Annotated in this window: 51 protein-coding genes, 7 tRNA genes and 2 pseudogenes (1 of these 60 cut by a window edge); 15 read left to right on the top strand and 45 right to left on the bottom strand. The window is 72.4% G+C overall.

What is annotated here, in order from left to right; genetic code table 11:
* The 15 genes and pseudogenes from IE286_RS20025 to IE286_RS19955 form a co-directional block, all read right to left on the bottom strand.
* Positions 1-456 carry the 5' end (the start) of a Pro-rich N-terminal domain-containing protein gene (locus IE286_RS20025; RefSeq protein ID WP_189798147.1) on the bottom strand. 483 nt of this gene lie to the left of the window's left edge, so 456 of the gene's 939 nt are visible here — the first part of the coding sequence; it begins with the start codon at positions 454-456; its stop codon lies off the left edge, out of view.
* A 241-nt stretch (positions 457-697) separates the two neighbouring features.
* Entirely contained in the window at positions 698-1,789 is a 1,092-nt protein-coding gene (gene aroB, locus IE286_RS20020) for a 3-dehydroquinate synthase (RefSeq protein ID WP_189798146.1), read from the bottom strand.
* Positions 1,786-2,300 (bottom strand): annotated as a pseudogene (locus tag IE286_RS20015) (shikimate kinase). The gene aroB and the pseudogene IE286_RS20015 overlap by 4 nt, the downstream one beginning before the upstream one ends.
* The gene (gene aroC / locus IE286_RS20010) at positions 2,297-3,481 is read right to left on the bottom strand and encodes a chorismate synthase (RefSeq protein ID WP_189798145.1); all 1,185 of its coding nucleotides are present in this window, start codon (positions 3,479-3,481) and stop codon (positions 2,297-2,299) included. The pseudogene IE286_RS20015 and the gene aroC overlap by 4 nt, the downstream one beginning before the upstream one ends.
* Before the next feature lie 130 nt (positions 3,482-3,611).
* A complete protein-coding gene (locus tag IE286_RS20005; RefSeq protein WP_189798144.1) occupies positions 3,612-4,451 on the bottom strand; it encodes a shikimate dehydrogenase in 840 nt (279 codons plus the stop codon).
* On the bottom strand, positions 4,432-6,222 hold the full coding sequence (gene mltG, locus IE286_RS20000) for an endolytic transglycosylase MltG (protein ID WP_189798143.1): 1,791 nt from the start codon (positions 6,220-6,222) through the stop codon (positions 4,432-4,434). The genes IE286_RS20005 and mltG overlap by 20 nt, the downstream gene beginning before the upstream one ends.
* Positions 6,223-6,344: 122 nt before the next feature.
* Positions 6,345-6,809 carry a Holliday junction resolvase RuvX gene (gene ruvX / locus IE286_RS19995; protein WP_189798142.1) on the bottom strand — a complete coding sequence of 155 codons (465 nt, stop codon included), beginning with the start codon at positions 6,807-6,809 and terminating at the stop codon, positions 6,345-6,347.
* Complete coding sequence (gene alaS, locus IE286_RS19990; protein WP_189798141.1) at positions 6,809-9,481, bottom strand: alanine--tRNA ligase; 2,673 nt, start codon at positions 9,479-9,481, stop codon at positions 6,809-6,811. Before alaS ends, ruvX begins: the two co-directional genes overlap by 1 nt.
* A complete protein-coding gene (locus tag IE286_RS19985) occupies positions 9,481-9,849 on the bottom strand; it encodes a hypothetical protein (RefSeq protein WP_189798140.1) in 369 nt (122 codons plus the stop codon). The genes alaS and IE286_RS19985 overlap by 1 nt, the downstream gene beginning before the upstream one ends.
* A gap of 9 nt (positions 9,850-9,858) precedes the next feature.
* Entirely contained in the window at positions 9,859-10,308 is a 450-nt protein-coding gene (locus IE286_RS19980) for a DUF948 domain-containing protein (RefSeq protein WP_189798139.1), read from the bottom strand.
* A 309-nt stretch (positions 10,309-10,617) separates the two neighbouring features.
* The gene (gene rpsD / locus IE286_RS19975; RefSeq protein WP_189798138.1) at positions 10,618-11,232 is read right to left on the bottom strand and encodes a 30S ribosomal protein S4; all 615 of its coding nucleotides are present in this window, start codon (positions 11,230-11,232) and stop codon (positions 10,618-10,620) included.
* 343 nt (positions 11,233-11,575) lie between these two features.
* Positions 11,576-12,931, bottom strand: coding sequence for a replication-associated recombination protein A (locus IE286_RS19970; protein WP_189798137.1), 1,356 nt, complete (start codon positions 12,929-12,931; stop codon positions 11,576-11,578).
* Positions 12,932-13,051: 120 nt separating this feature from the next.
* Positions 13,052-13,708, bottom strand: coding sequence for a vitamin K epoxide reductase family protein (locus IE286_RS19965; RefSeq protein ID WP_189798136.1), 657 nt, complete (start codon positions 13,706-13,708; stop codon positions 13,052-13,054).
* 294 nt (positions 13,709-14,002) lie between these two features.
* Positions 14,003-15,265, bottom strand: coding sequence for a histidine--tRNA ligase (gene hisS, locus IE286_RS19960; protein ID WP_189798135.1), 1,263 nt, complete (start codon positions 15,263-15,265; stop codon positions 14,003-14,005).
* A gap of 11 nt (positions 15,266-15,276) precedes the next feature.
* Positions 15,277-15,984 (bottom strand): MBL fold metallo-hydrolase, encoded by a 708-nt coding sequence (locus tag IE286_RS19955; RefSeq protein ID WP_189798134.1) that lies wholly within the window; start codon positions 15,982-15,984, stop codon positions 15,277-15,279.
* 169 nt (positions 15,985-16,153) lie between these two features.
* Here IE286_RS19955 and IE286_RS19950 point away from each other — a divergent pair, with 169 nt between their 5' ends.
* The gene (locus IE286_RS19950) at positions 16,154-16,978 is read left to right on the top strand and encodes a peptidylprolyl isomerase (protein ID WP_189798133.1); all 825 of its coding nucleotides are present in this window, start codon (positions 16,154-16,156) and stop codon (positions 16,976-16,978) included.
* A 138-nt stretch (positions 16,979-17,116) separates the two neighbouring features.
* Positions 17,117-18,346 carry a DUF349 domain-containing protein gene (locus tag IE286_RS19945; protein ID WP_189798132.1) on the top strand — a complete coding sequence of 410 codons (1,230 nt, stop codon included), beginning with the start codon at positions 17,117-17,119 and terminating at the stop codon, positions 18,344-18,346.
* A gap of 119 nt (positions 18,347-18,465) precedes the next feature.
* On the opposite strand, the gene IE286_RS19940 is transcribed toward IE286_RS19945, so the two are convergent.
* The 15 genes from IE286_RS19940 to pgsA form a co-directional block, all read right to left on the bottom strand.
* Positions 18,466-20,970, bottom strand: a complete 2,505-nt coding sequence (locus IE286_RS19940) for a RelA/SpoT family protein (RefSeq protein WP_189798131.1) — start codon at positions 20,968-20,970, stop codon at positions 18,466-18,468.
* Between the two features lie 194 nt (positions 20,971-21,164).
* A complete protein-coding gene (locus IE286_RS19935; protein WP_189798185.1) occupies positions 21,165-21,704 on the bottom strand; it encodes an adenine phosphoribosyltransferase in 540 nt (179 codons plus the stop codon).
* A 5-nt stretch (positions 21,705-21,709) separates the two neighbouring features.
* On the bottom strand, positions 21,710-22,825 hold the full coding sequence (secF, locus tag IE286_RS19930; RefSeq protein WP_189798130.1) for a protein translocase subunit SecF: 1,116 nt from the start codon (positions 22,823-22,825) through the stop codon (positions 21,710-21,712).
* A 1-nt stretch (position 22,826) separates the two neighbouring features.
* Positions 22,827-24,641 (bottom strand): protein translocase subunit SecD, encoded by a 1,815-nt coding sequence (gene secD / locus IE286_RS19925; protein WP_189798184.1) that lies wholly within the window; start codon positions 24,639-24,641, stop codon positions 22,827-22,829.
* 135 nt (positions 24,642-24,776) lie between these two features.
* Positions 24,777-25,262: a preprotein translocase subunit YajC gene (gene yajC, locus IE286_RS19920; RefSeq protein ID WP_268255404.1), complete on the bottom strand. Its 486-nt coding sequence runs from the start codon at positions 25,260-25,262 to the stop codon at positions 24,777-24,779.
* A gap of 165 nt (positions 25,263-25,427) precedes the next feature.
* Positions 25,428-26,498, bottom strand: coding sequence for a Holliday junction branch migration DNA helicase RuvB (ruvB, locus tag IE286_RS19915; protein ID WP_189798129.1), 1,071 nt, complete (start codon positions 26,496-26,498; stop codon positions 25,428-25,430).
* A gap of 28 nt (positions 26,499-26,526) precedes the next feature.
* Positions 26,527-27,129, bottom strand: a complete 603-nt coding sequence (gene ruvA / locus IE286_RS19910) for a Holliday junction branch migration protein RuvA (RefSeq protein ID WP_189798128.1) — start codon at positions 27,127-27,129, stop codon at positions 26,527-26,529.
* Positions 27,126-27,674: a crossover junction endodeoxyribonuclease RuvC gene (gene ruvC / locus IE286_RS19905; RefSeq protein ID WP_189798182.1), complete on the bottom strand. Its 549-nt coding sequence runs from the start codon at positions 27,672-27,674 to the stop codon at positions 27,126-27,128. The genes ruvA and ruvC overlap by 4 nt, the downstream gene beginning before the upstream one ends.
* A gap of 116 nt (positions 27,675-27,790) precedes the next feature.
* Positions 27,791-28,543 (bottom strand): YebC/PmpR family DNA-binding transcriptional regulator, encoded by a 753-nt coding sequence (locus IE286_RS19900; protein ID WP_189798127.1) that lies wholly within the window; start codon positions 28,541-28,543, stop codon positions 27,791-27,793.
* Between the two features lie 49 nt (positions 28,544-28,592).
* Positions 28,593-29,204, bottom strand: coding sequence for a pyridoxal 5'-phosphate synthase glutaminase subunit PdxT (pdxT, locus tag IE286_RS19895; protein ID WP_189798126.1), 612 nt, complete (start codon positions 29,202-29,204; stop codon positions 28,593-28,595).
* A gap of 8 nt (positions 29,205-29,212) precedes the next feature.
* Positions 29,213-30,127, bottom strand: a complete 915-nt coding sequence (pdxS, locus tag IE286_RS19890) for a pyridoxal 5'-phosphate synthase lyase subunit PdxS (protein ID WP_189798125.1) — start codon at positions 30,125-30,127, stop codon at positions 29,213-29,215.
* A 193-nt stretch (positions 30,128-30,320) separates the two neighbouring features.
* A complete protein-coding gene (locus IE286_RS19885; protein WP_189798124.1) occupies positions 30,321-30,860 on the bottom strand; it encodes a LemA family protein in 540 nt (179 codons plus the stop codon).
* 87 nt (positions 30,861-30,947) lie between these two features.
* Positions 30,948-32,111: a glycosyltransferase family 4 protein gene (locus tag IE286_RS19880; protein WP_189798123.1), complete on the bottom strand. Its 1,164-nt coding sequence runs from the start codon at positions 32,109-32,111 to the stop codon at positions 30,948-30,950.
* Positions 32,108-33,043 carry a phosphatidylinositol mannoside acyltransferase gene (locus IE286_RS19875; protein ID WP_189798122.1) on the bottom strand — a complete coding sequence of 312 codons (936 nt, stop codon included), beginning with the start codon at positions 33,041-33,043 and terminating at the stop codon, positions 32,108-32,110. Before IE286_RS19875 ends, IE286_RS19880 begins: the two co-directional genes overlap by 4 nt.
* Positions 33,040-33,771 (bottom strand): phosphatidylinositol phosphate synthase, encoded by a 732-nt coding sequence (gene pgsA, locus IE286_RS19870; protein ID WP_189798181.1) that lies wholly within the window; start codon positions 33,769-33,771, stop codon positions 33,040-33,042. Before pgsA ends, IE286_RS19875 begins: the two co-directional genes overlap by 4 nt.
* Positions 33,772-33,998: 227 nt before the next feature.
* Between pgsA and IE286_RS19865 the strand changes: the two genes are divergently transcribed.
* Positions 33,999-36,197 (top strand): elongation factor G-like protein EF-G2, encoded by a 2,199-nt coding sequence (locus IE286_RS19865; protein WP_189798121.1) that lies wholly within the window; start codon positions 33,999-34,001, stop codon positions 36,195-36,197.
* Positions 36,198-36,467: 270 nt separating this feature from the next.
* Entirely contained in the window at positions 36,468-38,123 is a 1,656-nt protein-coding gene (locus tag IE286_RS19860; protein WP_189798120.1) for an AbeC-like domain-containing protein, read from the top strand.
* A gap of 67 nt (positions 38,124-38,190) precedes the next feature.
* On the opposite strand, the gene IE286_RS19855 is transcribed toward IE286_RS19860, so the two are convergent.
* The 3 genes and pseudogenes from IE286_RS19855 to IE286_RS27295 form a co-directional block, all read right to left on the bottom strand.
* Positions 38,191-38,739, bottom strand: coding sequence for an HIT family protein (locus tag IE286_RS19855; protein ID WP_189798119.1), 549 nt, complete (start codon positions 38,737-38,739; stop codon positions 38,191-38,193).
* A gap of 90 nt (positions 38,740-38,829) precedes the next feature.
* Positions 38,830-40,809: a threonine--tRNA ligase gene (gene thrS, locus IE286_RS19850; RefSeq protein ID WP_189798118.1), complete on the bottom strand. Its 1,980-nt coding sequence runs from the start codon at positions 40,807-40,809 to the stop codon at positions 38,830-38,832.
* Between the two features lie 600 nt (positions 40,810-41,409).
* A pseudogene (locus tag IE286_RS27295) lies at positions 41,410-41,532 on the bottom strand (DUF4365 domain-containing protein); the annotation flags it as partial.
* A 202-nt stretch (positions 41,533-41,734) separates the two neighbouring features.
* Here IE286_RS27295 and IE286_RS19845 point away from each other — a divergent pair.
* Both IE286_RS19845 and IE286_RS19840 read left to right on the top strand, forming a co-directional pair.
* Positions 41,735-42,457 (top strand): exonuclease domain-containing protein, encoded by a 723-nt coding sequence (locus IE286_RS19845; protein ID WP_189798117.1) that lies wholly within the window; start codon positions 41,735-41,737, stop codon positions 42,455-42,457.
* Positions 42,458-42,857: 400 nt separating this feature from the next.
* Entirely contained in the window at positions 42,858-44,972 is a 2,115-nt protein-coding gene (locus tag IE286_RS19840) for a cellulose binding domain-containing protein (RefSeq protein ID WP_189798116.1), read from the top strand.
* A 141-nt stretch (positions 44,973-45,113) separates the two neighbouring features.
* Here IE286_RS19840 and IE286_RS19835 read toward each other — a convergent pair.
* The 4 genes from IE286_RS19835 to IE286_RS19820 form a co-directional block, all read right to left on the bottom strand.
* Positions 45,114-45,185 (bottom strand) — tRNA-Val (locus IE286_RS19835).
* A 39-nt stretch (positions 45,186-45,224) separates the two neighbouring features.
* Entirely contained in the window at positions 45,225-45,671 is a 447-nt protein-coding gene (locus tag IE286_RS19830) for an SRPBCC family protein (protein ID WP_189798115.1), read from the bottom strand.
* Between the two features lie 383 nt (positions 45,672-46,054).
* Positions 46,055-46,126, bottom strand: a tRNA-Val gene (locus IE286_RS19825).
* Positions 46,127-46,194: 68 nt separating this feature from the next.
* Positions 46,195-46,623 (bottom strand): TIGR02611 family protein, encoded by a 429-nt coding sequence (locus tag IE286_RS19820; RefSeq protein WP_189798180.1) that lies wholly within the window; start codon positions 46,621-46,623, stop codon positions 46,195-46,197.
* 247 nt (positions 46,624-46,870) lie between these two features.
* On the opposite strand from IE286_RS19820, the gene IE286_RS19815 reads away from it, so the two are divergent.
* Positions 46,871-47,284, top strand: coding sequence for an SsgA family sporulation/cell division regulator (locus tag IE286_RS19815; protein WP_004002642.1), 414 nt, complete (start codon positions 46,871-46,873; stop codon positions 47,282-47,284).
* A 268-nt stretch (positions 47,285-47,552) separates the two neighbouring features.
* Complete coding sequence (locus IE286_RS19810; protein ID WP_189798114.1) at positions 47,553-48,119, top strand: CGNR zinc finger domain-containing protein; 567 nt, start codon at positions 47,553-47,555, stop codon at positions 48,117-48,119.
* A 103-nt stretch (positions 48,120-48,222) separates the two neighbouring features.
* Here IE286_RS19810 and IE286_RS19805 read toward each other — a convergent pair whose 3' ends face one another.
* Both IE286_RS19805 and IE286_RS19800 read right to left on the bottom strand, forming a co-directional pair.
* Positions 48,223-48,375: a hypothetical protein gene (locus tag IE286_RS19805; protein ID WP_189798113.1), complete on the bottom strand. Its 153-nt coding sequence runs from the start codon at positions 48,373-48,375 to the stop codon at positions 48,223-48,225.
* Positions 48,376-48,585: 210 nt separating this feature from the next.
* Positions 48,586-49,032 carry a hypothetical protein gene (locus IE286_RS19800; RefSeq protein WP_189798112.1) on the bottom strand — a complete coding sequence of 149 codons (447 nt, stop codon included), beginning with the start codon at positions 49,030-49,032 and terminating at the stop codon, positions 48,586-48,588.
* Between the two features lie 203 nt (positions 49,033-49,235).
* Here IE286_RS19800 and IE286_RS19795 point away from each other — a divergent pair, with 203 nt between their 5' ends.
* Positions 49,236-49,763 carry a DsbA family protein gene (locus IE286_RS19795; protein WP_189798111.1) on the top strand — a complete coding sequence of 176 codons (528 nt, stop codon included), beginning with the start codon at positions 49,236-49,238 and terminating at the stop codon, positions 49,761-49,763.
* Positions 49,764-49,821: 58 nt separating this feature from the next.
* On the opposite strand, the gene IE286_RS19790 is transcribed toward IE286_RS19795, so the two are convergent.
* The 3 genes from IE286_RS19790 to IE286_RS19780 form a co-directional block, all read right to left on the bottom strand.
* Positions 49,822-50,658 (bottom strand): GNAT family N-acetyltransferase, encoded by an 837-nt coding sequence (locus IE286_RS19790; protein WP_189798110.1) that lies wholly within the window; start codon positions 50,656-50,658, stop codon positions 49,822-49,824.
* 121 nt (positions 50,659-50,779) lie between these two features.
* Complete coding sequence (locus tag IE286_RS19785; protein ID WP_189798109.1) at positions 50,780-51,601, bottom strand: aminotransferase class IV; 822 nt, start codon at positions 51,599-51,601, stop codon at positions 50,780-50,782.
* The gene (locus tag IE286_RS19780; RefSeq protein ID WP_189798108.1) at positions 51,598-52,716 is read right to left on the bottom strand and encodes a chorismate-binding protein; all 1,119 of its coding nucleotides are present in this window, start codon (positions 52,714-52,716) and stop codon (positions 51,598-51,600) included. Before IE286_RS19780 ends, IE286_RS19785 begins: the two co-directional genes overlap by 4 nt.
* A 174-nt stretch (positions 52,717-52,890) precedes the next feature.
* Between IE286_RS19780 and IE286_RS19775 the strand changes: the two genes are divergently transcribed.
* The 5 genes from IE286_RS19775 to IE286_RS19755 all read left to right on the top strand — a co-directional run bounded on the left by IE286_RS19775 (position 52,891) and on the right by IE286_RS19755 (position 53,367).
* A tRNA-Gly gene (locus IE286_RS19775) sits at positions 52,891-52,963 on the top strand.
* A 34-nt stretch (positions 52,964-52,997) separates the two neighbouring features.
* Positions 52,998-53,071 (top strand) — tRNA-Cys (locus IE286_RS19770).
* 1 nt (position 53,072) lies between these two features.
* A tRNA-Val gene (locus tag IE286_RS19765) sits at positions 53,073-53,144 on the top strand.
* A 25-nt stretch (positions 53,145-53,169) separates the two neighbouring features.
* Positions 53,170-53,241: transfer RNA gene (locus IE286_RS19760), tRNA-Val, on the top strand.
* A 54-nt stretch (positions 53,242-53,295) separates the two neighbouring features.
* A tRNA-Val gene (locus tag IE286_RS19755) sits at positions 53,296-53,367 on the top strand.
* Positions 53,368-53,482: 115 nt separating this feature from the next.
* Here the strand turns inward: IE286_RS19755 and IE286_RS19750 are convergent.
* From IE286_RS19750 to IE286_RS19740, 3 genes are all read right to left on the bottom strand, one after another.
* A complete protein-coding gene (locus tag IE286_RS19750; RefSeq protein ID WP_189798107.1) occupies positions 53,483-53,755 on the bottom strand; it encodes a TFIIB-type zinc ribbon-containing protein in 273 nt (90 codons plus the stop codon).
* 7 nt (positions 53,756-53,762) lie between these two features.
* Positions 53,763-54,767: a phosphotransferase gene (locus IE286_RS19745; RefSeq protein WP_229863179.1), complete on the bottom strand. Its 1,005-nt coding sequence runs from the start codon at positions 54,765-54,767 to the stop codon at positions 53,763-53,765.
* A 342-nt stretch (positions 54,768-55,109) separates the two neighbouring features.
* A complete protein-coding gene (locus tag IE286_RS19740) occupies positions 55,110-55,307 on the bottom strand; it encodes a hypothetical protein (protein ID WP_189798105.1) in 198 nt (65 codons plus the stop codon).
* 594 nt (positions 55,308-55,901) lie between these two features.
* Between IE286_RS19740 and IE286_RS19735 the strand changes: the two genes are divergently transcribed.
* On the top strand, positions 55,902-57,007 hold a 1,106-nt coding region (locus tag IE286_RS19735), incomplete at its 3' end, for a serine/threonine-protein kinase (RefSeq protein WP_189798104.1).

Below are 57,007 nucleotides of genomic sequence, written 5' to 3'. Positions count from 1 at the left end.
TTCGGCCCAGTGCTTGGCGACGCTGGTCTTGCCGGCGCCCGCAGGGCCGATCAGCAGCACGGCGAGCGTGGTGGTGGTCGGGTCGGGCGCGGACCGGGCGGGCGGCGCGCTCGGCGCGGTGACCGGGCCGGCCGCCGGCAGCCGCAGGTGGCCGGTGGCGTCCGGGGCCGCAGGGGCCGGGTGGACGGCGGCCGGCTGCGGGGGCGCCGGGGGTATGGGCGGTGCCTGGTGGCCCGGCGGCGGAGCCGGAGGCATGGGCGGCGGGGGCGGCTGGTGGCCCGTCGGCGCACCGGGAGGGTGCGGCGAGGGCACTGGGCCCGGGCCGTCGTGCGGAGCCGGGTGCGACGCACCGGGATGGTGCGGACCCGGGTGGTGCGCGGCCGGCGGCCAGCCGGCGGCTGGTCCGTGCCCCGGCTGATGGGGCGGCGGCAGCGGAGAACCCACTGCGTGCTGCATCCGGTGCCACTCCGTCTCGTACAAGGCAAGGGGCGCTGGCAGCGGGCCCGATCCCCGCTGCCATTCGAACGGTACCGTCCCCGGCCGTGGGATGGTGAAGCGGCCGGGGATGGTCCGAAGTGCCCCTCCGCGCAGGCGAATCGGCGCTTACTCGGCGCAACCGCCGAAAATGCAGCGGCGCTGACGTGCGCTCAGCGACCGGTGTACGCGCGCGCGGATCGAACGGACGCCGCGGCGCGGCCTACCGGCCCACCTCGCCGTAGGCGGCGAGCAGCACGGCCGGGTCCGGGCCCTCCAGGACGGTGGGCTTGGCCAGGCCGTCCAGGACGACGAAGCGCAGCAGGTCGCCGCGGGACTTCTTGTCGACCTTCATCGTCTCCAGCAGCTTGGGCCACTGGTCGTAGCGGTAGTGCAGGGGCAGCCCCACCGCTTCGAGGACCGTCCGGTGGCGGTCGGCCGTGGCATCGTCCAGGCGGCCCGCGAGACGGCCCAGTTCGGCGGCGAAGTGCATGCCGACGGCGACCGCGGCGCCGTGCCGCCACGTGTAGCGCTCGTTCTTCTCGATGGCGTGGCCGAGGGTGTGGCCGTAATTGAGGATCTCCCGCAGGCCCGACTCCTTCAGGTCCGCGGAGACCACGTCCGCCTTCACCCGGATCGAGCGCTCGATCAGCTCGGCGGTGTGCGGTCCGGCCGGGGTGCGCGCGGCCTCGGGGTCGGACTCGATCAGGTCGAGGATCACCGGGTCGGCGATGAAGCCGGCCTTGATGATCTCGGCCAGACCGGAGACGTAGTCGTGGACCGGCAGGGACTCCAGCGCGGCCAGGTCGCACAGCACGCCCGCGGGCGGGTGGAACGCGCCCACCAGGTTCTTGCCCTCGGCGGTGTTGATGCCGGTCTTGCCGCCCACGGCGGCGTCCACCATGGCCAGCACGGTCGTGGGAACGGCGACCCAGCGCACGCCGCGCAGCCAGGTGGCGGCCACGAAACCGGCCAGGTCCGTGGTGGCGCCGCCGCCGACGCCGACGACGACGTCGGAGCGGGTGAAGCCGGACTGGCCGAGCGCCTTCCAGCAGTAGGCGGCGACCTCGGCGGTCTTGGCCTCCTCGGCGTTGGGCACCTGGATGGCGATCGCCTCGTAGCCCTGCTCGGCCAGGTCGGTGCGCAGCGCCTCGCCGGTCTCCGTCAGCGCCTCGGGGTGGATCACGGCGACCCGCTTGGCCCGGTCGCCGATCAGGCCGGGCAACTCGCCGAGGAGCCGCTGCCCGATCAGGACGTCGTAGGGGTCGGTGCCCGCGGTGCCGCCGACGCGGATCCGGGTGACTGCCTCGCTCATGCCTGCTTCAACTCCACTGCTCCAGGACGGCTTCGGTGACTTCCTCGGGGCTGCGGCCGTCGGTGGCCACCTGTGCGGTGGCGACCTCCTCGTACAGGTGGCGGCGTGCCTCCATCAGTTCCCGCCACTGTCTGCGCGGGTTGACCGCGAGCAGCGGGCGGGCGACGTTCAGGCCGGTGCGCCGCACCGCCTCCTCCACGTCCATGGACAGGTACACCACGCGGTGTCCGGCCAGCAGCCTGCGGGTGTCCGCGTCGAGGATCGCCCCGCCGCCCAGGGACAGCACGCCGTCGAAGTCCGCGAGCGCCCGGGCGACGGCCTCCTTCTCCAGCGCCCGGAAGTACGGCTCGCCCTCGTCGACGAAGATGTCGGAGATGCTGCGCCCCTCGGCGGCGACGATGTCGTCGTCCGTGTCCCGGTAGCCCGTGCCGAGCCGGCCGGCCAGCAGCCGCCCGACCGTGGACTTGCCCACGCCCATCGGCCCGACCAGGACCACCAGCGGCCCGCTCATCGGATGTGCAGGTGGTCGAGGTAGGCCTGCACGTTGCGGCGGGTCTCGGCGACGCTGTCGCCGCCGAACTTCTCCGCCACCGCGTCGGCCAGTACCAGGGCCACCATCGCCTCGGCGACGATGCCGGCCGCGGGCACCGCGCACACGTCCGAGCGCTGGTGGTGGGCCTGCGCGGGCTCGCCGGTGGAGACGTCCACCGTCCGCAGGGCCCGCGGGACCGTCGCGATCGGCTTCATCGCCGCCCGCACCCGCAGCAGTTCACCGGTGGACAGCCCGCCCTCGGTGCCGCCGGAGCGACCGGTCGCCCGGCGGATGCCCTCGCCGGTGGGCACGATCTCGTCGTGGGCCTGGGAGCCGGGCACCCGCGCCAGCTCGAAACCGTCCCCGACCTCCACGCCCTTGATGGCCTGGATGCCCATGAGCGCCCCGGCCAGCCGCGCGTCCAGGCGGCGGTCCCAGTGGACGTGGGAGCCCAGTCCCACGGGCACCCCGTAGGCCAGCACCTCGACGACGCCACCGAGGGTGTCGCCGTCCTTGTGGGCCCGGTCGATCTCCTCGACCATCGCCTTGGAGGCGTCCGGGTCCAGGCAGCGCACCGGGTCCGCGTCCAGCCTCTCCACGTCCGCGGGCTTCGGGTACACCCCGTAGGGGGCCTTGGCACCGGCCAGCTCCACCACGTGCGAGACGATCTCGATGCCGGCGGTCTCCTTCAGGTACGACCGGGCCACCGCGCCCAGCGCCACCCGGGCCGCCGTCTCCCGCGCCGAGGCCCGCTCCAGCACCGGACGGGCCTCGTCGAAGCCGTACTTCTGCATGCCGGCCAGGTCCGCGTGGCCCGGGCGCGGCCGGGTCAGCGGCGCGTTGCGGGCGAGGTCGGCCAGCTCCGCCGGGTCCACCGGGTCGGCGGCCATGACCTTCTCCCACTTCGGCCACTCGGTGTTCCCCACCATGATCGCGACCGGGGAGCCCAGGGTGAGCCCGTGCCGGACGCCGCCGAGGAAGGTGACCTCGTCCCGCTCGAACGTCATCCGCGCGCCGCGGCCGTAGCCCAGCCGCCGCCGGGCCAGATGGTCGGCCACCATGTCCGTGGTGACCGGCACGCCGGCGGGAAGTCCCTCCAGCGTGGCGACGAGTGCGGGTCCGTGGGACTCCCCCGCGGTCAGCCAACGCAACCTGCTCAACGGTGCTCCTCATCCTCGCGCCCTGGAACTGCGACGGCGCGACCGGGTGCGCTGCCCTGGTCCGCCACCTCCGATCCTCCCACGTGCGGATCGGGAGTTTCGCCGCCGGTCCAGCAGGCGGACGCGGAGCTCAGCGTTCCGCCAGTGCCTTCTCGCCGGCGCGGCGCATGGCGGCGAGCGGGGCGGGGGCGCGGCCTGTCATCTGTTCCACCTGCAGCACCGCCTGGTGCACCAGCAGGTCCAGGCCGCCGACGACGGCGCCGCCGGCCAGGGACCAGCGCGCGGCCAGCTCGGTGGGCCACGGGTCGTAGAGCACGTCGAAGAGGGTGGCGGGCCGCTCGGGCACGGCAGCGGCGAGGGCGTCGGTGGCGCCGGCCGGGGTGGTGGCGACGACCAGCGGGGCGCGCAGGGCCTCGGCGGCGTCGGACCAGTCGGCCGTGCGCACCTCGACGCCGAGCCGCTCGCCCCAGCGGCGCATCTCGCCGGCCCGGGCCCCGCTGCGCACATAGGCGACGATCTCCCCGGTGCACACCCGGGCCAGGGCGGCCAGTGCGGAGGAGGCGGTGGCGCCCGCGCCGAGGATCGCGGCGGAGTCGACCTGCTCGATGCCGTGCTCGCGCAGCGCGGCGACCATGCCGGGGATGTCGGTGTTGTCGCCGGTGCGCCGGCCGTCCTCGGTGAAGACGACGGTGTTGACCGCCTCGACGGAGGCGGCGGTGTCGCTGATCTCGTCGAGCAGCGGGATCACGGCCCGCTTCAGCGGCATGGTCAGCGACAGCCCCGCCCACTCGGGTCCGAGCCGCTCCAGGAAGCCGGGCAGGGCGGCCTCGTCGACGTCGAACCGGTCGTAGGTCCAGTGCGTCAGGCCCAGCTCCGCGTAGGCCGCGCGGTGCAGCGCCGGGGACAGGGAGTGCGCGATGGGCGAACCGAGCACGGCGGCCCGGCGGGTCTCAGGTGCCCGAGCTGGCATCGAACTTGTCCTTGAGCTTCAGGAATTCGGAGTAGGTCTTGGCGAACTCGGTCTTGTCCACACCGTCGGTCGCCACGAAGTAGATCCAGCCGTCGTGGGTCGGATTCAGGGCTGCCTTCAGGGCGTCCTCGCCGGGGTTGCCGATCGGCCCGGGCGGCAGGCCCGCGTGGGTGTAGGTGTTGTAGGGGTTGGTGTTGCTGTTGATCTCTTTTTCGCTGATGTGGATGTTGCTCTCGCCCTTCAGATAGTTGAAGGTCGAGTCGAACTGCAGCTTCCGGTTGGTCTCGGTGTTGGTCGGCTTGAGGCGGTTGTAGACGACCTCGGCCATCATGCGGAAGTCGTCGTGGGTCTTGCCCTCGGCCTGGACGAGGCTGGCGACCGTCACCAGCTCCAGGGGGCTGGACAGGCCGAAGTCCTCCGCCTTCGCGTCCAGGTCGTAGCGGTTGTACGCCTTCCCCGCCTGTTCGACCATCTTCCGCAGCACCGCCTCGGGCTTCATGCCCTTGGCCGCGGGATAGGTGCCCGGGTAAAGGAAGCCCTCCAGCGGGTCCATGATGTCCGGGTTCGAGTTCGCCCAGCTGGGCAGGCCGAGGTTCTTGTACTCCTCGGCGGCGACCTTCTTCGTGGTGCCGGCGGCGAGGCCGAGCCGTTTGTCGATCGCCTCGTACACCTGGGCGTTGCGCTCGCCCGGTTTGACCAGGACGTTGCTCTGGCTGCGGGGGTCGAGCATGAGCGCCACCGCGCTGGCGGCGGACATCTGCTTGTTCAGCAGATAGGCACCGGCCTGGATCTGCTTGCCCTTCGGGTTGCGTGACTGGGCGGCCACGAACGCGTCGACGCTCTTGACCACGCCCGCCTTCTTCAGGGCACGCCCGATGTCGTAGCCGCCGGCCCCTTCGGGGATCTCCACGGTGACCGTCTCGGCGATGCCGTCGCCCTCGTAGTCCGGGGCCGGGGCGAACCGGTTCTGGTAGAAGTGGTAGCCGTACCAGACCACACCGGCCGCGCCGCCGCCAAGCACCACGGCCACGACGAGGCAGGCCATGCCGTTGCGGCGCTTGCGGCCCCCGTTGCTCCTGCCGCCGCGTGCCCGGCGCTCGCTCCGGCTGGGCCGTCCGGCCGGGTCGCCGGCGTCCGGGGTCCTCTTCCCGTCGCTGTCGTCCTTTTCGGTCTCCTCCTCGGCGGACGACCAGAAGGCGTGGTCCTGCTCGTCGGAGCCGGACCCGGCGCCGGGGTCCGCGTCGCCGTCGGGCCCCTCCCCTCTGCGGTTCGGCGGCTGCGGCGGCGGGTACCCCTCGGCGGCCTCGCCGTACGGGTCGGGCTGCGCCTGGGCCGAGGCCGCCGCGTGCTGCTGGCCGTACGGGTCGAGCGGGTCGGGGTACGGCACCTGCTGGTGCGTGCCGGTGCCGTCCCAGCCGTCCTGCCGGTACGGCTCACAGGCTTGCTGCGGGTAGCCCTGGTGCTCCGGACCGCCCTGGTGGGAGGGGTACTGCGGGTCGTACGAGCCGGACTGCTGTGCCTCGTGTCCGCCGTACGGTGCCTGCGGGTGGCCGCCCAGAGGGTCGTAGTGCTGCGGGTGCTGCCCGTCGTATCCGGGCTGCGGGGCCTGGCTCCAGTCGCCGTACTGCGACGGGTGCGGCTGCTGCGGGTGGCCCTCGTAGGGGGACTGCGGGTCGGGGTACCCCTGCTGCCCCCTCCACCCGACGTCCCCGTACAACGGGTCCTCCGGATGCCACGGTTCGGAGCCTGGGCCCCGGCCATACTCAGTCATCGATCCCCTAGAGCCGCGAGGCGGCACTCAGATGGCCCCCTCGTGCGGCTGCCGATCCGCCTCTTGCTGTGCGCCCGCTGTTCGAACACCGGCGCATCGCGCGGAACGTTACCGTATCGCGATCACGGGGCCACTTCGACGCCCTCGCCGGGTGCGCTGCCTGACACCCGTTCGGATTCCAGGGCCTGTTGCAGGATGACGACGGCCGCGGCCTGGTCGATCACGGAGCGTCCCTTCCTGGCGTTCACCCCGGAGGCACGCAGTCCCTGACTGGCGCTGACCGTGGTCATCCGCTCGTCGACCAGACGCACCGGAACGGGTGCGATGTTCTTGGCCAGCTCGCCGGCGAAGGCCCGGGCCTTGGCGGCCGCCGGGCCCTCGCCCCCCTTGAGGGAGCGGGGCAGGCCGACGACGACCTCGATGGGCTCGTACTCCTCCACGAGCTGTGTCAGCCGGCGGTGCGCGGCCGGGACGTCCCGGCCGGGCACCGTCTCCACAGGGGTGGCGAGGATCCCGTCGGGGTCGCACGAGGCGACCCCGATCCGGGCGTCCCCGACGTCGATCGCGAGCCGTCGGCCCCTGCGCATCACTTGGCCGTTTCCGCCACGAGACGCTCCACGGCGTCCACGGCCTCGCCGACGGCCTGAGGGTTCTGGCCGCCGCCCTGAGCGACGTCCGGCTTGCCGCCACCGCCGCCGCCGAGCGTCTTGGCGGCGGTGCGGACCAGGTCGCCGGCCTTCAGGCCGCGGTCGCGGGCGGCCTCGTTGGTGGCGACGACCGTGAGCGGCTTGCCGTTGTTCACGGTGAACAGGGCCACGACGGCGGCCCGCCCGCCCTGGATGCGGCCCCGCACGTCGAGGACCAGCTTGCGCAGGTCGTCGGCGGTCGTGCCGTCCGGGACCCGGCCGGTGACCAGGGCGACGCCGCGGACGTCCTTGGCGGACTCGGCGAGGCCGGCGGCGGCCTGCAGCACCTTCTCGGCGCGGAACTTCTCGATCTCCTTCTCGGCGTCCTTCAGCTTGCCGAGCATCGCGGAGATCTTCTCCGGCAGCTCCTCCGGGCGGCCCTTGAGCAACTCGGTGAGCTGGTTGACGACCGTGTGCTCGCGGGCGAGGAACTGGTAGGCGTCCACGCCGACCAGGGCCTCGATACGGCGCACACCGGAGCCGATGGAGGACTCGCCGAGCAGCTTCACCAGACCCAGCTGGGCGGTGTTGTGCACGTGGGTGCCGCCGCACAGCTCCTTGGAGAAGTCGCCGATGGTGACCACGCGGACCCGCTCGCCGTACTTCTCGCCGAACTCGGCGATGGCGCCCTGCTTCTTGGCCTCCTCCAGGCCCATGATCTCGGCGGTGACGTCGAGGTCGCGGGCGAGCACCTCGTTGATCTTCTGCTCCACGTCGGTCATCACCGACTGCGGCACGGCGGAGGGGGAGCCGAAGTCGAAGCGGAAGCGGCCGGGCTGGTTCTCCGAGCCGGCCTGGGCGGCCGTCGGGCCGAGCGCGTCGCGCAGGGCCTGGTGGGTCAGGTGCGTGGCCGAGTGGGCGCGGGCGATGGCCTTGCGGCGGCGCACGTCGATCCGGGCGTGGGCCTTGGCGCCGACGGTCACCTCGCCGACCTGCACCACGCCCTTGTGGACGTAGACGCCCGGGACCGGCTTCTGGCAGTCGCGGACCTCGATGACGGCACCGGAGTCCACCGTGATGCGGCCGGTGTCGCCGATCTGGCCGCCGCCCTCGGCGTAGAACGGGGTGCGGTCCAGGACGACCTCGACCTCGTCGCCCTCGGTGGCGGCCGGGGAGGACACGCCGTCGACCAGCAGGCCGACGATGGTGGACTCGCCCTCGGTGTCGGTGTAGCCGATGAAGTCGGTCTCGCCGGAGGTGTCGGCGATCTCCCGGTAGGCGCCGAGGTCGGCGTGGCCGGTCTTCTTGGCCTGGGCGTCGGCCTTGGCGCGCTCCCGCTGCTCGCGCATCAGGCGGCGGAAGCCCTCCTCGTCCACGCTCAGGCCCTGCTCGGCGGCCATCTCCAGGGTGAGGTCGATCGGGAAGCCCCAGGTGTCGTGGAGCAGGAAGGCCTTCTCACCGGACAGGACCGTGCCGCCGGCCTGCTTGGTCTCGGTGACGGCGTTGTCGAGGATGGTGGTGCCGGCCTTCAGCGTCTTCAGGAAGGCGGCCTCCTCGGCGAGGGCGACCTTCTCGATGCGCTCGCGGTCGGTGATCAGCTCCGGGTACTGCCGGCCCATGATGCCGATCACGGTGTCGAGGAGGTCCTTGACGACCGGGCCGGTGGCGCCCAGCAGGCGCATGTTGCGGATGGCGCGGCGCATGATGCGGCGCAGCACGTAGCCGCGGCCCTCGTTGCCGGGGGTGACGCCGTCGCCGATGAGCATCGTGGCCGTGCGCATGTGGTCGGTGACGACGCGCAGGGACACGTCCGAGTCGTGGGCGTCGCCGTAGGCCACGCCGGTCAGCTCGGTGGCCTTCTTGATGACGGCCATGGAGGTGTCGATCTCGTACATGTTCTGCACGCCCTGCAGAATCATGGCGAGCCGTTCCAGGCCGAGGCCGGTGTCGATGTTCTTGCTCGGCAGGTCGCCGAGGATCTCGAAGTCGTCCTTGCCGGTGCCCTCGCCCCGCTCGTACTGCATGAAGACGAGGTTCCAGATCTCCACGTACCGCTCGTCGTTGACGGCGGGGCCGCCCTCGGGGCCGAACTCCGGGCCGCGGTCGTAGTTGATCTCGGAGCAGGGGCCGCACGGGCCGGGCACGCCCATGGACCAGAAGTTGTCCTTCTTGCCCAGGCGCTGGATGCGCTCGGCGGGCACGCCGACGACGTCACGCCAGATCTGCTCGGCCTCGTCGTCGTCCTCGTAGACGGTGATCCACAGCTTCTCCGGCTCCAGGCCGTACCCGCCCTTGTCCTGGGGGGTGGTCAGCAGCTCCCAGGCGAGCTCGATGGCGCCTTCCTTGAAGTAGTCGCCGAAGGAGAAATTGCCGCACATCTGGAAGAACGTGCCGTGCCGCGTGGTCTTGCCGACCTCGTCGATGTCGGGCGTGCGCACGCACTTCTGCACGCTGGTGGCGCGCGGGAACGGCGGCTTGACCTCGCCCAGGAAGTAGGGCTTGAAGGGCACCATGCCGGCCGGGACGAGGAGCAGAGTCGGGTCGTCCGCGATGAGCGACGCCGAAGGGACGACGGTGTGCCCGCGCTCCTCGAAGAAGCTCAGCCAGCGACGGCGGATCTCAGCCGACTCCATCAGTGGTCCTCATTCCGGTTGTACGAGTTGTACGGGTAGGTCCGCTGCACCTGCTTCTCGGCGTACAGCGGGGTGGCGCGGTTCTCGATGGCGGCGTACCGCCGCGGCGCGGGGAGTGCGGAGCCGGCGTCGGCGCCGATACCGAGTGCCTCGCCGAGTTCCGCCTCCCGCCGGGCCATGTTGTCGCGGACGTCGAGCGCGAACTCCACCGCCCGGTCCCTGAGCCGCTGGCCGGTCTCCAGCGCCTTGTTCGCCGCGGTGGCGGCGACGCTGTCGGGGGTCAGCTGCTTCAGCTTCCGGTTGATCTTGGTGGTGGCCCACACACCGGCCGCGACACCGGTGGTGAACCAGAACGTACGGCGGAACATCGCTAGTCCTTACCTCTCCCGGTTGTTCCGCTTCCCACGCCGGGCGGCCGGGACGGTGCGGCCCACGATCACGGTACGCCTCGGGGCACGGGCGGGCACGTCCTCCTTGCGGCCGTTCAGCGCGCGGCGCACGCCGTAGCCGAAGGCGGCCACCTTGACGAGGGGACCGCCGAAGGTGGAGGCGACGGTGGTGGACAGCGCGGAGGCGTTGGCGGTGACCTCCTGCACGTCCGAGGCGATCGCGTCGACGCGGTCGAGCTGGGCCTGCGCCGAGCGCACCGCCTGGGAGGCGTCGGCCAGCAGCGGGACGGCCTGCTCGGTCACGTCCGCCACGAGCTTGGTGGTCGCCTTGAGCGTCTGGGCCAGCCTCGCCAGTGCGACCGCGAGGAAGGAGACCAGGATCGCCCAGAACACGGCCACCAGGATCCCGGCCACCTCACCACCGGACACTGTGCGCACCCGCTCCCTGATACGTGCCTGGACCGATGTGCGCCGGGCGCCGCAGGGCGCGCCGCGAGACACCGGGACCATCGAGAAAGTCGTGCTCCGAGCCTATCGCGCCGCGGACCGCGCTCCGTACCGGAATACGGGCCGGCAGGGCCGCCGGGTGTTCGTACGCACCGCGCACGGCCCGACACGGCACCCGTGCCCGTCCCCGGGCACCGGCCGCGGCGCCCGGGGACGGATGCGCGCGAGCCCGCCGCCCCGCCCGCCCACGAGGGGCGGGGGGACGACGGGCCGAGGCGGTCGCTGCCTGCCGACGCGGGGTCAGCGGGCGTAGTACTCGACGACGAGCTGCTCGTCGCAGACGACCGGGATCTCCTTGCGGTTCGGCTCGCGGTCCAGGCGGAACGCCAGGGCCTTGAGGTTCACCTGCAGGTAGCGGGGGGTCTCGCCGTCGGGAGCGAAGCCACCCTCACGGGCGATCTGGAAGAGCGTCTTGTTCTGGGAGCGCTCGCGCACCTGGACGACGTCGTCGGGGCGGACACGGAAGGACGGCTTGTCGACCTTCTGGCCGTTGACCTGGATGTGGCCGTGGACGACCATCTGGCGGGCCTGGTAGATCGTGCGGGCGATGCCCGAACGCAGGACCAGCGCGTCGAGGCGCTTCTCCAGCTCCACGATCAGGGCCTCACCGGTCTTGCCCTGGACCTTGGCCGCACGCTCGTAGGCGCGCACCAGCTGGCGCTCGGAGATGTCGTACTGCGCGCGCAGACGCTGCTTCTCCAGCAGACGGACCTTGTAGTCCGAGTTCTGCTTGCGGCCGCGGCCGTGCTCGCCCGGCGGGTAGGGGCGGGCCTCGAAGTACTTGACGGCCTTCGGGGTCAGCGCGATGCCGAGGGCACGCGACTTCTTGACCTTGGGGCGGGACTGGTTCGCCATGGAACCGAACACCTCGTGTTTCTGTGTGAATACGGCTTCACCAGGGTTAGGGGAGGTCGCATCCGCAGCCGGGGAAACCCTGCGGGTCCGCATGCGGACCTGCGGGGCAGCCGCTCCCTGGTCTGGGCACAACGTGCAGCACGCGAGTGGCCCACCGACGGCTCCGGGCACTCCGGGTGGTGGTGGGCTGCCCGCGACACCGTTCGACGGTGCGCGACGCTCCTGGATCCCCGCTGCCCTGCGGCGATGGGGTTCCGGCTGGATGTCCCGCTCTGGTGGTGCCGGTTTCCCTTGCGGGGTTCCGGACACGGGACGCAGCGCTTGTGCGAAGTCTACAGGGTGCTCAGGACCGCTTTCGACCCAGGTGTCTGCGGGTCCATTCCACGGCGTCCGCGTACCGCGCCTCGGCTCCGTGCCGGGTCGGGGTGTAGTACTCGCGGTTCTTCAGCGCGTCCGGGGCGTACTGCTGGGCGGCGATGCCCTCGGGCAGGTCGTGCGGGTAGACGTAGCCCTTGCCGTGGCCGAGCTTGGCTGCGCCCTGGTAGTGGCTGTCGCGCAGGTGGGCGGGGACCGGCCCGGCGAGCCCCTTGCGCACGTCCTCCAGGGCGGCGCCGATGGCGGTGGTCGCCGAGTTGGACTTGGGGGCGAGGGCCAGGGCGATGGTGGCGTGGCTGAGGGTGAGCGCTGCCTCGGGGAAGCCGATCATGGCGACGGCCTGGGCGGCGGCCACCACGAGGGGCAGCGCGGTGGGGTCGGCGAGGCCGATGTCCTCGCTGGCGGAGATCATCAGCCGGCGGGCGATGAACCGCGGGTCCTCGCCGGCCTCGATCATGCGGGCCAGGTAGTGCAGGGCGGCGTCGACGTCGGAGCCGCGGATGGACTTGATCAGGGCGCTGGCCACGTCGTAGTGCTGGTCGCCGTCGCGGTCGTACTTCACCGCGGCGCGGTCGACCGTCTCCTCCAGCGTGGTCAGGGTGATCTCGCTCTCGCCCTTGTCCAGGGCGGCGCCCGCGGCGGCCTCCAGGGCGGTCAGGGCGCGGCGGGCGTCGCCGCCGGCGATGCGCAGCAGGTGGTTCTCGGTGTCCTCGGGGAGGGCGACGGCGGACTTCAGGCCGCGTTCGTCGGTCAGGGCGCGGCGCAGCAGGCCCCGGATGTCCTCGTCGGTGAGCGGCTCCAGGGTGAGCAGCAGGGAGCGCGACAGCAGCGGGGAGATGACCGAGAAGTACGGGTTCTCCGTGGTGGCGGCGATCAGGGTGACCCAGCGGTTCTCCACCGCGGGCAGCAGGGAGTCCTGCTGGGCCTTGCTGAAGCGGTGAATCTCGTCGAGGAAGAGCACGGTCTCCTGCCCGTAACCGCCGGAGGCGCGGCGGGCGCCGTCGATGACCGTACGGACCTCCTTCACGCCCGCGGTGATCGCCGACAGTTCGACGAAGCGCTTGTTGGTGGCCTTGGAGACGACGTACGCCAGGGTGGTCTTGCCGGTGCCGGGCGGGCCCCACAGGATCACCGAGGAGGGGCCGGCGGGGCCGCCCGCGCCCTCGCCCACCAGCCGGCGCAACGGCGAGCCGGGCTTGAGCAGGTGCTGCTGGCCCACCACCTCGTCGAGGGTGCGCGGGCGCATCCTCACCGCCAGAGGGCTCGCGGAGGGCTCCTTCTCCTGGCGTTCTTCTGCTGCGGCGGTGAACAGGTCGGGCTCCACGCTGAAACCCTATGGCACACCGCCGACAGCACGGTCCGGGGCCCGGCGGCGGCCGGTCAGGCCCGCAGCGGAGCCGGGCGGCGGACCGTCAGGTCCGCAGTGGACCCGTGAGGCGGCCGGTCAGGCCCACAGGCTGCTGCCCCAGCGGGTCAGGATGAGCATCGCGATGACGCCGCTGTGGGTGACCGGCAGGACCCAGGTGAACTCGGCGAGGAAGGTCTTCACGGCGCGCGGGGCGGGCAGGAAGTCGTTGCGGATGTTGTGGCTGGTCACGTGCCAGAACATGGTGAGCGTGGCGACCCAGGCCAGGCAGCACCACAGGCACAGGGCGTTGATCCGGTACAGCGACTGGAACTGCAGCCAGCTGACGAAGCAGACACCGAAGAGCGTGCCGAAGTTGAAGGTCAGCCAGTACCAGCGCGGGAAGCGGGCGCGGGCGAGCAGGCTCATCCCGACGCAGATCACGATGCCGTAGCAGACCAGGCCGAGCATGGGGTTGGGGAACCCGAAGACGGAGGCCTGCTTGCTCTCCATGACGCTGCCGCAGGAGACGATCGGGTTCAGGCTGCAGGCCGGCGTGAAGGTCTTGCCGACGACCTTGGCCTCGAGGATCTTCTGCTTGTCGATCGTGATGACCCATGCGGCGAGCAGTCCGGCCGCTCCGGTGATCACCAGCAGCAGGGCGAAGGCGCGGCTGCCGCCCACCGTGCGCGGCGAGGCCGTCGCGCTCTCCGGTTCAGATTCCGTGGTGACGTCCTTGACTGTCGTCTTGCTCATCACGCCGATCCGTCGGTCGAAGTCGCTTCGGGCACGGTCATTGTGCCGCACGGAGCTGAGGGTGCACCGGTGATCGGGACAAAGGCGCAGGCGCCCGCGGCCGGGGTGTCCGGTTCCGGACGGCGCCGCCAGCAGCGCGGCGGACCGGCCGGCGCCCGTCCCGCCGGGCCGCGGGCCGTCAACCCGGCCGGCGCAGGACCAGCTCATGGGGTGATCGCCGGAACGGGCTGGGGGCCGGGCGTCCGTGCCGCCCGGCCCCCAGCCCGTCCGCTGGTCCTCAGCCCAGCCGCGACGTCAGCCCAGCCGCGACGTCAGCTCGGCCACGATCGTGTCGAGGCCGACGGCCACCTGCTCGCCGGACTCCATGTCCTTGAGCTGGACGACGCCCTCGGCCAGGTCCCGCTCGCCCGCCACCAGCGCATAGCGTGCGCCCGAGCGGTTGGCCGCCTTCATCGCGGCCTTCAGGCCCTTGTGGCCGTAGGAGAAGTCGGCCGCCACGCCCGCCTTGCGCAGCTCGGTGATCTTCGCGAACAGCACCCGGCGCGCCTCCTCGCCCAGCGGCACGGCGAACACGCTGGTGGCAGCGGGCAGTTCCAGCTCGACGCCCTCCGCCTTGAGGGCGAGGACGGTGCGGTCCACGCCGAGCGCCCAGCCGACGGACGGCAGCGCGGGGCCGCCGATCATCTCCGACAGGCCGTCGTAGCGGCCGCCGCCGCCCACCGCGGACTGGGAGCCGAGGCCGTCGTGGACGAACTCGAAGGTGGTGCGGGTGTAGTAGTCCAGGCCGCGCACCAGCTTCGGGTCGTCCTCGAACGAGACGCCCGCGGCGGCGATCAGCTCGCGGACCTCCTCGTGGTAGACCTTGCAGGCGTCGCACAGGTAGTCGCGCAGCAGCGGGGCACCGGCGAGCTGCTTCTGGACCGACTCGCGCTTGTCGTCGAGGACGCGCAGCGGGTTGATCTCGACCCGGCGGCGGGTTTCCTCGTCCAGGTCCAGGGCGCGCAGGAAGTCCTGCAGCGCGGCCCGGTAGGCCGGACGGCACTCCCGGTCGCCCAGGCTGTTGAGCAGGATGCGGAAGTTCTTCAGGCCGAGCGAGCGGTAGGCCTGGTCGGCCAGGATGATCAGCTCGGCGTCCAGGGCCGGGTCCTCCGCGCCGATCGCCTCGGCGCCGACCTGGGAGAAGTGGCGGTAACGGCCCTTCTGCGGACGCTCGTAGCGGTAGTAGCTGCCGGAGTACCAGAGCTTGACCGGCAGGTTGCCCGCCTTGTGCAGGTTGGCCTCCAGCGCGGCGCGCAGCACGGAGGCGGTGCCCTCGGGGCGCAGGGCCAGCTTGTCGCCGCCCTTGGTCTCGAAGGCGTACATCTCCTTGGTGACGATGTCGGTGGACTCGCCGACGCCGCGGGCGAACAGCTCGACGTTCTCGAAGCCGGGCGTCTCGATGTAGCCGTAGCCGGAGTTGCGCAGCGGGGCCGCGATCGCCTCGCGGACCGCGAGGTACTGGGCGGAGTCCGGCGGGATCAGGTCGTACGTGCCCTTGGGGGCCTTGAAGGTGCTCACGAAGCCTCTCGTCACATTCCTCGTCGGGGAGCCTGCCCGGCTCCCTGGCCGGCGGCCACCTGCCGCAGATAGGGGTTGGTGGCGCGCTCCTGGCCGATGGTCGTCTGGGGGCCGTGGCCGGACAGCACCACGGTGGAGTCGTCGAGCGGCAGGCACACACGGGCCAGCGAGTCGAGCATGTCCTCCATGGAGCCGCCCGGCAGGTCGGTGCGTCCGATGGAGCCGGCGAACAGCAGATCCCCGGAGAAGAACACCGACGGCACGTCGGCGGTCTCGGGCATCCGGAAGGTCACCGACCCCTTGGTATGGCCAGGGGCGTGCGCGACGGCGAACTCCAGCCCCGCCAGCTGCAGCACGGTGCCGTCGGCCAGCTCCTTGACGTCGTCCGGCTCCCCCACGGCCAGCTCGCCCATCAGCGGCATGCCGATGGAGCGGCCGATCCCCTTCTCGGGGTCGCTCATCATGTAGCGGTCCGCCGGGTGGATCCAGGCCGGCACGTCGTGCGCGCCGCACACGGGGACGACCGAGGCCACATGGTCGATGTGGCCGTGGGTGAGGACGACGGCGACGGGCTTGAGCCGATGCTTGCGCAGCGCTTCCTCGACGCCGTCGGCGGCCTGGTGGCCCGGGTCGATGATCACGCACTCCTCACCGGCGGCGGGGGCGACGAGATAGCAGTTCGTCCCCCAGGCACCGGCAGGGAACCCGGCAATGAGCACGTTCGTCCTTCGTTCGTGTCGATCAGGGCGTGTTGGTCGTGATCCGAGCCTACCCGGCGCTGCCGCTTCCTCAGCGAACCCATATACGGTACGGGGCACACGCAGTCGGTGGGCTCACCAGACCCATGAGTCACCGGTCGGCACACGAGACGCTTGAGGAGAGAACCCGGTGGTCAGCCAGGAGCAGCGGCGGCGTCAGCTCGCCCGGGAGAAGTTCTTGCGGCAGCAGCAGCGGCGCGCCGCCGCGCGGCGCAGGGCCCGTGTGCGCAACTCCGTGATCGCGTCGGTGCTCGGCGTGGTCGTCATCGGCAGTCTGGCGCTGTACACGACGGGCGTCCTGAACAACGGCGACGACGACAAGGCGAACGCGAGCGCGGAGGTCACCCCGAGCGCGTCGGCCACCAGCAAGGCGCCGGACCCGTGCGACAAGCCGGCTCCCGGCTCGGTGAAGAAGCTGAGCTGGAAGAAGGAGCCGGAGATGACGATCGACACCTCCGCCGACTACACGCTGAAGCTGGCGACGACGTGCGGCGAGATCGACGTGGCGCTGAAGGCGAAGGCCGCGCCGCACACGGTGAACTCGTTCGACTTCCTGGCCGGCCAGGGCTACTTCGACCACACCAAGTGCCACCGGCTGACCACGAGCGGCATCTACGTGCTGCAGTGCGGCGACCCGACGGGCACCGGTACGGGCGGCCCCGGCTACACGATCCCCGACGAGAACCTGAAGGACTCCAGCCTGAAGGGGAACGTGTATCCGGCGGGCACGGTGGCGATGGCGAACACCGGGCAGAAGGACAGCGGGGGCAGCCAGTTCTTCCTCGTCTACCAGGACAGTCCACTGCCGCCCAGCTACACGCCGTTCGGTACGGTCTCCGAGGCCGGTATGAAGGTGCTGAAGAAGATCGCCGACGCGGGCGAGAACACCGGTGCCGGTGACGGGGCGCCCAACGCGACCGTCGTGATCGACAAGGCCACGGTCGTGAAATCCTGACCGTCGCCTGCGGAATTTCGGTCGCGCTGGATGCGGACAGGCAACCCGCCGGTCGCCTATGTTGGCCGTGACGAAACTGTGGACGATGCCCGGGGGAGCTTCGAGGCCCCCTCGCGGGCATCATGTGGAGGAGGCGCTGTGAGCAGCAGCCCGTGGGGCCGCGTCGACGAGACGGGGACCGTGTACGTGCGGACGGCCGACGGCGAGAAGGTCGTCGGCTCCTGGCAGGCCGGCTCCCCCGAGGAGGCACTGGCCTACTTCGAGCGCAAGTACGAGGGCCTGGTGGTCGAGATCGGCCTCCTCGAGAAGCGGGTGCGGACCACCGACCTGTCGGCGAAGGACGCGATGGCCGCCATCGGCCATCTGCGCGAGCAGGTGGACGCGCATCACGCCGTCGGTGACCTGGACGCGCTGCGGGCCCGCCTGGACAAGCTGGTCGAGACGGTCGAGAAGCGCCGCGAGGAGCGCCGGGCGCAGCGGGCCCGGCAGCTGGAGGAGGCCCGCAAGGCCAAGGAGGCGCTGGTCGCCGAGGCGGAGGAGCTGGCCCGGTCCGACCAGTGGCGGGCGGCCGGTGAGCGGCTGCGGGCGCTGGTGGAGACCTGGAAGGGCCTGCCGCGTCTGGACCGCAAGTCCGACGACGAGCTGTGGCACCGCTTTTCGCACGCGCGCTCGGCGTTCTCCAAGCGGCGCAAGGCGCACTTCGCGCAGCTCGACGCGCAGCGCGAGCAGGCCCGCCGGATCAAGGAGCGGCTGGTCGCGGAGGCGGAGTCGCTGTCGGACTCCACGGACTGGGGTCCCACGGCGGCCCGTTACCGGGAGCTGATGGCCGAGTGGAAGGCCGCGGGCCGTGCGCAGCGGGAGCACGAGGAAGAGCTGTGGAGCCGCTTCCGCGGTGCCCAGGACGTCTTCTTCGCCGCGCGCGGCGCGGTGTTCGCCGAGCGGGACGCGGAGCAGGCGGAGAACCTGAAGCTGAAGGAGGAACTGGCCGAGGAGGCCGAGAAGCTGCTGCCCATCACGGACCTCAAGGCCGCCCGGGCCGCCTTCCGCGCGATCAACGAGCGCTGGGAGACCATCGGTCATGTGCCGCGGGACGCCCGTGCCCGGGTGGAAGGCCGGATGCACGCGGTCGAGCGGGCGCTGCAGGAGGCCGAGGAGGCCGAGTGGCGGCGGACCAACCCGGAGGTGCGGGCGCGTGCCGAGGGGCTCACCGGTCAGCTGCGGGCGGCGGTGGACAAGCTCACGGCCCAGATCGAGCAGGCGCGGGCGCAGGGCAACACAGCCAAGGCGGAGAAGCTGGAGCAGGAGCTGCAGGGCCGGCAGGCGCTGCTCGACCAGGCGCTCAAGGGCCTGCAGGAGCTCGGCGGCTGAGCGAACGCTTCGCGCCTCGAAGTCCACGGAAGAGGGCCCCGTGCGGTGCGTACGGGGCCCTCTCGGCGTGTGCGAGGCCTGTGGTGCGGCCGAGTCCGCCGTCTGCGGACGCTGCGCGGTCAGGACCGGGTGCGGGCCGAGGTCACGCGGTACACGTCGTAGACGCCCTCCACGCTGCGGACCGCGCGCAGCACATGGCCCAGGTGCTTGGGGTCGCCCATCTCGAAGGTGAAGCGCGAGGTGGCGACGCGGTCGCGGGAGGTCTGGACGGCCGCGGAGAGGATGTTGACGTGCTGGTCGGACAGCACCCGGGTGACGTCCGACAGCAGCCGGGAGCGGTCCAGGGCCTCGACCTGGATGGCGACCAGGAACACCGAGGACTGGGTGGGCGCCCATTCGACGTCGAGGATGCGCTCGGGCTCCCGGGACAGCGACTCGACGTTGACGCAGTCGCTGCGGTGCACCGAGACGCCGCTGCCCCGGGTGACGAAACCGATGATCGGGTCGCCCGGCACGGGGGTGCAGCAGCGGGCCAGTTTGACCCACACGTCGTCGACGCCCTTGACGATGACGCCCGGGTCGGCGCTGGCACGGCGTTTGCGGCCGCGTCCCCGGGAGGGCGGCACCGCCTCGTCGATCTCCTCGGTGGCGGCCTCCTCGCCGCCGAGGGCCTGGACGAGCTTTTGCACGATGTGCTGCGCCGAGACGTGGCCCTCGCCGATCGCGGCGTACAGCGCGGAGATGTCGGAGTAGCGCATCTCGTGCGCCAGGGTGACCAGGGAGTCGCCGGTCAGGATCCGCTGGATGGGCAGATTCTGCTTGCGCATCGCGCGGACGATGGCTTCCTTGCCCTGCTCGATGGCCTCGTCGCGGCGCTCCTTGGAGAACCAGGCGCGGATCTTGTTGCGGGCGCGCGGCGACTTGACGAAGCCGAGCCAGTCGCGGGACGGCCCGGCGCCGGTCGCCTTGGAGGTGAAGACCTCCACCAGGTCGCCGTTGTCCAGGGTGGACTCCAGCGGCACCAGGCGGCCGTTGACCCGGGCACCGATGGTGCGGTGGCCGACCTCGGTGTGGACGGCGTAGGCGAAGTCCACGGGGGTGGACCCGGCCGGGAGCGCGATGACGTCGCCCTTGGGCGTGAAGACGAAGACCTCGTTGCGGGAGAGGTCGAAGCGCAGCGACTCCAGGAACTCGCTGGGGTCCTCGGTCTCCTTCTGCCAGTCCAGCAGCTGCCGCAGCCACGCCATGTCGTTGATGGCGTCCTTGTCCTTCGCCGACGTGCGGGGCGCGTCGGTGCGGACCTTGGAGGCGCCGGCGACGGCCTCCTGCTTGTACTTCCAGTGCGCGGCGATGCCGTACTCGGCCCGGCGGTGCATGTCGAAGGTGCGGATCTGCAGCTCGACCGGCTTGCCGTTGGGGCCGATGACCGTCGTGTGCAGCGACTGGTACATGTTGAACTTGGGCATCGCGATGTAGTCCTTGAACCGGCCGGGGACCGGGTTCCACCGCGCGTGCACGGTGCCGAGGGCGGCGTAGCAGTCGCGCACGGTGTCGACCAGGACGCGGATGCCCACCAGGTCGTAGATCTCCGCGAAGTCACGGCCGCGGACGATCATCTTCTGGTAGACGCTGTAGTAGTGCTTCGGGCGGCCGGTGACGGTCGCCTTGATGCGGGCGGCACGCAGGTCCCGCTGCACCTCGTCGATGACGACGGCCAGGTACTCGTCGCGCTTGGGGGCACGTTCGGCCACCAGACGCACGATCTCGTCGTACATCTTGGGGTAGAGGATCGCGAAGGCGAGGTCCTCCAGCTCCCACTTGATGGTGTTCATGCCCAGGCGGTGGGCGAGCGGCGCGTAGATCTCCAGCGTCTCGCGCGCCTTCTTCTCCTGCTTCTCCCGCTTGAGGTAGCGCATGGTGCGCATGTTGTGCAGGCGGTCGGCGAGCTTGATCACCAGGACACGGGGGTCCTTGGCCATGGCCACGACCATCTTGCGCACGGTCTCGGCCTGGGCGGCCTCGCCGAACTTGACCTTGTCCAGCTTGGTGACGCCGTCGACGAGCAGGGCGACGGTGTCGCCGAAGTCGCGGCGCAGCTGGTCCAGGCCGTACTCGGTGTCCTCGACGGTGTCGTGCAGCAGACCGGCCATGAGGGTGGCCGGGTCCATGCCGAGTTCGGCGAGGATCGTGGTCACCGCGAGCGGGTGGGTGATGTACGGGTCGCCGCTCTTGCGCTTCTGGCCGCGGTGCCAGCGTTCGGCGACCTGGTAGGCCCGTTCGATCTGGCGCAGCGTGGCCGTCTCGATCTTCGGGTCGTTGCTGCGCACTATCCGCAGCAGCGGCTCCAGCACCGGGTTGTACGGGTTGGCGCGCTGGACGCCGAGCCGGGCGAGCCGGGCGCGGACGCGGTTGGAGGAACCGGAGCGGGCGGGCTGGCCGGAGGCGGCGCGCACGGGCGGCGCCGGCTTGGGGCGCGCGGCTTCCGCGGACTTCTCCACGGGCGCGGACTGGGCGCGTTCGACCGTCCCGCGGGCGTCGTTCGTCGCCTGCGACGCCTGCGGCGCGGGCTTCGCCGCCGCGGCCTCGGGTTTGGCGGCGGTCAGTGGCTGGGCCTCGTCTGGCAAGAGGGCTCCTCGTGCGCGATCCGGCTCCCCCGGTCAGGCTCCGGAGACCCCATGGTAGCGATCCGGGGCTCCAGGATCGCCTCCAGACCGACGAGAGGGTGTTCGACATAGGACACAACGCGAAGGACGGGCGCCGGATTCCTCCGGGCCCGTCCTCCGGGTGCCGCGGGCCGCCCGGGACGGGCGGCGGCCGCTCAGATCCGCAGCAGGGCCTTGAGCGGGGCGCCGTCCAGGGCCGGCGCCAGGCGGGCGCGGCCGCCGAGGAAGCCCAGTTCCATCAGCACCGCGACGCCGGCGACGCGGGCGCCCGCACGGCGGACGAGCTGCAGCGCGGCCTCGGCGGTGCCGCCGGTGGCCAGGACGTCGTCGACGACCAGGACGCGGTCGTTTGCGGTGAGGTCCTCAGCGTGCACCTCGATCTCCGCCGAGCCGTACTCCAGGTCGTAGGCCTGGCGCAGGGTGGCCCCGGGCAGCTTGCCCGCCTTGCGGACGGGCACGAAACCGAGGCCGGCGCGGACGGCGACCGGGGCGCCGAGGATGAAGCCCCGGGCCTCCAGGCCGACGATCCGGGTGGCGTCGGTGCGCTGGGCGATCTCCGCGAGCGCGTCGGTCAGGGCGGTGAAGGCCGCCGGGTCCGCCAGGAGCGGGGTGATGTCCTTGAACACCACGCCCTGCTCCGGGTAGTCCTCGACGTCCCGGATGCGGCTGAGCAGCAGTTCCTTGATGTCGGTCACGGCGGTCACCGGCGCTTCCCGGAGGTGCGGCCGCGGCCCCGGCCGCGGGAGGCGGACTGGTCGCGCGGTCCCACCACCGCGGGTGCGGCGTCCTCGGGCTCGTCCGGCCCCGCCGCCCGGCCGGGCGCGGGGTCCTCGGGCGTGCCCTGAGCCGCCTGCGCCCGCTTGGCCAGCACCCGCTTGCGCAGGGCCTTCATCTGCGGCTCGCGCTCCTTGAGGTCGGCGACCAGCGGGGTGGCGATGAAGATCGAGGAGTACGCGCCCGCCGCGAGGCCGACGAACAGCGACAGCGAGATGTCGTTGAGCATGCCGGCGCCGAGCAGGCCGCCGCCGATGAACAGCAGGCCCGCCACCGGCAGCAGCGCGACCACGGTGGTGTTGATGGAGCGCATCAGCGTGCCGTTGATCGACTGGTTGGCGACGTCGCTGTAGGTCCAGCGGGTCTGCTTGGTGATGCCCTTCGTCTGCTCCTTGAGGCTGTCGAAGACGACGACCGTGTCGTAGAGCGAGTAACCGAGGATCGTCAGCAGACCGATCACCGTGCCCGGGGTGACCTCGAAGCCGACCAGGGCGTAGATGCCGGTGGTGATGGTGATGTCGTGGATCAGGGCGACCAGCGCGGCCAGTGCCATGCGCCACTCGAAGGCGATCGCCAGGTAGATCACGACCAGGATCATGAAGATCGCCAGGCCCTCCCAGGCCTTGTTGGCGATCTGCTCGCCCCAGCTGGGGCCGACGAGGTCGGCGTTGATCCGCTCGGGGTCGACCTTCAGGTCCTTGGAGAGGGCTTCCTTGATCTGGTCGGACTTGTCGGTGTCGATGCCGGCGATCTGGATGCGCAGGCTGCCGTCGCCGAGCTTCTGCACGATCGCGTCGTGGCCGGAGGCGTCCTCGGCGTAGGTCTCCGCCTGGCTGACCGTGGTGGTCATGTGCTTCGGCGTGGTGAAGACCGCACCGCCCTGGAACTCGATGCCCATGTTCAGGCCGCGCACCACGAGGCCGACGACGGCCGTGATGGTGATCAGGACGGAGATGCCGTACCAGATCTTGCGGTTCTTGACGAAGTCGTAGCCGACCTCGCCACGGTGCAGTTTGGCGCTGAGAGTGCCGAGTTTGGACATCTCACGCCTCCTTCGTCTCGACGGGGCCGGCGGCGGGACCGGACGGACGGCGGGTGCGGCGCAGCGGCGGCTTGGCGCCGAGCGACTTCGGGTCCAGGCCGGACCACTTGTGCCCCTGGGCGAAGAACTTCCTGCGGGCCAGGATGGTCATCAGCGGCTTGGTGAACAGGAAGACGACGACCACGTCGAGCAGGGTGGTCAGGCCCAGGGTGAAGGCGAAGCCCTGTACCTTGCCGACGGTGACGACGAAGAGCACCGCCGCGGCCAGGAAGGACACGAAGTCGGAGACCAGGATGGTGCGCCGGGCGCGCGGCCAGGCACGCTCCACCGCCGGGCGCAGGCTGCGGCCCTCGCGGATTCCGTCCCGGATGCGCTCGAAGAACACGATGAACGAGTCCGCGGTGATGCCGATGGCGACGATCGCACCGCACACGGCCGGCAGGTTCAGCGCGAAGCCGATGGCCGGGCCGAGCAGCGACATGATCGTGTAGGTGAGGATCGCGGAGACCAGCAGCGAGGGGATCGCGATGACCGACAGGCCCTTGTAGAAGACCAGCAGGTAGACGACGACCAGGGCGAGGCCGATGGCGCCCGCGATCAGGCCGGCGCGCAGCTGGTCGCTGCCGAGCGCGGCGGTCACCGTCGTGACGCTGTCCTCGCGGAAGGTCAGCGGCAGCGCGCCGTAGGAGAGCATGTTGGCCAGGCTCTGCGCCTCCTCCTGGCTGAAGCGGCCGGTGATCTCCGCGTTGCCGCCGGTCAGCGCCTGGCTGACGTACGGGTCGGAGACGACGTTGCCGTCCAGGACGATGGCGAACTGGTTCTGCGGCGTCGTGTTCTGCGCGAGCTTGCCGGTGATGTCGGCGAACTTCTTGGCGCCCTTGGAGGTGAACTCCATGGTGACGGTCCAGCCCGCGGCGGTCTGGGTGTTGAAGACGGCCTGGGCCTTCTTCACGTCGGTGCCGTCCACGGCGGCGGGGCCGAGGATGTACTTCTGCCACTGGCCCTGGGAGTTCTGACCGCAGGCCACGGTCGGTTCGGAGGGCTTGACGCCCTTGCCGGCGGTGGCGCGGACGTCCTTCTTGGTGCAGTCCAGCGTGGCGTACTGGGCCTGGAGCGCGGCCGGGACGTCGCCGCCGGAGTCGCTGCCGGCGGTGGCGGAGGCGCTCGGGCTGGCGGAGGCCTTCGGGGAGCCGGACGCCGTGCTGCCCGCGGACGGGGTGGCGTCGGCCTTCAGGCCGTCGGTGACGGCGCGGCCCTGCGGGGACCCGGTCGCCGAGGGGGTAGCGGAGCCGGTGGAGGTGGCCTTCTCACCGCCGCTGGTCCCGTTGTCGTCGCCCGCCTTGCCGGAGGGGCTGGAGGAGGGGCTGGCGCTCGCGGAGGTGCCCGGCGACGGGGTGGCGGCGACGCCGGAGATGTCGGTGGCGAGGACCGGACGGAAGTACAGTTTCGCGGTCGTGCCGACCTGCTCCCGTGCCTGCTGGGAGTTGGTGCCCTTGGGGATGTTGACGATGATGTTGTCGTTGCCCTGGGTCTGGACCTCGGCCTCGGAGACGCCGAGGCCGTTGACCCGGCGTTCCATGATGCTGACGGCCGTGTCCATGTTGGCCTTGTTGATCGCGGACTCCTGGCCGCGCTCGGGGACCGCCCGCAGTGTGATGCTCGTACCGCCCGCCAGGTCGATACCGAGACGCGGAGTGGTGTTGCCGGAGGCGAACATGCCTCCGGTGAGCGCCACGATGGCGATCAGGATCAGGACCAGCGAGCGCCATGGCTTGCTCTGGGCGCCCGCGCTCCGGCCCTTTTTAGGTGCTGCCACCTTCTCGTACTCCCTCTCGGGCCGCTGGGCGCCAGGGTGGGCCCGCAAGCGGCCATGGCATGGTGTAGCGATCCCGCGTGCGAAGCGCACACGTCCCAGGGCGCGCGGCCCGGTGCCGCGCGCCCTGGAGGGGGACTACTTCGCCTCGGTGTCGCCGTCGGTCTTCTTCGGCTCTGCGTCCGCCTTCGCCTCGGCGGTGGCGTCGGCCGGCTCGTCGGCCGCGTCCTTCTTGCCGAGATCCACGGGCTTGTCGTCGCCGGCGGCGGGCTCGTCGGTCCCGGTGAGGGAGGAGGCGTCGTCGGGCACGAGGTCGCCGTCGGACTTCAGGTCGTGCTCGATGCCGTGGACGATGCGGTTGTACTCGTCGTCGGGCAGGACGGTCGCGATGGCGTTCTTGGCGAACAGCAGCTCCACACCGGGGCCGGCGTCGAGGAGGACCGTGTCGTCGTTGACCTCCTTGACCGTCGCGTACATGCCGCCGATGGTGCGGATACCGCTGCCCGGCTGCATCTGGTCACGCATGCGGGCGGCCTCCTGCTGCTTGCGCCTGGCCGACCGGGTCATCAGGAACATGGCCCCGATGAGCACAATGAACGGGAGGAGGGTCACGAGGCTATTCACGGGACGAATTTTCCTTCGCACGACCGCGACGGTGAGCGGCCTGGTGTGGGTGGGGTGGTCGCACCGCCTTCGCAGGCGGCATCGGCGGAGTCTAGGCGAGTCCGCGCGCAGGGAACAACGCTCAGCATGGCACTCGGGTTCCTCACCGGGCCACTGCTGACGCACTCACGTCCCGAACAGGTCCTGTTGTCCGTTTCCCGCGGCCGGTGAGTGCGGGGGCGTGAGGCCGAGGTGCGCCCAGGCCGCCGGCGTGGCGACACGCCCGCGTGGCGTACGGGCGAGCAGCCCCTCGCGCACGAGGAACGGCTCGGCGACCTCTTCCACTGTCTCACGCTCCTCGCCCACCGCGACCGCGAGCGTGGACAGGCCCACGGGTCCGCCGCCGAACAGTTTCAGCAAGGCCTCCAGCACGGCCCGGTCGAGGCGGTCCAGGCCGCGGCTGTCGACCTCGTAGACGGCGAGCGCGGCGGCCGCGACCTCCCGGGTGATCACTCCGTCGGCCTTGACCTGGGCGTAGTCGCGGACGCGGCGCAGCAGGCGGTTGGCGATGCGGGGGGTGCCGCGGGAGCGGCCGGCGATCTCCGCGGCCCCCTCCGGCTCGATGTGCACGTCCAGCAGCCGCGCCGAGCGGTGCACGACGCGCTCCAGTTCGTGCGGCTCGTAGAACTCCATGTGCGCGGTGAAGCCGAAGCGGTCGCGCAGCGGCGGCGGCAGCAGACCCGCCCGGGTGGTCGCACCCACCAGAGTGAACGGCGGCAGTTCCAGGGGGATCGCGGTGGCGCCGGGGCCCTTGCCGACGACGACGTCGACGCGGAAGTCCTCCATCGCCATGTACAGCATCTCCTCGGCGGGCCGCGACATGCGGTGGATCTCGTCGAGGAAGAGCACCTCGCCCTCCTGCAGGGAGGACAGGATCGCGGCGAGGTCGCCGGCGTGCTGGATGGCGGGGCCTGAGGTGATGCGGATGGGGGCGCCCATCTCCGCCGCGATGATCATGGACAGGGTGGTCTTGCCGAGGCCGGGTGCGCCGGAGAGCAGCACATGGTCGGCGGTGGTGCCGCGCGCCCGGGCGGCGCGCAGGACCAGGTCGAGCTGCTCGCGGACCTTCTCCTGGCCGATGAACTCGCCGAGGTCCTTGGGGCGCAGGGCGGCCTCCACGGCCTGGTCCTCGCGGTCGGCCGCGGCGCCGACCAGCCGCTCGGGGGCGGCGGTGCCGCTGGGGTCGTCCCGGTTCATGTGGTGTGCCTCGATCGTCGTCGTGGGGTCAGCGGGCTCGGTTCAGGGTCTGCAGGGCAGCCTTGAGCAGCTGTCCGATCTGCGGGGTGCCGGCGGCCTCGGCCTGCGGGGCCACCGCGGCGACGGCCTCGTCGGCCTCCCGGGCGGCGTAGCCGAGGCCGACCAGGGCGGCGTGCAGCTGGTCGCGCCAGCCGGCGGCGGCCGGGGTGCTCGCGGCGGGTGCTCCGACGGGTTCGCCGAGCCGGTCCCTCAGCTCCAGCAGCAGCTTCTGCGCGCCCTTCTTGCCGATGCCGGGCACGGCGGTCAGGGCCTTCTCGTCGCCGCTCGCCACGGCCCGGCGCAGGGCGTCGGGGGTGTGCACGGCGAGCATGGCCTGCGCCAGGCGCGGTCCGACGCCGCTGGCGGTCTGCAGCAGTTCGAACACCTGGCGTTCGTCCTCGTCGGCGAAGCCGTACAGGGTGAGGGAGTCCTCGCGGACGACGAGGGACGTGTGCAGCCGGGCGGGCTGTCCGACGCGCAGCCCGGACAGCGTGGCCGGGGTGCACTGCACGGCCATGCCGACGCCGCCGACCTCGATCACCGCGGTGTCGGGGGCGAGCGCGGCGACCGTGCCGCTGACGAAGGCGATCATGCCGTACGGCCTTTCGGTGAGGTCGGGGCGGCGGCCCTCAGGCGGGCGGCGGCCTGCTGGAGCCGGTTCTGTGCCGGGGCGCGCCAGATGTGGCAGACGGCCAGGGCGAGGGCGTCGGCGGCGTCAGCGGGCCTCGGCGGCGCGTTCAGCCGCAGCAGACGGGTGACCATCGCGCCGACCTGCGCCTTGTCGGCGCGTCCGCTGCCGGTGACGGCGGCCTTGACCTCGCTGGGGGTGTGCAGGGCGACCGGCAGGCCGCGCCGGGCGGCGCAGAGCATGGCCACGGCGCTGGCCTGGGCGGTGCCCATGACGGTGCGCACGTTGTGCTGGCTGAAGACGCGCTCGACGGCGACGCACTCGGGCCGGTGCTCGTCCAGCCACTGCTCTATGCCCTCCTCGACGGCGAGCAGGCGGTGGCCGAGGTCGGCGTCCACGGGGGTGCGCACCACCCCGGCACCGAGCATGGTCAGCGGCCGGCCGGCCACCCCTTCGACGACGCCGATCCCGCACCGGGTCAGCCCGGGATCCACTCCCAGTACCCGCACCGCGCCCCCCTTCTGGCTCACCTCGATCACCTGTTTGTGCAGGCTATCGGGTGCCACTGACACGGCGACGGGCCGGCGGGGCGTGTCCCGCCGGCCCGTGCCGCGTGTCGTGGGCGTCAGGCGCCGACCTTCTCCATGATCTCGTCGCTGACGTCGAAGTTGGCGAAGACGTTCTGCACGTCGTCGCTGTCCTCGAGCGCGTCGATCAGCTTGAAGATCTTGCGGGCGCCCTCCTCGTCCAGCTCGACCTGGACGGAGGGGACGAAGTTGGCCTCGGCGGACTCGTAGTCGATGCCGGCGTCCTGCAGCGCGGTGCGGACCGCGACCAGGTCGCCGGGCTCGCTGATGACCTCGAAGGTCTCACCGAGGTCGTTGACCTCCTCGGCCCCCGCGTCCAGGACGGCGGCGAGGACGTCGTCCTCGGTCAGCTCGCCCTTGGGGACGATCACCACGCCCTTGCGGTTGAACAGGTACGACACCGAGCCCGGGTCGGCCATGGAGCCGCCGTTGCGGGTCATGGCCACGCGCACCTCGGAGGCGGCGCGGTTGCGGTTGTCGGTGAGGCACTCGATGAGCACCGCGACACCGTTCGGCCCGTAGCCCTCGTACATGATCGTCTCGTAGTCGGCACCGCCGGCCTCCAGGCCCGCGCCGCGCTTGATCGCCGACTCGATGTTCTTGTTCGGGACCGACTGCTTCTTGGCCTTCTGCACGGCGTCGTACAGCGTCGGGTTGCCGTCAGGATCCGGGCCGCCCAGACGCGAGGCGACCTCGATGTTCTTGATCAGCTTCGCGAAGAGCTTGCCGCGCTTGGCATCGATGACGGCCTTCTTGTGCTTCGTCGTGGCCCATTTAGAGTGGCCGGACATCTGCCTGTCTCCTTCGCGTAACCCGTCTGCGTACGAACTTCCAGAGATCCTACAAGGACTCCGGTGCCCTCTTGCCGCGCGCCATGTCCACGAACAGGGAGTGCACGCGGTGGTCACCGGTCAGTTCCGGGTGGAACGAAGTGGCCAGTGCGTTGCCCTGGCGGACGGCGACGATGTGGCCGTCGTGCTCGGCGAGCACCTCGGCCCCGGCGCCCACGGACTCGACCCAGGGGGCGCGGATGAAGACGCCCTCCACCGGTCCGCCCGCGATGCCTTTGACGTCGACGGCGGCCTCGAAGGACTCGTTCTGCCGCCCGAAGGCGTTGCGCCGCACGATCATGTCGATGCCGCCGATGGTCTCCTGGCCGGAGCGCGGGTCGAGGATCTTGTCGGCCAGCATGATCATGCCGGCGCAGGTGCCGTAGACGGGCATGCCGTCGCGCACCCGCGCACGCAGGGGTTCCATCACTCCGAAGAGGACGGCCAGCTTGGAGATGGTGGTGGACTCGCCGCCGGGGACGACCAGGCCGTCGACGCCGGCGAGCTCCTCGGGGCGCCGCACCGGCCTGGCCACGGCGTCGGCCGCGGCCAGGGCGATGAGGTGCTCCCGTACGTCGCCCTGGAGGGCCAGGACGCCTATGACAGGGGTTTTTTCGCTCATCAGTGTGCTTACCAGCCGCGGGAGGCGTAGCGCTCGGAGGCGGGCAGGACGTCGACGTTGATGCCGACCATGGCCTCGCCCAGGTTGCGGGACGCGTCCGCGATGATCTTCGGGTCGTCGTAGAAGGTGGTGGCCTTGACGATGGCGGCGGCGCGCTTGGCCGGGTCGCCGGACTTGAAGATGCCGGAGCCGACGAAGACGCCCTCGGCGCCGAGCTGGCGCATCAGCGCGGCGTCGGCCGGGGTGGCCACACCGCCGGCGGAGAACAGCACCACCGGGAGCTTGCCCAGCTCGGCGACCTCCTTGACCAGCTCGTACGGGGCGCGCAGCTCCTTGGCGGCGGCGTACAGCTCGTGGCTGTCCAGGCCGCGCAGGCGGGCGATGTCGTTCTTGATCTGGCGCAGGTGGCGCACGGCCTCGACGACGTTGCCGGTGCCGGCCTCGCCCTTGGAGCGGATCATCGCGGCGCCCTCACCGATACGGCGCAGGGCCTCGCCGAGGTTGGTGGCGCCGCACACGAAGGGGGTGGTGAAGGCCCACTTGTCGGTGTGGTTGACCTCGTCGGCCGGGGTGAGGACCTCGGACTCGTCGATGTAGTCGACGCCGAGGGACTGCAGCACCTGGGCCTCGACGAAGTGGCCGATGCGGGACTTGGCCATCACCGGGATGGACACCGCGTCGATGATGCCCTCGATCATGTCCGGGTCGGACATGCGGGCCACGCCGCCGTCCTTGCGGATGTCGGCCGGGACCCGCTCCAGGGCCATGACGGCGACGGCACCCGCGTCCTCGGCGATCTTCGCCTGCTCCGGGGTGACGACGTCCATGATGACGCCGCCCTTGAGCTGCTCGGCCATGCCGCGCTTGACCCGGGCGGTGCCGGTCTCGGGGGTCGGGGAGGACTCGGGGGTCGTGGTGGACACGGGTGACCTCACTCGGTGAAGTGCGGATGTGTTGCGCACCGAGCAAACGTGACATGACCAGTCCACGGCAAGGGCCAATAGTGAGCCGGTGGATCCTTTTTGGCGTGCCGGGTCCGGTTCGGGCGGTGACGCACCCGTCCGTCCGGCGGTCCGCGGCGGTGCGGGGTCCGGTGCGGGGTGTCCGGTGGGCGGGTCAGGCCCGGTCCACCAGGGCCTGCGGCGGTTCGTCGTCCATCTCGAACGCCATCGGGAACGGGGCGTGCCCGGCCAGCCGGAACCAGCGGACCTTGCGGTGCTCGCGCAGCCGGCGGGCCGCGCCCACCGCGTCGTTGTGGAAGCGGCGGGCCATCGGCACCCGGCGCACGGCCTCGGACAGCTCGCGGGCGGCCTCCGCGCCGCCGGGCGCCGAGCGGACCTCCTCCACCTGCCGGGGGTCGGAGAACACCGCGCGCAGCGCCTGGCTCAGCTCGCTCTCGGCGACCTCGCGCTGGTCCTCGTCGGCCTGCCGGGCGGCGTGCGCGGCCTCGTAGAGCACGATGGAGGCCGCCGGGTCCAGCACCCCGGAGGTGGCCAGCTCCTGGGCCACCGAGGCGCGGCGGAGCAGCTGCGCGTCGAGCGCGGCCCGGGCGGCGTCGATCCGCGCGTGCAGCCGGTCCAGCCGCCCCGCGGTCCAGCTCAGGTACAGGCCGACGACGACCAGGGCGACGACGATCCAGATCAGCGTTGCGGTCACGGGCCGCAAGGCTACCGGGGCGCCGTCCGGGCCCCGGCCGTCGCGCACGGCGCCGTCCGCCGCTCACGCACCGCGGCGGCGGGGGGCTCAGTCCCGGACCAGCCCCAGCCGGGCCCGCAGGCCGGTCGTGCGGTCGTCCGCGGCCACCGCCGCCGCGCCCGCGGTGACCGTCTCGTAGACGGACAGGATGTCCGCGCCCACCGTGGACCAGTCGAAGCGGCGCACGTGCTCCCGGCCGCGCTCACGCAGCTCGGCCCGGCGCTCCGGGTCGCCGAGAAGGCGCACGGCGGCGTCGGCGAGCGCGTCGGCGTCCTCGTTGGCGAACAGCTCCCCCGCCGTGCCCTGGTCCAGCACCTGGGCGAAGGCGTCGAGGTCGGAGGCGAGCACCGGGGCGCCGGCGGACATCGCCTCCACCAGGATGATGCCGAAGCTCTCCCCGCCGGTGTTGGGGGCGACGTACAGGTCGATGCTGCGCAGCAGGCGCGCCTTGTCCTCGTCGCTGATCATGCCGAGGAACTCCACGTGTGAGCGCAGCTCGGCCGGCAGCGTGGCCACCGCCTCCTCCTCGTCGCCGCGGCCGGCGACCAGCAGCCTGGTGTCCGGGCGGGCCGCGAGTATCTTCGGCAGCGCCCGCATCAGCACCGGCAGGCCCTTGCGGGGCTCGTCGATGCGGCCGATGAAGCCGATGGTGTGCCCCTGCCACTCGGGGCGGGGCTCGGCGCGGGCGAAGAAGTCCACGTCGACCCCGTTGGGGATGACCACGGCGTCGCCGCCGAGGTGCTCGACCAGGGTGCGCCGGGCGTACTCGCTGACCGCGATCCGGGCGCTGATCTTCTCCAGGGCCGCCTGCAGGATCGAGTAGGCGGCGATCATCGCCCGGGAGCGGGGGTTGGAGGTGTGGAAGGTGGCGACGATCGGCCCCTGCGCCGCCCAGCAGGCCAGCAGGCCCAGGGACGGCGAGGTCGGCTCGTGGATGTGGATGACGTCGAAGCGTCCCTCGTGCAGCCAGCGCCTGACCCGGGCCGCGGACAGGAAGCCGAAGTTCAGGCGGGCCACCGAGCCGTTGTAGGGCACCGGTACGGCGCGTCCGGCCGGGACGACGTACGGCGGCAGCGGGGTGTCGTCGTCGGCGGGCGCCAGCACGGACACCTCGTGGCCCTGGCGGATGAAGTACTCGGCGAGGTCGCGGATGTGGAACTGGACGCCGCCGGGCACGTCCCAGGAGTAGGGGCAGACGATGCCGATCCTCACGGCCGCTCCCGGTCACCGGGCCGCTTGTCGTCACCGGGCCGCTCGTCCAGGTCGGCGAGCCACAGCCGCTGCAGCATGTGCCAGTCCTCCGGGTGGTCGGCGATTCCCGAGGCGAAGGTGTCGGCCAGCGCCTGTGTCATGACAGACGTCTTCTCGGCCCGCGTGCCTGACCCGGGTACCTCGACAGGCGGATGCACGCGGCCTTTCATGACGGGCGAGTCGTCGTACCAGAGGGTGACAGGGAGCAGCAGGGCGCCGGTGTGCTGGGCGAGCAGGGCGGGGCCGGCCGGCATGCGGGCGGGTTCGCCGAAGAAGGACACCTCGACGCCCGAGGAGGACAGGTCGCGGTCGGCGACCAGGCAGACCAGGCCGCCGTCGCGCAGCCGCCGGGCCAGCGTGCCGAAGGCGCTGCCGCCGCTGTGCGGGAGCACCTCCATGCCCAGGCCCTCGCGGTAGGCCACGAAGCGGTCGTAGAGGGTCTCGGGCTTGAGCCGTTCGGCGACGGTGGTGAACGGCGTGTTCAGCGCGGTGGTGACCCAGGCTCCGGCCAGGTCCCAGTTGGCCAGGTGCGGCAGGGCGAGGACGACGCCCTTGCCCGCGGCCAGGCCGTCGGTGAGGCGGTGCACGTCCTCGGGTGCGAAGCCGGTGCGGATCCGTTCCGCGCTCCAGGCGGGCAGCCGGAAGGACTCCATCCAGTAGCGCAGGTAGGAGCGCATGCCGGCGCGCGACAGCTCGGCGAGCCGCTCGGGCGTCGCGTCCGGCACCACGCGGGCCAGGTTGCGCTCCAGCCGCCGCACGCCGGCACCGCGCTGCTTGAAGGCGAGGTCGGCGATGGTCCGTCCGAGGTGTGCGGCGACCGGCTCGGGGAGCTTCTTCACGGTGCTCCAGCCCAAACCGTACAGGGCGTCGCTGAGGCGCTCGGGCAGGCTCACGTGGCTGCTCCGCTCCCCTGCTCCTTCTGCCCGGCGGCGGCCGCCTCGGCCTCGGCGGACTCCCTGCGCACGGTGACGACCCGCTGGATCAGCGTGACGAGGCTGCCGGCGGCGACGATCCACAGCGCGACGGGCAGCAGGTACTGGATGCCGGGCACCCCGAACGTGTGCAGCCCCGCGAAACCGGCCGCGACCAGGGAGATCACCAGGCGCTCGGCGCGCTCGACGAGGCCGTTGACGGCGACGGGCAGCCCGATCGACTCCCCGCGCGCCTTGGTGTAGGACACCACCTGACCGCTGGCCAGGCAGAAGATCGACACCGCGCACAGCAGATCGTCGTCGCCGCGCCCGGCGTACCACAGGGCGAAGCCGCCGAAGACGGCCCCGTCGGCCACCCGGTCCAGGGTGGAGTCCAGGAAGGCGCCCCAGCGGCTGGAGCGGCCCAGCTGGCGGGCCATGTTGCCGTCGACGAGGTCGGAGAACACGAACAGCGTGATCACGACCGTGCCCCAGAAGAACTCGCCCCGGGGATAGAAGACCAGCGCGCCCGCGACGACACCGGCGGTGCCGATGAGCGTCACCGTGTCGGGGCTCACGCCCCGGCGGATGAGAAACGCGGCGAACGGTGTGAGGACACGCGTGAAGAATGCACGCGCGTACTTGTTCAGCATGGCCTTCCCGAGGGTCACGGTCGCCGGGCGGCCCCTGCTGGCCGCCGGCTGGCCCATGGTAGCCACGCGGGCGCGCGGGATGTTCCCGTCCCCCGTACCCGGCGGCGGCGGTGCCGGCGGGCGCGGGCCGCGCGGGCGGCTCAGGGGGCCCGGGCCGTTCGTATGGACGCGGCACGAGGGGAGTGGAAAGCTCGAAGAACCGCGGGCGTCGCAGGGGCCGCCAGTGCACGCGGTGCCGCGTGTCCGCGCCCACAGTGACCTCACCGTCAACGGGAGGCAGGATCATGGGCGACAAGGCGCACACCCACCCCGGAGCCGCCGGCAGGGCAGTGACGGCCGACCACCCCGCGTCCATACGGAACGTGGTGCTGGTCGGCCCCTCCGGAGCGGGCAAGACCACCCTGGTGGAGGCTCTCGCGCTGACGGCGGGGGCGCTGAAGCGGGCCGGCCGCGTCGAGGACGGCGGCTGCGTCTCGGACTACGACGAGATCGAGCACCGGCAGCAGCGGTCGGTGCAGCTGTCCGTGGTGCCGGTGAGCTGGGACGGCATCAAGATCAACCTGCTGGACACGCCCGGCTACGCCGACTTCGTCGGGGAGCTGCGGGCCGGGCTGCGCGCGGCGGACGCCGCCCTGTTCGTCGTCTCCGCCGCGGACGGTGTGGACGGCTCGACGCGGATGGTGTGGGAGGAGTGCGCGGCCGTCGGCATGCCGCGGGCCATCGTCGTCACCCATCTGGAGGCGGCACGGGCCGATTTCGAGGAGATGACCCGGGTGTGCGCCGAGGCGTTCGGCGCCGAGGACCCCGACGCGGTGCTGCCGCTGTACCTGCCGCTGCGCGGCCCCGCGGGCCCCGACGGGCACGCGCCGGTGACCGGCCTGGTCGGGCTGCTGACGCGGAAGGTGTTCGACTACACGGGCGGCCGGTGCACGGAGTCGGAGCCGGACGCGGAGCAGCTGCCGCGCATGGACGAGGCACGCAATCGCCTGATCGAGGGGATCATCTCGGAGAGCGAGGACGAGACCCTCATGGACCGCTATCTCGGCGGTGAGCAGGTCGACGTGGAGACGCTGATCAAGGACCTGGAGCGGGCGGTGGCCCGTGCGGCGTTCTTCCCCGTGCTTCCGGCCGCCCCGGCCGCCGAGGGCGCCGCACAGGGCCTGGGCACGGTGGAGGTGCTGGATTTGATCGCCCGCGGCTTCCCGACGCCGCTGGAGCGCGAGGCGCCCGCGGTGACCACGGTCGACGGTGCGCCGCGCGAGCCGAAGCCCTGCGCCCCGGACGGGCCGCTGGTCGCCGAGGTCGTCAAGACCGCCTCCGACCCGTACGTCGGCCGGGTCTCCCTGGTGCGGGTCTTCTCCGGCACCCTGCGCCCGGACGAGACGGTGCACGTCTCCGGCCACGGCCTGACCGACCGGGGCCATGAGGACCACGACGTCGACGAACGCATCGGCGCGCTGTCGATGCCGTTCGGCAAACAGCAGTGCCCGGTGCCCCAGGCCGTCGCGGGCGACCTCGTGTCCGTCGCCAAGCTGAGCCGCGCCGAGACCGGCGACACGCTCTCCGCGAAGGACGAGCCGCTCCTGATGGCGCCGTGGGAGATGCCGGACCCGCTGCTGCCGCTGGCCGTGCAGGCGCACAGCAAGGCCGACGAGGACAAGCTGTCCCAGGGCCTTGCCCGGCTGGTGGCGGAGGACCCGACGATGCGCCTGGAGCAGAACCAGGACACCCGCCAGGTGGTGCTGTGGTGCCTGGGCGAGGCCCACGCCGACGTCGCCCTGGAACGGCTGCGCACCCGCTACGGCGTCCAGGTGGACGTCGTGCCGTACCGGGTGGCGCTGCGGGAGACGTTCGCGACGAAGGCCGCCGGGCGCGGCCGGCACGTCAAGCAGTCCGGCGGGCACGGGCAGTACGCCATCTGCGAGATCGAGGTGGAGCCGCTGCCCGGCGGATCGGGGATCGAGTTCGTCGACAAGGTCGTCGGCGGCGCCGTGCCCCGGCAGTTCATCCCGTCGGTGGAGAAGGGTGTACGGGCGCAGGCGGCCAAGGGCGTCGCCGCCGGGTACCCGCTGGTGGACGTCCGGGTGACCCTGGTGGACGGCAAGGCGCACTCGGTCGACTCCTCCGACGCCGCCTTCCAGACAGCGGGCGCGCTGGCGCTGCGGGAGGCCGCCGCGGACGCGAAGATCCACCTGCTGGAGCCGGTGGCCGAGGTGAGCGTCCTGGTCGGCGACGACTACGTGGGCGCCGTGATGAGCGATCTGTCCTCCCGGCGCGGCCGGGTGCTGGGCACCGAGCAGGTCGGCAGCGGGCGGACCCTGGTACGGGCCGAGGTGCCGGAGACCGAGATCAGCCGGTACGCGGTGGACCTGCGGTCGCTGTCGCACGGCACGGCCCGCTTCGACCGCCGCTACGTCCGGCACGAGCCGATGCCGCCGCACGTGGCCGACCGGGTGCTGGAGCAGGAGCGCGCGGCGTCCTAGCGGCCTTTGGTGGGTGTGCCCACGCCCACCGGGAGGCCGGCGGCGCGGGACGCCGTCGTACAGGCGGGCGGCTTTCGCCGTCCGCCTGTGCGCGCCGACGGGTGCGGATACGCTGATGACCTGTTCAACAGGTGTGCGGGGCAAGGAAGTCGGGAAGGCCGCTAGGGGCTTTCCGTGCGGTCGGCGGGCCCGGGCCTGATCCGCACGCGGGGCCCTGCGGCCTGTCCCGGGACAGGGCGCACGGCGGACACCTCGGCAGTGGGGGCGGCAGTGACAGACGGATTCGACTTCGGACTCGGGGCGCAGGTGCCCCTGTCGGGCGCGGCGGGGCAGACGGCGCCCACCCACTGGCTGGCGGCCGCCGCGTACCGGGACGACGAGGTCGACAAGATCAAGGAAGCCGACAACGAATGGCACCAGACCTCGGTCACCCCGCCGCGGCCCTGGGCGAAGATCTTCCGCCCGAATCTCGGTGAGGCCTTCTCGCGGGCGGTGATCGACCGCATGCTCGGCGCCGGCCGTAAGCCGGTCATCCAGTCCTTCGGGCTGGAGCCGCAGGTCGTCGTGGAGCACTGCCTGGCCGCCCACCGCATCCGCCGCCAGCGCGACATGCGGCTCACCGCGGTGATGGTGGTGTTCGGGCTGCTGTTTCTGCCCGGTCTGCTGGTGTGGCTGGCGGTGTTCGCGCTGCGCGGCAATCTGCGCCGGCGCGAGGACAAGCGGGCCGGGCTGAACGCCACGCTGCTGCTGGTGGCCGTGGGGGTGCTCGCCGTGCTGTTCCTGGTCAAGATGCCGTTCCACGGCTTCTGGGCCTGGTACGCGCGGGCGGCGGTGGTCGCGCCGGTGGCCGGCTGGTACGTGGCCAAGCGGATCTGCGAACGCACCGCGCGGGATCTGCGCGAGCGCTGGAGCGCCCTGCTCTCCGGCGGCGGCGTGGGCGCCAAGATCCCCGAGGCGGTGCCCGGCAGTCCCGGGGACGCCGCCGAGCAGATCCGCAAGGAGCTGGCCCGGCTCAGCGCCGAGCAGCAGTCCAACTCCGCCTTCTACGCCGGTCCCAAGGGCATCCTCGGCATGGGCACCCGCTGGGGCAGCTGGCATCTGGCCGAGGAGCTGGTGTCGGCCGACCCGGACAAGGAGTTCCACCCCTTCCGCAGCTGGGACGTGATCACCGCGATCCAGGGGGGTCTGGGCCTGCTGGAGCGCACGCCGATCAACACCGGCGGTTTCACCAAGCCGAGCATCAAGCACTGGGTCGTCACCCATGTCGGCGAGGGCGCCAAGGAGGTCTCCCGGCCCAGCGGCACCGACGTGGAGAACTACACGGTCAAGACGCACGCGGTGCAGGACATCTGCAACCGGCAGCAGTTCGGCAGCGGCGACCGGCACTACCTCGGCGTGCAGTGGACGCTGTGGGACGGCCAGCTGGTCATCACGATGATGATCACCGTCACCGTGCTGCACAACACGCTGCGCATCGAGGTCACCGGCCATGCGCTGGGCCCGGTCCACGGCCTGTTCAGCCAGAAGCCGGCGGCCAAGGAGAAGCAGGTGGCCAAGGCGGTGAAGTTCTGGGAGACCCGCACGGTGAAGCTGCCGCTCGTGGACGCCGACGAGGTGGTACGGCTCGCCGCCCGCGCCCCGCTGACCTGGTACCCGCCGCTGCTGCACTGGCTCGGCGGCAAGATCGCCCTGCCGGAGCCGTTCGGCCTGCGCCACGCCTGGGCCGAACAGCCGTGGCGGCACCGCTTCATGGCCGACGACGCGCTGCGCGCCGCCACTCCGGTGCTGCGCGTGGTGCACGCGGCGGCGCTGAGGACGCTCAAGGAGAACGGCGTGGACGTGACGAAGTTCGGTTCCCGCTCGTCCGCGCTGAGCGGGGCGGTGCAGGACGTGGGTCCGAAGAAGGCCGACGTCTACAACGCGTAGCGCCTCACGGCACGAAGGCGGGGGCCCGTCCGGTGGACGGGCCCCTTGTCGTTGCCGTCCGGCGGCGTCAGTCGGCCGGCCAGGCGTCCGCGAGCATTGTGCGGGTGTCGGCCAGCAGCTGCGGCAGCACCTTGGTGTGGCCCACGACCGGCATGAAGTTGGTGTCGCCGCCCCAGCGGGGCACGATGTGCTGGTGCAGGTGGGCGGCGATGCCCGCGCCTGCGACCGCCCCCTGGTTCATGCCGATGTTGAAGCCGTGCGCACCGGAGGCGGTGCGCAGGGCCCGCATGGCCTGCTTGGTCAGCTCCGCCAGCTCGGCGGTCTCCGCGACGGTCAGGTCGGTGTAGTCGGCGACGTGCCGGTACGGCACGGTCATCAGGTGCCCGCCGTTGTACGGGTACAGGTTGAGCACCGCGTAGACCAGCTCGCCCCGCTTGACGACGAGTCCGTCCTCGTCGGACTTGGCCGGAATGGAACAGAAGGGGCAGCCGTCACCGGCCCCGGGACCGGTCGGCTTGTTCTCGCCCTGGATGTAGGCCATCCGGTGGGGTGTCCACAGACGCTGGAACGCGTCCTGCGTTCCCACTCCGATCTGCTGCTCCGGCTCACTCGTCATGCGTGCAGCATAGGGCGTCGCTCCGCGGACGAGGAAAGGCCCCCGAGGCTGCCCTCGGAGGCCTTCCGTCCCGCGGTGACGCAGATCACGTCACACCTGTGCGCGCCGCTCCACCACGTCGGCGATCTCGGCGATCGCCTCGTCGCAGGGGATGCCGTTCTTCTGCGAACCGTCGCGGTAGCGGAACGACACCGTGCCCGCGTTCATGTCGTCGTCGCCCACGATGACCATGAACGGGATCTTCTGCTTCTGGGCGTTGCGGATCTTCTTCTGCATGCGGTCGGAGGAGGAGTCGACCTCCACCCGCAGGCCCTTCTCCTTGGCCTGCGCCGCCCACTTCTCCAGGTACTCCACGTGTGCCTCGCCGACCGGGATGCCGACCGCCTGGACGGGGGCGAGCCACGCCGGGAAGGCGCCCGCGTAGTGCTCCAGCAGCACGCCGAAGAAGCGCTCGATGCTGCCGAAGAGCGCGCGGTGGATCATCACGGGCTGCTGACGGGAGCCGTCCGCGGCCGTGTACTCCAGGTTGAAGCGCTTGGGCTGGTTGAAGTCGACCTGGACGGTCGACATCTGCCAGGAGCGGCCGATGGCGTCCTTGGCCTGGACGGAGATCTTCGGGCCGTAGTAGGCGGCGCCGCCCGGGTCGGGGACGAGGGGCAGGTTCTGCTTCTCGGCGGCCTGGCGGAGCGCCTCGGTCGCCTCCTCCCAGTCCTCGTCGGTGCCGATGAACTTGTCGGAGTCGTCGCGGGTGGACAGCTCCAGCTCGAAGTCGTTCAAGCCGTAGTCGCGCAGCAGGTCCAGCACGAAGGTCAGGAGCGTGTCCAGCTCCTGCGGCATCTGCTCCTTGGTGCAGTAGATGTGCGAGTCGTCCTGGGTGAAGCCGCGCGAGCGGGTCAGCCCGTGCACCACACCCGACTTCTCGTACCGGTATACCGTCCCGAACTCGAAGAGACGCAGCGGCAGTTCACGGTAGGAACGGCCGCGCGACTTGTAGATCAGGTTGTGCATCGGGCAGTTCATCGCCTTGAGGCGATAGTTCTGCTCGTCGAACTGGATCGGCGGGAACATGCCGTCCGCGTAGTGCGGCAGGTGCCCGGAGATCTCGAAGAGGTGCTCCTTCGAGATGTGCGGGGTGTTGACGAACTCGTAGCCGGAGGCCTCGTGCCGCTTGCGCGAGTAGGTCTCCATCTCCTTGCGGATCACCCCGCCCTTGGGGTGGAACACGGCCAGGCCGGGGCCCAGCTCCTCCGGGAAGGAGAACAGGTCCAGCTCGGCGCCGAGCTTGCGGTGGTCGCGCTTCTCGGCCTCGGCGAGGAAGTCCAGGTACTGCTTCAGCTCGTCCTTGGACGGCCAGGCGGTGCCGTAGATGCGCTGCAGCTGCGGGTTCTTCTCGCTGCCGCGCCAGTAGGCGGCCGCCGACCGCATCAGCCTGAACGCCGGGATGTGCCGGGTGGTGGGCAGGTGCGGACCGCGGCACAGGTCCTTCCAGCACAGCTCGCCGGTCTTGGCGTCGAGGTTGTCGTAGATGGTCAGCTCGGCGCCGCCGACCTCGGCGTCCGCGCCCTCGGCGGCCTGGGCGGCGTTGCCCTTCAGGCCGATCAGCTCCAGCTTGTAGGGCTCGCCGGCCAGCTCCTCGCGGGCCGCCTCGTCCGTGGTGACCCGGCGGGAGAAACGCTGGCCGCGCTTGACGATCTCCTGCATCTTCTTCTCGATGCGCTTGAGATCCTCGGGCGTGAACGGCTCGGCGACGTCGAAGTCGTAGTAGAAGCCGTCACGGATGGGCGGACCGATGCCGAGCTTGGCCTCGGGGAAGATCTCCTGCACGGCCTGCGCCATGACGTGCGCCGTGGAGTGGCGCAGGATGTCGAGCCCGTCCGGGGAGGAGATCTCGACGCCCTCCACGGTCTCGCCGTCCTGGACCTCGTAGCCGAGGTCCTTCAGCTCGCCGTTCACGCGCGCGGCGACGATCGAGCGCTCGCCGGCGAAGAGGTCGGCGGCCGTAGTGCCCGTCGTCACCACGCGCTCTTCCCGCTCGGAATCGCGTTGGATGATCACACGGACGTCTGACACCGGTCTCTCCTGACTGAAGGGGATTTCCGCCGTGCCCGGCAAGGCAGGGCGATGCGATGCGTTGAAGGGGATGGTACCGAGCCGCTGGCGCCGACCGCGAAACGGTCACCCTCCGTCCTCCTCCGCTCGCTTCTGCGCGACGCCGCCGGTGTCCGTGCCGTCCCCCTGTGCCGCCTTCGCCCGGCCGGCCGTGTCCTCCGGTGCCGGCGGGCGGCTGCGGCACCACGCACCACCTCGCAGGTGCCGGTGAACCGCGGGATGCCGCCGCTGCCGTCCGTGCTGCCGCTGATCCGCAGCGGCAGACCGGCCAGGCGGGCGTGCCCGGCGACGCGCTCGTCCTCCTCGCGCGGCAGCACGGTCACGGCGGCAGCAGGGTCATGGCGGCAGCACGGTCACGAAGGGCGAGCCGGCACCGGGCGGCATCCGGAGCCGGGCCGTGCCCGCGCCGTACGGCCGGGCTCGGTGCGGCCGGACCACGCGGCCGGTGAGGCGTACCGGCACGCACAGCCGGGTCGACGCCGGCGGGCCGGTGCGGCTGTGGGGGCGGTCCCGGCGGGGTGCGGCCGCGCGGGCGCTGTGGTTCACCGAGGGGGCGGTGCGTCATGGCCGGCCTCCCGCCCCGGTTCGCGTCGTGATCTCGCACAGGGTCCGGTCGTCGAAGATCCGCGACATGGGGAGGCGCACGGTGGTGCGGTGCCGGCCGGTGACGGGGTGACCGGCCGGGCTGCCCCGTCGCCATGCCCGACAGCGCTGCCGTTCCTGCCGGTTGCCGGGCCGGGTGCTGCGGGCACCGGCTCGCGCCGTGAACCGCGCGCATCCGAACCGCCGTCGTCTCCGCCCGGCGTACGGCGCAAACAGGCCGGGTATCACGGCAGCAGACGACGGCGTGTCAGCCGCCGTGCACGGGCGAGGGGTTGGGGTCGTCATGACGTACTGCTGGTACGAGGGTCCGCTGGCCGCCTTCGACACGGAGACCACGGGGGTCGACCCGGAGACCGACCGCATCGTCTCGGCCGCCGTGGTGGTCCAGGACGCGGTCGGCACGCGGCCGCGGGTGACCCGCTGGCTGGTGCATCCGGGGGTGCCGGTGCCGCGGACGGCGACGGCCGTGCACGGGCTGACGGAGGAGCATCTGCAGCGCAACGGGCGCTGGCCGGCGCCGGTGATGTACGAGATAGGCGAGCAGCTGGCCGAGCACAGCGCCCTGGGGCGCCCGCTGGTGGTGATGAACGCGCCGTTCGATCTGACGCTGCTGGACCGGGAGTTGCGCCGGCACCGGGCCAGGTCGCTGGAGCAGTGGCTGGCGTCCTCGCCGCTGCGGGTGCTCGATCCCCTGGTCCTGGACAAGCACCTGGACCGCTCCCGCAAGGGCCGGCGCACGCTCGCCGATCTGTGCGCGCACTACGGGGTGCCCCTGACCGCGGCGCACGACGCGGCCGCCGACGCGCTGGCCGCGCTGGAGGTGGTCCGCGCGCTCGGCCGGCGCTTCGCGGCCCGCGTGGGCCGGCTGAGCCCGGCCGAGCTGCACGCTCTGCAGCGGGGGTGGCACGCGGCACAGGCCCGGGGCCTGCGCTTCACGGGCAACGGCACCGAGGAGACGGCGGCCCCGTCCTGGCCGCTGCGCCCCCAGCTGCCCGCGGCGGCGTAGCCGGCACGGCGGGAAGGGGCCCCGCGGGTCCGGGCAGGACGGCTCGGGATCGTGCGGGACGGGCTCGGCATCACCTGGGACGGCCGGCGCCGGGCGGACACCCGGGCGGGGCGGCGGACCGGGTGCACGACGTCCCGGGGCTCGTCACGCGTCCCGGCGAACCGGGCGCACCACCCGCCGGGGCTCGTCACGCGTCCCGTCCGTCCCCGCGGGCACGGTGACCCCCGGTTCCCCGTCCTGCTCCCGCACGCCCATTGACAGCCCTCGGCGTCCCCTCCGCACAATATGGGAGCGCTCCCACACACTGGCTCCCCCCGCTCGTCCTGTTCTCCCCCGCCGGGTGAGGAGCGCGCCGGCACTTCCTTCCGCCTCGACCCCTCAGCGACGAAGGTGAGGAACCGTGCACGCTGCCGCATCCCTTCTGCACCGAGCGCCGGGCCGCCTGGCCCGACAACTTCTGCGCGGCCCGGCGGCCGTACGCCGGACCGCCGCCGGGGCGGTGACCGCCGCGCTGCTGGCCGCCGGCGGTCTGGCGCCCGCCGGCACCGCCGAGGCCGCCGCGCCGGCCGCCGTGGACGTCACCGTCGACACCCGGGCCGGACTGGGCACCGTTCCGGACACCGCGTACGGCCTCAACAGCGCGATCTGGGACGCGGAGATGAACACCACCGCCACCCAGGACCTGATCGGGGACGCCGGGGTCGGCATGCTGCGGTACCCGGGCGGGAGTTACGGCGACATCTACCACTGGCGGACCCACACCGCCCCCGGCGGCTATGTCGCGCCGGGGACCGACTTCGACTCCTTCGTGGGCACCGTGAAGAAGACGGGCGCCCAGCCGATCGTCATCGCCAACTACGGGTCGGGCACGCCCGAGGAGGCGGCCGGCTGGGTGCGGTACGCCAACGTCGACAAGGGCTACGGCGTGACGTACTGGGAGGTCGGCAACGAGCTGTACGGCAACGGCCATTACGGCGCCGACTGGGAGACCGACGAGCACGAGGACACCTCGCCGGCCGCCTACGCCCACGGCGTCCTGGACTACATCTCCGCGATGAAGGCGGTGGATCCGGACATCAAGGTGGGCGCGGTGCTCACCACGCCGGGCAACTGGCCGGACGGGGTGATCGGGGAGGGTGACAGCGCCGACTGGAACCACACCGTCATCCCGATCGTGGCCGGCGAGGCGGACTTCGTCGTCGTGCACTGGTACCCGGGCGGCTCGGACGCGGCCGGCATGCTCACCACGCCCGCGCAGCTGGCGGGCGAGCTGCGGCAGCTGCGGGCCGAACTGGACGCGGCGGGCGCCGAGGACACGCCGATCGCGCTGACCGAGACCAACTCCAACCTGCTGATGGACACCCAGCCCACCGCGCTGTTCGCCGCCGACACCTATCTCACGGCGCTGGAGAACGGGGTGTTCACGGTGGACTGGTGGAACACCCACAACGGCGTCGGTGAGATCTCCACCGCGCCGGACGGGGCCACCGACTACGGCGACATGGGCCTGCTGTCCAGCGGGGGCTGCACCGGGTCGGTCTGCGAGCCGCCCGTCAACACGCCCTTCCCGCCCTACTACGCCCTGCAGCTGGTCAGCAGGACGGCACGGCCGGGTGACCAGCTGGTCGCGGCGGGGTCGGCGGACGCCCTGGTGTCGGCGCACGCCGTGCTGCGCTCCGACGGGGACCTGAGCGTGCTGCTGGTCAACAAGGACCCGTCGGCGTCGCGCACCGCGCGCCTGCGCCTGAACGGTTTCACGCCGGACGGTTCGCCCGCCGAGCTGGCGGTCTTCCGCGACCGGGCCTCCTCCATCGACACCTCCACCGGCGACGCGGCCGGCGTGACCCTGCCGCCCTACTCGGTCACCGCCGTCACCCTGCATCCGAAGGACGGGACCGCGTCCGCGCTGAGCGCACCGGGCACCCCGGAGGTCACCGCGGTCACCGACACCACGGCGACGCTGTCCTGGCCGGCGTCCACCGGCGGCAGCCCGGTCCGCTACGAGATCTACCGGCAGCACGGCGCGGTGAGCGAGCTGCTGACGGACACCACGGGCACGACCGCGACCGTGCGCAACCTCGCGCCGGGCAGCACCTATACCCTGTCCGTGCTGGCCCGCGACACCGACGGCCGGCTCTCGCGCCCCTCGGACCCGGTCGCGGTGCGCACCACGTCCCCGGCCGAGTCCACCTGCCAGGTGGCGTACCGGGTGACCGAGGGCTGGGGCAACGGCTTCAACGCACAGATCACGGTCACCCACACCGGGGACACCGCCATCGACGGCTGGACGCTGTCCTACGCCTTCCCGGACAGCGGGGTGACGGTGACCGGGTACTGGAACGCGAAGGTCGTCCAGTCGGGCCGGAACGTGATCGTCACGCCCGAGTCGTACAACGCCACGCTGGCCCCGCACGGCGGCAACGCGGTGTCGTTCGGCTTCACCGCGGCCAACTCGGGGGCGTACTCGCCGCCGGCGGTGTTCCGGCTGAACGGCACGGTGTGCACCACGACCTGAGGACTGCGGCGCGCGCCCCGGCGGGCGGCCCGCGTACCCCGGGGCCGCGCGCCGCCCCAGAACGCACCAGGCCGTGTCCGAAGCGACTTCCCGGACAAAGCCTGAGGCCGGTCCGCGCGCTGCGGACCGGCCCCTGTCCGGTGGGCGATACTGGGATCGAACCAGTGACCTCTTCGGTGTGAACGAAGCGCTCTCCCGCTGAGCTAATCGCCCGGGAACGCACTGAACAATACAGGCCCGGACGTGCTCGGTTCAAACCGCTCGCAGCCAGGACCGCAGTCCCCGCCGTCCGGAGCGCATCATCAGCCGGTGGTTGAGCCGGAAGAAGGGCCGGCCGGGCACGGCCAGCCGCCGCAGCAGCGGTGCGCGCACCCGCACCTGCTGCTCGTACCGGACCAGCGTGCCGGAGCCGTGCGCGCCGACCGTCCAGCGGGCCCAGCCCTCCAGGTCCCCGGTGAGCGCGCCGTGCAGGATCCCGGCGGCCGGGTCGCGCCGCACCTCGTGCACGGTGAGGGTCAGGTCGAAGGGCAGCAGGGAGCGGACGCGGAGCACACCGGTGGCGGCGCCGGTGCGGTGCGCCGCGCGGACCTGCCGCCACCACCGCGGATAGTCCTCGACGCGCTCCAGCGCCCGGTACACGGCGGCGGGCGGCGCGGAAAGATGCCACCGGCTGCTGAAGCGGTAGTGCGTCCGGTCCATGGCCGCCAGGATGCCCGGCACCGGGCCGCGGAAACCGTGTTTTCCGCACCGCCCGCGTCAGGGGGGCGTGGTCGGCCGCAATGCGTCACGGATGTCTTTTCCCACAGCGGGTCACATTCCGTGCGGGCAACGGCGAAAGGAGTCTTCTCGGGCTTTCGCCGGCGGACGAACGCGGCGGCACAAGGGCGCCGGTGAATTCGCGCGGGCCGTGTGCGGGGAAATGCGCCGCCGCACGGGCCGCGGCGTTCACGGCAGGTGCCGCCGGGGCGGGAGGGACGGCGGTGCGCTGTGCGTCCGTGTCCTCACGGCGCGCACACGGTCCTCACGGCGCGCACACGACCGTGGCCCGCCCGCGTGATCGCGGACGGGCCACCGTGGGTGAGTGGGCGATACTGGGATCGAACCAGTGACCTCTTCGGTGTGAACGAAGCGCTCTCCCGCTGAGCTAATCGCCCGGGCGCAGGAAGAACATTACCGCATGTGAGGGGGTGCTCCTGACCAGGGGTGTCCGGGGCGGCCGGGGTCAGCGGCCGCGCAGGCCCCAGGGCGGGACCGGCCCGAACCTCCACAGGTAGGCGGCGGCCGCGGCGGCGAGCACGGCGCCGGTCACCGACAGGGCGACGGTGCGGCGCCGCGCCCTCGGATCGAGGGCCCGGTGCGCCGCATCGGTGACCCTGCGCTTGGCCCAGTGCAGCACCAGCTGCGCCCACACGAACTCGGTCGCCAAGACCGCGATGCCGGCGAAGATCACCACCCAGCCCGGCCCGGGCAGCGGGAGCAGGATCACTCCGCAGACCACCACCGCGAGGCCGAAGACGAAGACGCCGCCCTTCCAGCCGAGGTGCAGCAGGCGCCGCGAGCGGACGAACGCGGGCGCACGCGAGCCCAGGCCCCGCCGGTCCTCCCGCCGGTCCTCCCCCCGCTCCGGTCCGTCCGCCGCCGCCTCCCTGATCGCTCCGCGAGATGCCCCTGATGTCCGTTTCCGAACGGGTCACTCCCCGTATTCCGGCGTGTGCATCCTGCCGCAAAGAAGCACATCACCAGAATGGACGTACTACGCGTACACGGTCTCGACCGTCAGAGTTACGCGAATCGAAGCAAAACACGCAGAGGGGTTTACAACGGCACTGTAGGTGGCATGTCGATTTCGCCGACGTGCGAATCCCCGAGCGCACACTGAGCGAAAGGCCCTGGCGCTTATGAACACCACGGTCAGCTGCGAGCTGCACCTGCGCCTCGTTGTGTCGAGCGAGTCCTCCCTGCCTGTCCCCGCAGGCCTGCGGTACGACACGGCCGACCCCTACGCCGTGCACGCCACCTTCCATACCGGAGCCGAGGAGACCGTCGAGTGGGTGTTCGCCCGCGACCTCCTCGCCGAGGGGCTCCATCGTCCGACCGGGACCGGCGACGTCCGAGTCTGGCCGTCTCGCAGCCATGGTCAGGGCGTCGTGTGCATCGCCCTCAGCTCCCCGGAGGGCGAGGCCCTCCTGGAGGCCCCGGCGCGGGCCCTGGAGTCCTTCCTGAAGCGGACGGACGCGGCCGTGCCCCCCGGCACGGAACATCGGCACTTCGATCTGGACCAGGAGCTGTCGCACATCCTCGCGGAAAGTTGACGGTGGGCCGTCAAGGCCCTTCGAGCCGCCCTTGCCGTCCACTCGGGGAGACGGCCGGGGCCAGGACAACCGCATACGGGACACAGCCGGCACCCGGCCCTTCGCCAGGGCCCGGTGCCGGTGTGCGCGCACCGGTGCGGACGCTGTGCGCCCAGGCGGTGACGCTGTGCTGTGCGGGGCCCCGTGCGCTGCTCGGGTGAGATCTGAGCCACTACCATCGGCCTGCATCGGCGGGCGTGTGCCCGATCCCCAGGGCAGGGAGCGAAACGTGCTGATCACCCACGACACCCGGTGCGCGCTGGACACCGCGGTGGATCTGGTGAACACCGCGCCGGAGGGCGATGCGGCGCCCGACGGCCTGGCGGACGTCGCGGCACTCGAGGACTTCGTACGCAACCACAAGATCAGCGAAGTCGGTGTGCTGACGGAGGCCGACCTCACAGCGGTACGCCGGGTCCGCGGCCGGTTCGAGGCGATCTTCGCGGCCCCCGACACCCGCACCGCCGCCGGAATGATCAACGAGCTGGTCGCCGCCGCGGGGACCACGCCCCGGCTGACGGACCACGACGGGTACGACTGGCACGTGCACTACTTCGCCCCCGGCGCCTCGGTCGCCGACCACCTGGCGGCGGACTGCGGGATGGCGCTCGCGTTCATCATGGTCGCCGGGGAGCAGGAGCGGCTGCGGCGGTGCGAGGCGCCCGACTGCCGGCGCGCCTTCGTGGATCTGTCCCGCAACCGCTCGCGCCGCTACTGCGACAGCCGCACCTGCGGCAACCGCCTGCACGTGGCCGCCTACCGTGCGCGGCGCAAGGAGGCGACGACGACGGGCTGACGCAGCGGCCCGGACACCCGGCGCCCGGACGCCCCGGCCCGGTGCGACGCCTCCGGCTCGCGTGGTCCCCGGCGGGTGGCGCCGAGGACCCACGGACCAAGGCTCACAGCAGCAGCAGGTCGTGCAACGCGGCCATGAGCAGCAGACACCCGATCACCGCAAGGAAGATCATCAGCGGTGGCTGGGATAGGGCGAAGAGGCACCCGCGCCGCTCGTCCTTTGGCGGCGCGGCCTCGCTCTGTGTTGTGTCCACCATCTCGCGGCGATGATGACGCAGGTCATGCCGCGAATGCGATCAGCACGCGCCGGATGTACGAGTGTTCACCGTTTACGTGATCTTCGCTTCGGTCCGGCCCGGGTTGTGACCATTTGGGCGCCGGTCCTGGTCGCTCGCCGGACCGGCCGTCCGCCCCGGGGCCCGAGGCCGCCCGGTGCGGGCGACGGTCGGATCCCGTGCTTCCTCAGGTCAGATCCCGTGCTTCTTGAGGATGGCCTCGATCTCGCTGAAGTCGTCGTCGCCGCGGGATCCGGCGGGCCGCTCGGCACCGCGGCCCTGCGCCCGGCCGCCGGCGCCGAGGGAGGGCGCCGAGGCGCCGGGGGCGACCGCGCCCCGGTCCGCCGCACGGGCGGCAGCCTTGCGTTCCTTGCGCGTGCCGCCGCGGCGGCGCTCGACCGCGCGGGTCGCCGCGAACAGCACCCAGGCGCAGCCGAGCAGGCCGAAACCGGCCCAGGCGGTCGGGCTGAACGCGGTGCGGGCGAGCCAGCCCACGGCGCCGGTCATCACCAGGGCGACGGGGACGAGGGCGTACGCCGCGATGCGGGCGGCCGCGAGGAACCGCTTGCGGTAGGCGGTGACCGCGGCGATGCCCAGGCCGGCCGCGGAGACGGCGGAACAGACGGTCTCGGCAATCATGCGGTCCTCCAGGCACTGCTCGCCGCTCGGGCATCTCGTCCCTTCCATCGTGCACCGCCGCCCGCACCGCGGGCCACGGTCCGGCCCGCGGATCGGGGGGATCTCCGGGTCGCCTCCGGCCGGGCGCCGCCCGCGCGGGGACGCCGGGCGAGGCCCCGGGTGCGGAGTGGGTCCCGCCGCGGCGGGCCTGGGAGACTGTCCTCATGAGCGAGACCTCCCCCGCATCCGCCGTTGCCGTTCTCGACGTCTGGTGCGAGCTGCAGTGCCCGGACTGCCGCACCGCCCTGGACGATCTGCGGGCCCTGCGCGCCCATTACGGCGACCGGCTCGAGCTGCGTCTGCGCCACTTCCCGCTGGACAAGCACCGGCACGCCTTCGCCGCCGCGCAGGCGGCCGAGGAGGCCGCCGCCCAGGGGAAGCTGTGGCCGTACGTGGAGGCGGTGCTGGAGCGCGTCGCCGAGCTGGAGCGCCGGGGCGAACCGCTGCTGGTGGAGGTGGCCCGGGAGCTGGGGCTGGACGCCGAGGAGTTCGACACCGCGCTGGTCGACGGCCGGCACATCCTGATCGTCGACGCCGACCAGGCCGAGGGCAAGGCGATCGGCGTCACCGGGACGCCGACGTACGTCATCGGCGGCGAGCGTGTGGACGGCGGCAGGAGCCAGGAGGGGCTGCGCGCCCGCATCGAGGAGATCGCCGACCGCCTGCTGGCCGGGTCCGGACAGGCCGGCTGACCTTTCCCGGCCGCACTCCGGTGGTAACCCCGGCCCGGGGACCGTCCCCGCGAGGGCGTCACAGCAGCTGCTTGTACAGGACGTACCGGACCGGCCGGTACCCCAGGGAGTCGTACAGCCTCTCGGCGGGCGTGTTGCCCGCGAAGACGTTGAGGCCGATGCTCCGGGCGCCCGCGGCCAGCGCCTGGGATTCGGCCAGCAGCATGAGGGAACGCCCGTGGCCGTGGCCGCGGTGGCGGGCGTCGACTTCGACGTCGTAGACGAAGGCCCTGCCGTCGCCCGTGGCCGCGCCGGTCGCCAGCCACAGCGTGCCGACCGCGGTGCCCTCGTGCTCCAGGACGCTGAACAGCATGCCGAAGGTCGCCCGGCCCTGCGGCAGCAGGCGGGCGTGGTCGGCGGCGGACTTGGCCCGTGCCTCGGCCTCGGGGACGCCGCGCTCCGTCCAGCTGCGGGCGTAGCCGGCCTTGCCGTGCTCCAGCCACGGCCCGTACTCGTCGTCCGTCATGGGCCTGCCCCGGCTGCCGGCGGGCAGGGCCGGCGCGGTGGTGCCGAGGGCCTTTGCCAGGTTCCGGTTGCGCTGGGTGTACTGCAGGGCCGTCAGGAGCCGGAGCGCGCCCTCGGCGGCGGCCGGCACCTCGGCCTCGATCCGCGTGCAGCCCCAGCCGCGCACCACCTCCTCGGCGGCCAGCGCGGCCACGGTGCCGCGGCCCCGGCCGCGGTCGGGCTCGTCGATGCGCAGATCGACGATCTGCGCCACGGCCGGCCCGAAGACGGGGTGCGTGGCGAGGTGGATCACGCCGACGGGACGGCTGTTCACGCACACCCGGTAGCGGCGTGAACGCGTCCCGTCCTCGTGCTGCTGAAGCGGCTCGGCCGGCCGCAGGGTCGTGGTCATCACGGCTGTTGTACCCGCCGCGGCGGACGGTGTCAGCAGGTGCGCCGGACCCTTCCGGCACACCGCGGCGGCGCCGTGCCGCGGGGGCTGCGGGAGCACCGCCGGACGGGGTGGCCGGCTGTCAGGGATCCAGGTCGTCCCCGGACCGCTCCTGGAAGATCCGCATGGCCTTGGCGGTCACCGGGCCCGGCGCCGCGGGCAGTTCGCGGTCGTCCACGCGGTGCACGGCCTGGACGTCGCGCAGCGTGGAGGTGAGGAAGACCTCCTCGGCCTCCCGCAGGACCTCGAGCGGCAGGTCGGTCTCCTTGGCGCCGGTCCACTCGATCGTGAGGGCTCGGGTGATGCCGGCCAGGCAGCCGGAGGCGACCGGCGGGGTGTGGATCTCGCCGTCCAGGACGACGAAGACGTTGGAGCCGGTGCCCTCGCACAGCCGTCCGGCCGTGTTGCCGAACAGGGCCTCGGAGGCGCCGTGCCGGTGCGCGTGGGCGAGGGCGACCACGTTCTCGGCGTAGGAGGTGGTCTTCAGGCCGGTGAGCGCGCCGCGTTCGTTGCGGGTCCAGGGGACGGTGACGACCGCGGTGGAGTCGGGGCGGCGGGTGGTCTCGCCGACGGCCACCACGAGAGTGGTGCCCCGGTCGCCGCGTTCGGAGCCGAGCGGCCCGTAGCCGCCCGTGTAGGTGATGCGCAGCCGGCCCAGCGGCACCGGGTCGGCCTCCAGGACGGCGGCGCAGGCGCGGCGGACCTCGTCGAGATCCGGGTCGGGCAGGCCGAGACCGCGCGCGGAGCGGGTGAGCCGCTCCAGGTGGCGGGTGAGCGCGAACGGCCTGCCGTCGACCGCCTTCACCGTCTCGAAGACGCCGTCGCCCACGGTGAGCCCGTGGTCGAGGACGGAGACGCGGGCGGCGTCGGTCTCCCGCAGCGCACCGTCGAACCAGACCTTCATCGTTGTCCCACCTCACGCATCCCATGGGGCCGCGGTGCCGCGCCGGGGGCCGATGCGACGTCCCCGGTCACGTCCCCTCGAAACGGGTCGTACGCCCCCGACGCTACCGCGAGGAGCCGGGCGGCCTTCAGTTCGGTCTCGCGCCACTCCCCTTCCGGGTCGGAGCCCCAGGTGATGCCGGCGCCGGCGCCGAAGCGCAGCAGCGCCGTGCCGTCCCGCATCCGGTCGATCCAGAAGGTGCGGATGCCGACGGCCAGCTCGCCCGTGCCCCGGTCGGCGTCGACCCATCCCACCGCGCCGCAGTAGGGGCCACGGGGCGCGGTCTCCAGTTCCTCGATGATCCGCAGGGCGCTGGACTTGGGGGCGCCGGTGATCGACCCGGCCGGGAAGGCGGCGTCGAACAGCTCGGGCCAGCCGGCGCCGGGGCGCAGCTCGCCGCGGACAGTGGAGACGAGATGGACCAGGCCGGGGTGGGCCTCGGCGGCGCACAGATCCGGGACCGTGACACTGCCGGTGGTGCAGACCTGCCCGAGGTCGTTGCGGACCAGGTCGACGATCATCACGTTCTCGGCGTAGTCCTTCTCCAGCATCTCCGCCTCGGTGGGGGCGGTGCCCTTGATCGGCCCGGACTCCACCGTGCGGCCGTCGCGGCGCAGGAACAGCTCGGGGGACGCGGTGGCGATCTCCACGCCGTGCTCCGGAAGACGAATCGATCCTGCATAGGGCGCCGGGTTGCCGCGGGCCAGCACCGCCGTCAGGGCGTCCACGTCGGCCTCCGCGTCGACCGGCGCGGACAGCACGCGGCAGAGGTTCACCTGGTAGACCTCGCCGGTGGCGATGTGCGCGCGGATGCGCCGGACGCCGTCGGTGTACGCGGCGCGGTCCATGGACGACGTCCAGTCACCGACGGCCGGGCCGCGCCACCGGCCCGGTGCGGGCAGGGGCACCGGCTCGCGGCGGACGTCGCGGAAGCGGGCGCAGGTCAGCCGGCCCTCGTAGTCGGCGGCGACGGCCCAGAACCCCGTCGAGTCCAGCGCCGCGGGGTCGTCGGTGACGTCGGCCAGGCCGGTGGCGAGCCGGTCGCCGAATCGCGCGAGCGGAGGAAGGTCGAGCACGCGGCCGAGTGTAGGAGGGGCCGCCGGAACCGGACCAGGCCCGTCCGGGAGGGCGTGACCGGGGGCTTTCCGCAGGGTCGCGCAGCACGCTGCGCAAACGCGTTTTTGTCCTGGCCGGGGAATCCGCTAGAGTTCAACACGTCGCCGGGACGCGCCAGCGGACCGAAACGACAGGCGGACGTAGCTCAGTTGGTAGAGCGCAACCTTGCCAAGGTTGAGGTCGCGAGTTCGAGCCTCGTCGTCCGCTCGAAGGATGAGGGGATCTTTCGGTCCCCCGCCCTGGTGGAGTGGCCGAGAGGCGAGGCAACGGCCTGCAAAGCCGTCTACACGGGTTCAAATCCCGTCTCCACCTCCAAGGACGATTAGCTCAGCGGGAGAGCGCTTCCCTGACACGGAAGAGGTCACTGGTTCAATCCCAGTATCGTCCACTGGATCTGTTGAAGATCCTCACTCGCGCGATTAGCTCAGCGGGAGAGCGCTTCCCTGACACGGAAGAGGTCACTGGTTCAATCCCAGTATCGCGCACGCAGAGCCGATGATCGTCTCCGGTGGGTGACACCGGGGCGGTCGTGGTCCCGAGGACGATTAGCTCAGCGGGAGAGCGCTTCCCTGACACGGAAGAGGTCACTGGTTCAATCCCAGTATCGTCCACACCCGAAAGCCCCTGGCCGTCTCGCGTGGCCAGGGGCTTTCGCCGTCACCGGGGGCTCGCGCGGCCCGGGGCCGGGCCCGGGGCCGGCCCGGGTCCGGGCCGGCCGGGCGGGGCTCAGCTGGAGAAGAGCATGTGGGTGAAGCTCTTGTGCCGGTGGCCGTAGTGACCGTGGTGGCCGCCGTGCGGGGCACCCCAGGCCGGGGCGGGCGGCGCCGGGTAGGCCTGCGGCGCGGGCGGCGGCACCTGGGCCCACTGGGCCTCCAGGCGGGTGAGCGCCTCCAGTTCGCCGTAGTCGAGGAAGATGCCCCGGCAGCCGCTGCACTGCTCGATCTGGACCCCGTTGCGGTTGTAGGTGTGCATGGGCGCATGACACTTCGGACACTGCATGCTCGGCTCAACTCCTCGCCGGTCGGATCGGTTTGTGACCTCGCCCGGACAGACTGCTGTCCGGCTCCGGCCGGTTGCACCCTACGGGCCGGGCGGGCGGGGCGGACAGGCGGCCCATGCGGTCGCACGCGTCGACGACGGCCTGTTCCACCTCGTCGAGCCGGCGGCCGGCGGCGGCCGCCTTGGCGACGGCCCGGGCGGCGCTCTGCACGGTCAGGGCACGGGCCACGGGGTCGAGGGCGGGCCACGGGTCCCCGTCGGCCGGGACGGCCGGACCGCCCGCGGCGCGGTAGGCGGCGAGGAACCGGCTCCACTCCTGCGGCGGCAGCAGTCCGCAGGCGTACCAGGAGGCTGGGCGCGCCATGTCCCAGACCGGCGGGCCGGCGCCCAGGTCGTCGACGTCGATGAGCCGCCAGGGCCCGTCCGGGGCCGGGTGCCTGACGAGCTGGCCGAGGTGCAGGTCGCCGTGGCACAGGGCCCGCGGACCCGGCAGGGGTTCTGCGGCGCGGGCCCAGCCGGGCAGGGTCGCCCAGGCGCGCAGGACCGGACGGGCGGCCGGGTGAGCGGGGGCCTCGGCACGAAGCCGGGCGACGGCGCGGGCGGCGTTGGCGGGGCCCCGCATGGGCGGGAGCTTCGGCGGAAGAGGGGTGCGGTGCAGGCGGGCCAGGAGCGTGGCGGCGGCCTCCCAGGGGGCGGCACCGGGGGCGTCGGGGTCCACGGGGGTGCCGTAGGGCCACACGGTCACGAGCCGGCCGCCGAGGACCGCGGGTTCGGGGGCGAGCGGGGGCAGCAGCACGCCGGGGAGCCGGGCGGCCATGCCCAGGCGGAGAGCGAGGGCGGCGGGGTCCGTGCCGGGGGCGTGGGCCTTCACCACGGTGCCGGCGTGCCGGACGACGGTGGCGTCCGGGCGGTCGGCGAGGACCGCCGTGGTGCAGGTGCAGCCGTCCGCGGTGCGGTGGGCGGCCCCGTGCGCCCGCGCGGTCAGCAGCGGCAGCAGAGTGTCGGCGGTCACGGGGGCTCCCAGGGTCTTTCGTGCGGATCGTCGGCGTCGGGTCCGGCACGCTCGGGTCGCTTCGGGGCACCGCGCTCGCCGTCGGCCCGGTCCGGACGGAAGGCCCCGGGTGCGAGGGCGGCCCTCGGGTGCGGGCCGGTCCGGTGGATCATGCCGCAGCCGCGCGCCCGGGCGCACACCGGCCCTGCGACGTGCGGCGGGACGGGCGGGTGCGGGCACGACGATGCCGGCGCAGCTCTCCGGCCGCGCCGGCATCCCGCCGTCCGCCACACCCCCGTCCCCACGGGGTTTCCTGGGTGGATGTCCCCGCCCGGACCGCTCTTCCGGGCCTGGGGCCGCCGCTCAGCGCCCCAGCATCACGCCCACGGACGACGCCTGTGCGGCCACCGTGTTCCAGCCGTCGAAGACGAGCAGGAGCAGGGCCGCGAGGGGAAGGGCCATCACCGTCGCCACCAGGGGGTGACGGCGGCCCGCGCCGCGGGACCGCGCGCGGCGTCCCGGCAGGCCGCCCGGCGGTGTCCGAAGTGCCGTCCGGGCCATGTCCCCTTCCCCTTGACCGTTGCACGTGTCGTCGGCAGCGGCGGGCGTCCGGCCTCGGGGGACGAGTGCCGCACCCGCCGCTCGGCACCCAATCTAGGGGCGCGGCCGGCCGGGGACGTCATGCCCTCGTACCGCTTGCCGGGCCTCCGGGAGGATGAGCCGCGGCCGTGCGGAGTACTCCCCTGGGTGGAGACCGGCGCGCGCGTCTCGGGGTCGTCCCGGAGGGGGTTCGGCGGGGCGGCCCGCCGCCCGGCTGGCCGGAGTGATCTCGATCACGTCCGCCGGGCCGCCGGAGACCCCGACCCCAGCAGGCGAAACACCCCTTTTTCCACCCCTTCTCCCTACCTGCGCCCCTCGTGCCGTTTTTCCGTGCTTCGCTGCGAACACCGCTGGTCGGCAGGCTCAACCCCCCTGTACTGACGCGGTGTTGACAATGCCATGCGTATCAACGCATGGCGCGTCAACCGCTTTTGAACGACCTTCACGTCCGGCGTCAAGCACCGGCATTCGATCGGGTCGGCAGGGCGCGGCCTCTGCGCGCGAGCGGCCCCGGAAACGTAAGCTGTGGCTCGTCACAGGGACCGGGCAGCGGGGATGAACATGGCGATGATGCGCCTGAGGCGCGAGGACCCGCGCGTCGTCGGCTCGTTCAGGCTTCACCGACGGCTCGGCGCGGGCGGGATGGGCGTGGTCTACCTCGGCTCCGACCGGAAGGGACAGCGGGTCGCGCTGAAGGTCATCCGGCCGGATCTGGCGGAGGATCAGGAGTTCCGGTCCCGTTTCGCACGCGAGGTCTCGGCGGCCCGGCGGATCCGGGGCGGCTGCACGGCCCGGCTGGTGGCCGCGGACCTGGAGGCGGAACGGCCCTGGTTCGCCACGCAGTACGTGCCCGGCCCGTCGCTGCACGACAAGGTGGCCGAGGACGGCCCGCTGAGCGCGGCGGAGGTCGCGGCGATCGGGGCGGCCCTGTCCGAGGGTCTGGTCGCCGTGCACGAGGCCGGAGTGGTGCACCGCGACCTGAAGCCCTCCAACATCCTGCTCTCCCCCAAGGGACCGCGGATCATCGACTTCGGCATCGCCTGGGCCACCGGCGCCTCCACGCTCACCCATGTGGGCACCGCGGTCGGCTCCCCCGGCTTCCTCGCCCCCGAGCAGGTGCGGGGCGCCGCCGTCACCCCGGCCACCGACGTGTTCTCGCTGGGCGCGACCCTCGCCTACGCCGCCACCGGCGACTCCCCTTTCGGGCACGGCAGCTCCGAGGTGATGCTCTACCGCGTGGTCCACGAGGAGCCGCAGCTGCGCGGCGTCCCGGACGCGCTGGCGCCGCTGGTGCAGGCCTGCCTGGCGAAGGACCCCGAGGAGCGGCCCAGCACCCTGGAGCTCTCGCTGCGGCTGAAGGAGATCGCGGCCCGCGAGGCGCAGGGGCTCGGCGAGCTGCGTCCGCCCGCGCCGCGCTCCGCCGAGGCCGACCGGCCGACCGGCCGGCTCGCGGACACCGGCCAGGACACCCTGCGCGACACGGCCGCGGATCCGCGCCGCGCGGCCCGCGGCGAACGGCAGCAGCGGGTGCGCCGGCGCCCGCAGGGGCCGCACTCTCCCGGCACGCCCACGCCGCGGGGCGCCGTGCCGCCCGCACGCGGCGGCCCGCAGCCGAAGGCCGGCGGTGCCGTGCGCGGCGGCGGCCCGCCCCGCGGGTCGGC

It is taken from the genome of Streptomyces thermodiastaticus, assembly GCF_014656135.1.
Taxonomy (GTDB): Bacteria; Actinomycetota; Actinomycetes; order Streptomycetales; family Streptomycetaceae; genus Streptomyces; species Streptomyces thermodiastaticus.
The sequence above is the reverse complement of the archived record's forward strand: the minus strand, read 5'-3'. Positions and strand labels throughout refer to the sequence as shown.

Excerpts from the sequence above, each read along its gene's own strand:
- ruvX (WP_189798142.1), bottom strand. The coding sequence starts at position 6,809 with ATGCGCAGGGGCCGACGGCTCGCGATCGACGTCGGGGACGCCCGGATC.
- IE286_RS19900 (WP_189798127.1), bottom strand. The coding sequence starts at position 28,543 with ATGTCCGGCCACTCTAAATGGGCCACGACGAAGCACAAGAAGGCCGTC.
- IE286_RS19785 (WP_189798109.1), bottom strand. The coding sequence starts at position 51,601 with ATGAAGGTCTGGTTCGACGGTGCGCTGCGGGAGACCGACGCCGCCCGC.
- IE286_RS19795 (WP_189798111.1), top strand. The coding sequence starts at position 49,236 with ATGAGCGAGACCTCCCCCGCATCCGCCGTTGCCGTTCTCGACGTCTGG.
- IE286_RS19815 (WP_004002642.1), top strand. The coding sequence starts at position 46,871 with ATGAACACCACGGTCAGCTGCGAGCTGCACCTGCGCCTCGTTGTGTCG.
- alaS (WP_189798141.1), bottom strand. The coding sequence starts at position 9,481 with ATGGAGTCGGCTGAGATCCGCCGTCGCTGGCTGAGCTTCTTCGAGGAG.
- mltG (WP_189798143.1), bottom strand. The coding sequence starts at position 6,222 with ATGACTGAGTATGGCCGGGGCCCAGGCTCCGAACCGTGGCATCCGGAG.
- IE286_RS19790 (WP_189798110.1), bottom strand. The coding sequence starts at position 50,658 with ATGACCACGACCCTGCGGCCGGCCGAGCCGCTTCAGCAGCACGAGGAC.
- pgsA (WP_189798181.1), bottom strand. The coding sequence starts at position 33,771 with ATGGGCCAGCCGGCGGCCAGCAGGGGCCGCCCGGCGACCGTGACCCTC.
- IE286_RS19740 (WP_189798105.1), bottom strand. The coding sequence starts at position 55,307 with ATGGCCCGGACGGCACTTCGGACACCGCCGGGCGGCCTGCCGGGACGC.
- ruvB (WP_189798129.1), bottom strand. The coding sequence starts at position 26,498 with ATGAACCGGGACGACCCCAGCGGCACCGCCGCCCCCGAGCGGCTGGTC.
- IE286_RS19805 (WP_189798113.1), bottom strand. The coding sequence starts at position 48,375 with ATGGTGGACACAACACAGAGCGAGGCCGCGCCGCCAAAGGACGAGCGG.
- ruvA (WP_189798128.1), bottom strand. The coding sequence starts at position 27,129 with ATGATCGCCTTCGTCAGCGGCACGGTCGCCGCGCTCGCCCCCGACACC.
- IE286_RS19750 (WP_189798107.1), bottom strand. The coding sequence starts at position 53,755 with ATGCAGTGTCCGAAGTGTCATGCGCCCATGCACACCTACAACCGCAAC.
- IE286_RS19865 (WP_189798121.1), top strand. The coding sequence starts at position 33,999 with ATGGGCGACAAGGCGCACACCCACCCCGGAGCCGCCGGCAGGGCAGTG.
- pdxT (WP_189798126.1), bottom strand. The coding sequence starts at position 29,204 with ATGAGCGAAAAAACCCCTGTCATAGGCGTCCTGGCCCTCCAGGGCGAC.
- IE286_RS20005 (WP_189798144.1), bottom strand. The coding sequence starts at position 4,451 with ATGCCAGCTCGGGCACCTGAGACCCGCCGGGCCGCCGTGCTCGGTTCG.
- secF (WP_189798130.1), bottom strand. The coding sequence starts at position 22,825 with ATGTCCAAACTCGGCACTCTCAGCGCCAAACTGCACCGTGGCGAGGTC.
- IE286_RS19965 (WP_189798136.1), bottom strand. The coding sequence starts at position 13,708 with ATGAGCAAGACGACAGTCAAGGACGTCACCACGGAATCTGAACCGGAG.
- IE286_RS19855 (WP_189798119.1), bottom strand. The coding sequence starts at position 38,739 with ATGACGAGTGAGCCGGAGCAGCAGATCGGAGTGGGAACGCAGGACGCG.
- IE286_RS19845 (WP_189798117.1), top strand. The coding sequence starts at position 41,735 with ATGACGTACTGCTGGTACGAGGGTCCGCTGGCCGCCTTCGACACGGAG.
- aroB (WP_189798146.1), bottom strand. The coding sequence starts at position 1,789 with ATGAGCGAGGCAGTCACCCGGATCCGCGTCGGCGGCACCGCGGGCACC.
- IE286_RS19985 (WP_189798140.1), bottom strand. The coding sequence starts at position 9,849 with ATGTTCCGCCGTACGTTCTGGTTCACCACCGGTGTCGCGGCCGGTGTG.
- IE286_RS19830 (WP_189798115.1), bottom strand. The coding sequence starts at position 45,671 with ATGGACCGGACGCACTACCGCTTCAGCAGCCGGTGGCATCTTTCCGCG.
- IE286_RS19800 (WP_189798112.1), bottom strand. The coding sequence starts at position 49,032 with ATGATTGCCGAGACCGTCTGTTCCGCCGTCTCCGCGGCCGGCCTGGGC.
- rpsD (WP_189798138.1), bottom strand. The coding sequence starts at position 11,232 with ATGGCGAACCAGTCCCGCCCCAAGGTCAAGAAGTCGCGTGCCCTCGGC.